Consider the following 57671-nt stretch of genomic DNA (forward strand, 5'->3'; position numbering starts at 1 on the left):
CGCCCCGGCCGCCGCTCCGGCCGCCGCCCCGGCCGCCGCTCCGGCCGCCGCCCCGGCCGCCGCTCCGGCCGCCGCCCCGGCCGCCGCTCCGGCCGTCTCCCCGGCCACCGAGGCCGCGGCCCGCGTCCTGCGCCCGCGCACCGACGGTGAGGAGAGCCGCCACCCCCTGTCCGAGGGCCAGCGCGCCCTCTGGGTGATCGAACAGATCGCGCCCGGCACCTACGCCTACAACCTGCCCCTCGCCCTCCGGCTCGACCGCGGCCTCGACGTGCTCGCCCTGCGTGCCGCCCTGCAGGACGTGGTCGACCGGCACGCCGAGCTGCGGGCCACCGTCCACGCCGGCGACGAGGGGCCGTACGCCCGCATCGCGACCGAGCCCGAACTCCCCTTCCAGCAGGTCTTCCTGACCGCCACGAGCGACGCCGAGCTGCGTGACCGGATGCGCGCCGACCTGCGCCGCCCCTTCGAGCTCGCCGCCGGCCCCCTCGTCCGCGCCACCCTCTACACCCTGGGCGACGGCCGCAACGCGCTGCTGCTGACCTTCCACCACCTGGTCTTCGACGGCGTCTCCATCGCCCTGCTCATGCGCGAGCTGGAACGCGGCTACCGCGCGCTCCTCGCGGGCCGTGCCCTCCCCGCCGAGCGCCCCGCCCGCAGCTACGCCGACTTCACCGCCCGACAGCGCGAGCTGCTCGCCGGCGCCGAGGGCCGACGGCTGCGCGCGTACTGGACCGAACGGCTGCGCGGGCGCAGGACCACCGTGCCGCTGCCGCTGGACCGGCCCCGCCCCGCCGCGCCGGGCTTCCACGGGGCGAGCCTGGACGGGCACATTCCGGCTGCGGTCGCCGACCGGGCCCGCGCGCTCGCCGGCGCCGAGCAGACCTCCCTGTTCGGGGTCGTCCTCGCCGCCTGGTTCACGCTGCTGCACCGCTACAGCGACCAGGCCGACATCGCCGTGGGCACACCGACGGCCGGACGCCCGGCGAACGGCTTCGACGACACGCTCGGGTACTTCATGAACATGGTGGTGCTGGCCGAACGCGTCGACGGCGCCGAGGAGTTCCGCGGCCTGGTCCGCCGCGTCCACCGCACCGTGCTGGACGCCCTGGAACACAGCGCGTACCCGCTGATCACCCTGGCCGACGACCTCCGCCGCACGGACCCCGAGGCCGGCGCCCCCTTCAACGTCGCCTTCTACTTCCAGAACTGGACCCGCACCGCCCGCCGCGACGCGTCCGGCGACGCCGTGGTGCTCGGCCCGGTCGAAGGGGTGCACCAGGAAGGCGAGTTCGACCTGACCCTGGAGGTCGTCGAGCAGGAGCAGGGCTGCCGCTACACGCTCAAGTACGACCCCGGCCTCTTCGACGAGGAGACCGTGGCCCGCCTCGGCGCCCACTTCACCGCCCTCCTCGCCGCCGCCGTCGAAGGGCCCGGCACCCCGGTGGCCGACCTGGACCTGCTCACCGAGGACGAGCGGGCCCGGCTCACCCCGCCCGCCCCCGCCGACTACCCGGCCGACACCCTGGTCTGGGAACTCGTACGACGGCAGGCGGACGCCCGGCCCGACGCGGTCGCGGTCCGCCACGCCGGCGCCGAACTGACGTACCGCACGCTCGTACAGCACGTGGACGCCCTCGCCGCCCGGCTCACCGCCGCCGGAGCGGGCCGTGGCCGGACCGTCGGGGTGCTGCTCCCGCGTGACCAGGACCTGCCGGTGGCGCTCCTCGCCGTCCAGGCCTCCGGTGCCGCCTACGTACCGCTCGACCCCGCCTACCCGCAGGACCGGCTCGCCTACATGGCCGAGGACGCCGGGCTGCACCTGCTGCTCACCCACTCCACCTGCGGCGCCGGCCGCACGGCGGTGCCCCGGCTGGTCGTCGACACCGCCGAGCAGCCGCCGGCCCTGCCCTCGCCCGGCCCGGCCGGCCCGTCCGACGCCGCGTATGTGATCTACACCTCCGGCTCCACCGGCCGTCCCAAGGGCGTCCGGGTGCCGCACCGCGCGCTGACCAACTTCCTGTGGTCGATGGCCCGTGAGCCCGGCTTCGGACCCGGCGACACCCTGCTGGCCCTGACCACCGTCTGCTTCGACATCTCCGGCCTGGAGCTGTACCTGCCGCTGATCACCGGCGGCACGGTGGAGGTGCTCGCCGCCGCCGACGCCCGCGACGGGCTGCGGCTGCGCGAGGCCCTCGAACGGGCCCGCCCCACCGTCGTGCAGGCCACCCCGGCCACCTGGAGCATGCTGCTGGCCGCCGGCTGGCAGGGCGACCCCGCGCTGAAGGTGCTGTGCGGCGGCGAGGCGCTGCCCGCCGACCTGGCCGAGGCGCTCCTCGCGGGCAACGGGCAGGTGTGGAACCTCTACGGCCCCACCGAGACCACCATCTGGTCGGCGGCGAGCCGCCTCACCCCGGGCGGCCGGGTCACCCTGGGCGCCCCGATCGCCAACACCGCGCTGCACGTCCTCGACAGCGCGCGCAGGCCCGTCCCCACCGCCGTCGCCGGGGAGCTGTACATCGGCGGCGACGGTGTGGCCGACGGTTACCTCGGCCGCCCCGAACTGACCGCCGAGCGCTTCCTGCCCGACCCGTTCGCGGCGCGCGCCGAGGCCCGCATGTACCGCACCGGCGACCTCGTACGACGGCTCGCCGACGGCACGATCGAGTACCTCGGCCGGCTCGACTCCCAGGTCAAGGTGCGCGGCCACCGGATCGAGCCGGAGGAGATCGAGGCGACCCTGCGCCGGCTCGACGGCGTCCGCGAGGCCGTCGTCGTGGCCCGTGGACAGGCAGCCGGCTCGCACACCCTGCTCGCCTGCTACGTCCTGGCGGACGGCGCGGCCGAGCCGGACCGCGAGCGGCTGGCGGCCTGGCTGCCGGACCACATGGTGCCCGACGCGCTGGTCCGGGTGACCGGCTTCCCGCGCACCCTGAACGGGAAGACCGACCGCACCGCGCTGGCCGCGCTGCCCCTGGCCGACCTGCGCGCCCGCTTCGGCGCAGGGTCCCCGCCCGCGGCCCGCACCGGCGCCCCGGCAGGGGCCGCCGACGGCCGCACGCAGGCCCTCGTCGACGAACTGGCCCGCATGGTCGCCGCCCTGGTGGACCTGCGTCCCGAGGACATCGGCGTGCACACGCCGCTCGGCGAGACCGGTATGAACTCCGTGAGCTTCACCGCGCTCAGCGCCGAGCTGCGCAAGGTGTACGGCATCACCGAGTACCCGACCCTCTTCTACCGCCGCGGCACCCTGCACGCGCTCGCCGAGCACCTGTGGGAGCACCACGCGACCGCGCTGACGGCCCACTTCGGGACGGCCCCCCAGGCATCCGCCACCGAACACGCCGCTCCGGCCGGGCCCGAGATGCCGGCCGTCCCCGCCGGGTCCGGGACCCCGATGGCCCCCGCCGGCCGTGAGGTCGCCGTCATCGGCATGGCCGGGCGCCTGCCCGGCTCCATGGACCTCAGGGAGTTCTGGGACCACCTCGCCGCCGGCGACGACCTGGTCGGCGAGATCCCCGCCGACCGCTGGGACTGGCGCGACCATCCGCGCTCCCGCTCCCGCTGGGGCGGCTTCGCCCCGGACGTGGACCGGTTCGACGCCGCGTTCTTCGGCATCTCACCCCGAGAGGCCGAACTGATGGACCCGCAGCAGCGGTTGCTGCTCGAAACCGTCTGGCAGGCCGTCGAGGACGCCGGCCACCGCCCCTCCGAGCTGGCCGGGAAGCGGGTCGGCGTGTTCATCGCCGTCACCAACTCCGACTACCACGAGGTGCAGCGGGCCGCCGGACGCGCCACCGAAGGCCACACCCTCACCGGCGCCGCGCTGTCGATCGTCCCGAACCGCGTGTCGTACCTGCTCGACCTGCGTGGTCCCAGCATCGCCGTCGACACCGCCTGCTCCGGCTCCCTCACCGCCGTCCACCAGGCCTGCGCCGCCCTGCGCGACGGCACCTGCGACCTGGCCATCGCGGGCGGCGTCAGCCTCATCCTGGCCCCGGGCGTCTACGAGGCGCTCAGCCAGGGCGAGATGCTCAGCCCCGACGGCCGTTGCAAGGCCTTCGACAGCCGCGCCGACGGCTATGTGCGCGGCGAGGGCGCGGGCGTGGTCCTGCTCAAGCCGCACGAGCGGGCCGTGCGCGACGGCGACGCCGTGCACGCCGTGATCAAGGCCGCCGCGCTCAACCACGCCGGCCGGACCACCTCGCTCACCGCCCCCGACCCCGAGGCCCAGGCCGACCTGCTGGTCGAGGCCTACCGGGCCGCCGGCGTCCACCCGGACACCGTCGGCTACATCGAGGCGCACGGCACCGGCACCGCCCTGGGCGACCCCATCGAGACCGCCGGCCTGAGCACCGCCTTCCGGCGGCTGCGGGCGGGGGCGGACGCGCCCGCCGGGTTCGCTCCGTGCGCCATCGGCTCGGTCAAGACCAACATCGGCCACCTGGAGGCCGCCGCCGGTATCGCCGGACTCTTCAAGGCAGTCCTGTCGATGCGGCACGGCACCATCCCGGCCGGCCTGCACTTCCGCGAGCAGAACCCCTACCTGGAACTCGACGGCGGCCCCTTCGAGGTCGCCGCCACCGCCCGGCCCTGGCCGCGTCCCCGGGACGCACACGGAGCCGAGCTGCCCCGCCGTGGCGGCGTCAGCTCCTTCGGCTTCGGCGGGGCGGGCGCGCACATCGTGTTGGAGGAACCCCCCATGCCGGACACCCGCGACGAGCCCGCGGCCCAGCAGGTCTTCGTGCTCTCGGCCCGCGACGGCGACGCGCTCCGGCGCTCGGCCGCCCGGCTCGCCGACCACCTCGGGCGCCAGGACGTCCCCGCCGGGGACCTCGCCCACACCCTGCAGACGGGCCGGGAGCCGATGCCGCACCGGCTCGCCGTCGTCGCCGACGGCGCCGCGGCCCTGCGCGCCGAGCTCACCGCGTACCTGGCCGGACGCCCCTCCGCCGTACGCACCGCCCAGGTGACCGCCCCTCAGGCGGGCGACCCCGTCCCCCCGGACCGGCGCGACCTCCACGCCCTGGCCGCCGCCTGGCTGCACGGCGCCGACATCGACTGGCGCCCCCTGCACGAGGGCGCCGCCCGATGCCGCGTCCACCTGCCCGCCTACCCGTTCGCCGGCCCCCGGCACTGGGTCGCCCCCGGCGAGCGCCCCGCAGAGCCCGGCCCCCGGCTGCACCCCACCCTCCTGGACGCCAACGTCTCCACCTTCGGCGAGCAGCGGTTCGCCAAGACGCTGACGGGCGAGGAGTTCTACCTGCGCGACCACGTCGTCGGCGGCGACCTGGTGCTGCCCGGCGTGGGCTACCTGGAGATGGGCCGCCTGGCGGGCGAACTCGCCGCCGGGGGAGCCCCGGTGCGCGGCGTCGACGACCTGGTGTGGGCGGCACCGGTCCGGCTCGCCGCCGGCCACACCGGGCACCCGCTGCTGGTCCGCGTCACCGGCGACCGCTCCCGCGCCGCCTTCGAGGTGGCCGGCGCCGCCGAGGACGCGCCGGTGCACGCCGGCGGCACCCTGCGCTTCGACGACCCCGGTTCCCGGCCCGCCCCCATCGCCCCGGCGGACGTACGCGCCCGCTGCACCCGCGTCCGGGCGGGGGCCGACTGCTACGACGCCTTCGTCCGGCTCGGCTTCGCCTACGGTCCCGCCTTCCGGGTGATCGAGGAGATCGCCGAGGGCCCCGGGGAGGCGCTGGCGACGCTGCGCCTGCCGGAGCCGCAGCGCGCGGACGCCGACGCGTACACCTTCCACCCCTCGCTGCTGGACGCCGCCCTGCAGACCGCGGGCCGGCTCGTCCCCGGCGCCGGGGACCCGGCGGGCCCGGCACCGTACCTGCCGTTCTCCCTGGGCTCGGTGCGTCTGTACGCCCCTCTGCCCGAGCGGGGTTACGCGTACGCCACCCCGGCCCGGCGCCCCGCCCCGGCGGGCTCCCTCGCCTTCGACGTCGCCCTGCTCGACGAGAACGGGCAGGTGGCCGTCGCGCTGGAGTCCTTCACACTCAGGGCGCTGCGCCCCACGGACGCCACGCGGCCGACGGACACCGCACCCGCGCCCGGGATACAGGCCGTGCCCTCCCTCGACGTCGTCCACGCCTTCGAGCCCGGCTGGCAGGCCGCGCCCGCTCCGCACGGCCGACTCCCCGCCGCCGCACGGGTCCTGCTGCTCGAGCCCGCCGCTGCTGCCGCCGACGCCACCGACGTGGCCGCCGCCCTCACGGCGACGGGCGCCGACGTCCGCCGTATCCCGCTCGGCAGCGGCAGCGGCAGCGGCATCGGCAGCGGCTTCGACGCCGAGGCCGCCGTGCGCGCCGCCGGAGCCGGACCCGTCCACGTCGTCCACCTGGCCGGACGCGACCGCACCGCCCGAGACTCCGTGGAGCACGGCTTCCACCCGGCCCTGGCCTTCCTGCGGGCCTGGCAGCGCGAGCGCCGCGACGCCCTGCGCTATCTGTACGTCCACCCCGAGCCGGCCCCGTCGCCCGCCCAGCCGGCGATGGCCGCCTTCGCCCGCACCGTGCGGCTGGAGCACCCGTCGGTCGCCCTCGGCGTCCTGGCCCTCGCCCCGGGCCGTCCGCTCGCCGAGGCCGTCGTCGCCGAACTCGGCACGGACGGCGGCCCCGAGGTGCGCATGGACGCGGCGGGCAGGGCCCGCCGCGCCTGGCGGCACGTGAGCCTCCCGGCCGCGCCGGGCGCCGCGTTCACCGGCGCCGGCGCGCACATCGTCACCGGCGGCACCGGCGCCCTGGGCCTGCTCGTCGCCGAGCACATCGCCGCCGCACGGCGGGCCGCCGGTGTCACCGGCGGCGGCATCGTGCTCGCCGCGCGCACCGCCCCCGGTCCCGAGACCCGGGCCCGCGCCGACGCCCTCGGCGCTCTGGTGGTGCTCGCCGACGTCACCGACCCGACCGCCGTGCGCGACCTGGTGGCCGAGGCCCGCCGGGCGCACGGCTCGGTCAGCGGCGTCGTGCACGCGGCCGGCGTCCTCCGGGACGGGCTCCTGCGCACCAAGCGGCGTGCGGACGCGGACGCCGTCCTCGCCGCCAAGGTGCACGGCACCGTGCTGCTCGACGAGGCGACGGCGGACGAACCGCTGGACTACTTCGTCGCGCTCTCCTCCGCGGCCGCGGCCTTCGGCAACGCCGGCCAGGGCGACTACGCCTTCGCCAACGCCTTCCTCGACCACTTCGCCGAGGAGCGCGAGCGGCGCCGCCGGGAGGGCGTCCGGCACGGTCGTACCCTCGCGGCCGCCTGGCCGGTCTGGGCCGACGGCGGGATGCGCGTCGACGCCGACGCCGAGGCCTACATGGAGCGTGTGCTCGGCATGCGCCCACTGCGCACCGCGCCCGCCCTGCACGCCCTGGACCGCGCCCTCGCCCACACCGCGCCGCGCCTGCTCCTGGCCGCCGGCGACCCCGACCGCATCCTCCGGGCCCTCGAAGACGCCGGACCGCACAAGGACGGGTCCGCCACCGCCGCGCCCGGGGCGCACGAGCGCGCCGAGGAACTGGTCCTGCGGCTGCTCGCCGAGGAACTGAAGCTGCCCGAGGCGGAGATCGCCGTCGCCGAACCCTTCGACCGCTACGGCGTGGACTCGCTCATCACGATGAGCCTCATCCGCCGCCTGGAGGAACACGTCGGCCCGCTGTCGAAGACCCTGCTCTTCGAGTACGTGACCGTGCGCGACCTGGCCGGCCACCTGGCCGGGGCCCACCCCGGCGCGTTCCCGGCGGCCGCCGTCCCGGACACCACCGCCCCCGCGGCGACCGTGCTGCCGACGAAGCCGGCCGAGCCGGTCGCGCCCGTCGCGTCTGTCGCGCCCGCCCCGCAGGACGCCGCCATCGCCATCATCGGCGTCGCGGGACGCTACCCCCAGGCCGACGACGTCACCGAGTTCTGGCGCAACCTGCGCGCCGGCCGGGACAGCGTCGAGGAGATCCCCGCCGACCGTTGGGACCACGGCCTGTTCTACTCGCCGGACAAGTCCGCCACCGGCAAGACCTACGGCAAGTGGGGCGGCTTCGTACCCGGCGCCGACCGCTTCGACCCGCTGTTCTTCCGGATGTCGCAGATCGAGGCGGAGCACACCGACCCGCAGGAACGGGTGTTCCTGGAGACCGTCTGGCATCTGATGGAGGACGCCGGATACACCCGCGAGCAACTGCGCGGCACCCGCACCGGCGTGTTCGTCGGCATGATGTACGGCCACTACCAGCTGTACGGCGTCCAGGAGGCGCTGCGCGGCGAGGGCTTCGCGACCTCCTCGTCGTACGCCTCGGTGGCCAACAGGGTGTCGTACTTCTTCGACTTCGCAGGGCCCAGCATCGGCCTGGACACCATGTGCTCCTCGTCGCTGGTCACCATCCACCAGGCCTGCCTCGCCATCCGCAACGGCGACTGCGACGTCGCCGTGGCCGGCGGGGTCAACATCTCCAGCCACCCGGCGAAGTTCCTCCAGCTCGCCCAGCGGGGCTTCCTCGCCGAGGACGGGCGCTGCCGCAGCTTCGGCGAGGGCGGCACCGGGTACGTGCCCGCCGAGGGCTCGGGCGCCGTCCTGCTCAAGCGCCTGGACGCGGCCCTCGCCGACGGCGACCGGATCCTCGCCGTGGTCAAGGCGTCCGCCGTCAACCACGGCGGCGCGGGCGCCGGTTACAGCGTCCCCAACCCCAAGGCCCAGGGCGACCTCGTGCGTACGGCGCTGGAGCGGGCCGGGCTCGCGCCCGCCGACCTCGACTACCTGGAGGCGCACGGCACGGGCACCGCGCTCGGCGACCCGGTCGAGATCACCGGCATGCTGCGGGCCTTCGGCGAGGAGCCGCCCGAGCGGCTGCCCATCGGCTCGGTCAAGTCCAACATCGGCCACGCCGAGTCGGCCGCCGGCATCGCCGCGATCACCAAGGTGCTGCTCCAGATGCGGCACGGCGAGCTGGCGCCGTCCCTGCACGCGGACCGTCTCAATCCGAACATCGACTTCACGGCGACCCCGTTCGAGGTCCAGCGCGAGCGGGCGCCCTGGCCCCGCCGCGTCCTGGCGGACGGCAGGGTACGGCCGAGGACGGCGGGCGTGAGCTCCTTCGGCGCGGGCGGCACGAACGCCCACATCATCCTGCAGGAGTACGTCGGCGACGGCGAAGGTGCCGGTGCCGGTTTTGAGGCCGTCCCGGCCGGTCCTCAGCTGGCGGTGCTCTCCGCGCGGGACGCCGGCCGGCTGGCCGCGCAGGCCCGGCGGCTCGTCGGCCACCTGCGCGCCGAGGGCACCGCCGCGACGCCCGCGCAGGTCGCCTGGACCTTGCAGACCGGCCGGGAGGCGATGGCCCACCGGCTGGCCGTGCTCTTCCACGACCTGCCCGAACTGTGCGCCCGCCTCGACGAGTTCGCCGCAGGCGGCACCCCGGCGGGCAGCTGGACCGGCGTGGTCGACCCGCGCCGGCCCGCCGCGGGCGAGCGGCTCCCCGCCGACCCCGCCGCGTACGGCACCGCCTGGACCGGCGGACAGCAGGTCGACTGGCCTGCCCTGCACCCCGGCGGCAGGCCCGCCCGGGTGGCGCTGCCCGGCTACCCCTTCGACGGCGACCGGGTCTGGCTGGCCGCGGCCGACGCCGAACTGGCCGCCCTCGGCGCCGGGCGGAACGTACTTGGTGCCGGACGGGACGCGCTTGGCGGCGGGCACGATGGGCTTGGCGCAGGGCGTGACGCGCTTGGCGGCGGGCGGGACGCGCTTGGCGGCGGCCCGAGTGCGCAGGGCGCAGACCAGGACGCGTCCGATGCGAGCCACAGCGGCCCCGGCGCCCGACGCGACCCCGAGGGGCTGTTGTTGACTCGGCAGTGGCGCCCCGCCCCGCCCGTGCCCCGTTCGGCGCCGCCCGCCCTGACCGCCGTGCTCGCCGCACCCGGTACCGAGGCGCTGGCCGCCCGGCTCGCGGCGGCGCTGCCGGCCGCCGAGGTGCTCACCGTCGACCGGATCGACGCCGACCTCACCGACGCCGGCACCCGCTGGGACCGCTTCGACGCCGTCGTCGACCTGGCCGGCTGCACCGGAACCGTGCTGCCGCCCCCGCACGCCGACCTGCCCTCCTGGCTGCGCTGGCTCCAGCACCTGGTCGACCTCGGCCGCCGCGACCTGCGCGCCCTGCTCGTCTCGCGCGGTGCGCCCGCCCTCGGCGGAGCGGCCCGGGTGGGCCTGTACCGGATGCTGCAGAGCGAGTACCGGCACGTCCGCTCCCGCCACGTGGAGATCGACCGCGCCGCGAGCGACGAGCAGCTGTGCCGCTGGGTCGCCGAGGAGCTGTCCGCCGACGACGAGCCCGCCGAGGTCGCCTACCGCGGGGGAGCGCGCCACCTGGCGACGCTTGCCGACGCCCCGCGGGCACAGCGCGCCGCACTCGGCTTCCCCGCGGACCATGTGCTGTGGGTGACCGGCGGCACGCGCGGCCTCGGGCTGCTCACCGCGCGCCACTTCGTCGCCCGGCACGGCGTGCGCAAGCTGGTCCTCACCGGCCGCGAGGAGCTGCCGCCGCGCGCGGAGTGGGCCGCGCACATCGCCGCGGACGGCCCGCTGGGCCGCAAGCTGCGCCCGCTCGCCGAACTGGCCGCCCGGGGCGTCGAACTCGAGGCCATCGCCGTGCCGTTGGACGAGAAGGAGGCGCTCGCCAAGGTCCTCGCCGACGTCAGACTGCGGCTCGGCCCGGTCGGCGGCGTGATCCACAGCGCGGGCTTCACCGACTTCGAGAACCCGGCGTTCGTCCGCAAGCCGCAGACCGGCGTCGACCGTGTCCTCGCACCGAAGGTGTTCGGCCTGGACGCCCTGCTGGAGTGCTTCCGGGACGAGCCGCTCGGCCTGTTCGTGCTGTACTCGTCGGTCGCCGCCGCCGTTCCCGCCCTCGCGGTCGGCCAGAGCGACTACGCCATGGCCAACGCCTACCTGGACGCGGTGGCCGAGGCCCGCCCGTACGGCCTGCCCCTGGTCAGCGTGCAGTGGCCGAGCTGGAAGGACACCGGCATGGGGGAGGCCCGCAGCGCCGCCTACCAGGCCTCCGGCCTCGCCGCGCTCACCGACGCACAGGGGCTGGCCCTGCTCGACCGCGCGCTGGAGAGCGGCGCCCGGGTCGTGCTGCCCGTACTGCCGCGCCCCGGCGCCGAGTTCAGCGCCGAGCGCCTGACGGCACGACGCCTGGAGACCCCGCCCGCCGCACCGCCCGCCGCGCCACGATCGATGGCCGGCGCGGGCGCGGACGTGCGCGCGGACGTGCGTGCCGCCGTCGAGGCGGTCGCCTCCTGGCTGCTCGACCGGCTCGCGGCGGAACTGCGCTTCGACCGGGCCAAGTTGGCCGGGGACGTCCCGGTCCATGACTACGGCATGGACTCGATCATGGTCACCCAGCTCGTCCAGACCGTCGCCCAGCGCCTGGACGTCTCGGTCGACCCGTCGGCCCTGCTGGAACACCCGACGATGAACGGCTTCGCGGGGTATCTCGGCGAGGAGCACCGGACGGAGCTGCTCGCCGAGTTCGGCAACACGGAGACCGGCGGCACGGAGACCGGCAGCACGGCACCTGAGGCTGAGACTCAGGCTAAGGCCGGGGCTGCGGAGTCGGCCGCCCCGACACCGTCGGAATCCGCCGCCCCGGCATCCGTCTGGGCCTTCGACACACCCTCCGCCCCACCCGCCACCGTCCACCGGCAAGGCGCCACGTCCCTCACCCCTGACCCGCGAGCGGGCGCCATAGCCGTGGTCGGCCTCTCCTGCCGCTTCCCCGACGCCGACTCCGCCGACGCCTACTGGGAGCTGCTGCGGGACGGCCGTACGGCTCTGCGTCCCGTCCCGGACTCCCGCTTCGGCCGCTCCCTCGGCTACCACGCCGGGCTGCTGCCGGAGGTGCTGCGGTTCGCGCCCGAGCGGTTCCTGCTGTCCGAGGCGGACGTCAAGGCGATGGACCCGCAGGCGCTGCTCCTGCTGGAGGAGGTCGACAGGGCGGTGCACCACGCCGGTCACCGCCCGGCGGACCTCAAGGGCCGCAGGGTCGGCGTGTACGTCGGCGGCCGGGCCACCCACACCCCCGACCCGGCGGCCCTGGAGCGGGCCAAGAACCCGGTCGTGGTCACCGGGCAGAACTACCTCGCGGCCAACATCTCCCAGTTCTTCGACTTCCAGGGCCCCAGCCTGGTGGTGGACACCGCCTGCTCCTCCGCCCTGGTGGCGATGGACATGGCCGTACAGGCACTGCGCACGGGTTCCGTCGAGTCGGCCGTCGTCGCCGGTGTGAGCCTGCTCGCGGACGACCGGGCGCACCAGGTGTTCGGGCAGCGGGGGCTGCTCAACCCCGGGCCGGAGTTCCACGCGTTCGACGGCCGGGCGGCCGGCCTGGTGCTCGGTGAGGGCGTCGGCGTCGTCGTCCTCAAGCCGCTGGCCCAGGCCCGGGCGGACGGCGACCGGGTGCTCGCCGTGCTGGAGGGCATCGCGATCAACAACGACGGCCGCACCGCCGGACCGGCCACCCCCAACCTGCGGGCCCAGAAGGACGTGATGGCCGAGGCGCTGGCGCTCAGCGGCCGTGCGCCGCAGGACGTCGGCTGGGTGGAGACCAACGCCTCCGGCTCGACCGTCACCGACCTGCTCGAACTGAAGGCGATCGAGGGCGTCTACGGTGCCGGCCCGGCCCGTTCGGTGCGGCTCGCGCTCGGATCGGTGAAGCCGAACATCGGTCATCCGCTGGCCGCGGAGGGCATCGCGGCGTTCATCAAGGTCGTCCTGATGCTGCACCACCGGCAGCAGGTGCCGTTCCGTTCCGGACAGCAGCCCCTGCCGCACTTCGACCTGGACGCCTCCGCGATGTACTTCCCGAGAGAGCCCCGCCCGTGGCCTGCGGGCGCGGACCGGGCCGCGCTCAACTGCTTCGCCGACGGCGGCACCAACGCGCATCTGCTGCTCGCCCCGGCCCCGGCGGACCACCGCGCCGCCCGGGCGCCGCTGCCGCAGCCCCCGTCGGAGCGCACGGTCGTCGTCCGGGGCGGCGCCGCCTGCGAGGCACCCGACGCATCTGCCCGGTCGGCGGCCGGCCTGTTCTGGGAGACATACCGATGACCGCGGCCGCCGGGACGCCCCCGACGCCCCCGAGGAACGGGCCGCCCACCGGGCGCTTGCCCGTGGTCTTCATGTTCTCCGGGCAGGGCTCGCAGTACTACCGCATGGGCGAGGAACTCTTCGAGTCCGACGAGGTGTTCCGCACGGCCCTGCGCCGGTACGACGCCGTCGCCGCCGGGCTGCTGGGCGAGTCGGTCCTCGCCCGGATCCTCGACCCGGCCCGGCGCAGGAACGACCCCTTCATCGACACACGTCTCACCCACCCGGCGATCGTCATGATCGAACTCGCGCTGGGCGAGACCCTGCGCGCGGACGGCATCGAGCCGGACTACCTGCTCGGCTCCAGCCTCGGCGAGTACGCGGCCGCGGTCCTCTCCGGCAGCATCGACGCCGAGACCTGCCTGCGGCTGCTCGTCCGGCAGGCGGAGAGCCTGCCGGCGGGCCCGCGCGGCGGGCTGCTCGCGGTCATCACCCGCCCGGACGGCCGGGACCGGATCCCCGCGCTGCCCGGCTGCGAGGTCGCCGCCCGCAACTACCCCGGCCACATCGTGGTCGCGGGCGCCGACGCGGACCTGGACCGGGCCGAGGCGGTCCTGCGCGCGGCCGAGGTGCTGCACCAGCGGGTGCCGGTCGAGTACGCCTACCACTCCAGCCTGATGGACGGTGTCCTCGCCGAGTGCCGGGCCGCCTTCGACGGGGTGACCTTCGCCCCACCGCGCATCCCCTGGGTGTCGTGCGTGGACGGACGGCTCGTCGAGCGGCCCGGCGCCGACCACTTCTGGCAGGTCGCCCGCAGACCCATCGAGTTCGAGCGGGCCATGGCCGCGATGCGGGCCCGCGGCGACTTCCTCTACCTCGACCTGGGCCCCTCGGGCACCCTGCACAACTTCGTCCGCGGCAACCTCCCGGCGGGTGACCGCTCCCGTTCGCTGCCGCTGCTCAGCCCGTTCGGCCACGACCCACGGGTCCTGGAACAGGCCCGGACACTCGCGGCACCGGCCTCCTCCCTCTCCCCCACGGCGATCACACCTCCACATGCACCACCTCCACATGCGCCATATCCCCAGGCACCACATCCACAGGCACCACATCCACATCCGGCTCCGGTGACAGCGAAGACGGCAAGGAAGGCACACGGTATGAAGGTCTACGGTTTCCCAGGCCAGGGGTCTCAGCAGCGGGGGATGGGCAAGGAGCTGTTCGCCAGGTACCCGGGGGAGACCGCGATCGCCGACCGCGTGCTCGGCTACTCGATCGAGGAACTGTGCGTCCACGACCCGGAGCGCCGTCTGGCCCGTACCGAGTACACCCAGCCGGCGCTCTACGTCGTCAGCGGCCTGACCTACCTCGACCGGCTCGCCGAGGACGCCGAGCCGGCCGACTACCTGATCGGCCACAGCCTCGGCGAGTACTCCGCCCTGTTCGCCGCCGGCGTCTTCGACTTCGAGACCGGGCTGCGCCTGGTGCAGCGGCGCGGCGCCCTGATGGCGGAGGCCGGCGGTGGCGGGATGGCCGCGGTGGTCGGTTGCGACGAGGAGACCGTGCTGAGGGTGCTCGCCGACTCCGGCCTCGACGAGATCGACCTGGCCAACTACAACGCCCCCGACCAGTTCGTGCTGTCCGGTCCGGCCGAGCGCGTCGACGCCGCTCGCGCCGCCTTCGAGTCGGCCGGTGTCCGCGCTGTCCGGCTCAACGTCAGCGCGCCCTTCCACTCCCGCCACATGCGCGACACCGCCGCGGAGTTCGCCCGCTTCCTGGACGGCTTCACCCTGCGCACCCCGGCCGTCCCGGTACTGGCCAACGTGGACGCGCAGCCGTACGCCCCCGACGCCGTCAAGGCGAACCTGACCGCACAGATCGACTCCCCGGTCCGCTGGACCGACACGGTGCGTCGGCTGATGGGCCACGGCGACTTCGAGTTCGTGGAGCTGGGCCCGGGCCGGGTCCTGACCAATCTGGTCGCCAAGATCAGGAAGAACGCGGAGCCGCTGCCCGCGCCGAGGGCGGGGGAACGACTCGACGATCCGCTGCCTGCAGGCCAGGTGCCGCCCCCCGTACGACCCGCGGCCCTCGCCGCCCCGACGGCCGACACCCTCGGAGCCGCAACCTTCCGCGAGCGGTACGGCCTGCGGCGGGCGTACCTGCTGGGCGCCCTGTACGGCGGCATCTCGGGCCGCGAGATGCTGGGCGCGGCGGCCAAGGCCGGGCTGCTCGGCTTCCTGGGGACCGGCGGCCTGCCCCTCGACGAGGTGGACGGCCTGCTGCGCGACCTGGCCGGGGAACTGGGCCTGGGCGGCTCCTTCGGCGTCAACCTGCTGTACCGGCACGGCGCCCCCGAGGAGGAGTCCGCCCTGGTGGACCTGCTGCTGCGGCACGGCGTCGACCTGGTCGAGGCGTCCGGCTTCCCGCTGATCACCCCGGCGCTGGTCCGGTTCCGCCTCAAGGGCGGCCGGATCGTCGCCAAGGTGTCCCGCACGGACGTGGCCGCCGAGTTCCTGGCCCCGCCGCCGGAGCGGCTGGTCGCCCGGCTGCTGGAGTCCGGCGAGGTCACCGCGCAGGAGGCCCGCGCGGCGGCCGGCCGGCCGATGGCGGACGATCTGTGCGTGGAGGCCGACGGCGGCTGGCTGAGCAGCACGGCCGACCTGCTCACCCTGCTGCCCGCCGTGCTGCGGCTGCGCGACACGACCGCGACGGGCGGTCACCGGGTGCACGTGGGGTGCGCGGGCGGCATCGGCACACCCGAGGCCGCCGGGGCCGCGTTCCTGCTCGGCGCCGACTTCGTCCTGACCGGCTCGGTCAACCAGTGCTCCGTGGAGGCGGCCACCAGCGCGGAGGTGAAGGACATCCTCCAGGAGGCCCGCGAGTACGACGTGGACACCGCGCCCTGGGGCGAGCTGTTCGACCTCGGCGTCCAGGCCCGCTACCTCAAGCGGGGGCTGTTCTTCCCGGCCCGGGCGTCCCGGCTGCACGAGCTGTGGCGCCGGCACGGCTCGCTCGCCCAGCTGGACGACGAGACCAGGAGCCAGGTTCTCGACCGGTACCTGGGCGGCGAGGCCCCCGCGCCGGTCGCCGCGGGCAGCACCCCCGAGCAGCAGCTGGCAGCTGTGTTCCGCGGCTACTTCACCCGCGGTTTCCGCCTCGCCGTGAGCGGTGACCAGCGCTCCCGGGTGGACTACCTGGTGCACTGCGGCCCCGCGATGGGCGCCTTCAACCAGGTGGTCGCGGACACCGAGCTCCATCCGTGGCGAGCCCGCACGGTGGAGACGATCGCCGACGCCCTGATGGACGGCGCCGCCATCCACCTCTCCGCACGTCTCGGCTCGTTGCTCAACGCTGCGCCGTGAAGGGCGCCTGAAGGGTGCCTGACCAGGGCATCTGTCCTGGTCAGGCACCCTTGTCGCTGCGCCTGGAAGAAGCCCAGCTGCGGATTGGGGCTTGCCTTGGAGGGTCCGTTGTGCTCTGGCTCGCCGCTCTCGAGTCGCGGAGGAGCGAGGCGGTGACGACACCGGCGGTGCGGGCTGGTACGGCAAGGCCGGAGCGGGCTGGGACTGTCATCCGGTCGGCCGCGCCGACGAGCGCCCTGCCGTCGTTGCCTGGTGAGACTCTCTGGCGAGGAGCCGGAGCCGACACCCCGTCAGCCCGGTGCTCGACCGGCGGTGCCGCTCGGTCAGGCCGGGCACCGCCCCGGCCGGCCGGTGGACACCGCCTCGGCCGCCAGGGCGTCGGAGGAGTCGCTGATCCGCTCCCCACGCACACCGATCCCGGGAAACAGCGCCCGGGTGGCCACGGCCTCCATCGAGAGTGCCTCGTATCCGACCTCGCGCAGGAGGCCGAGCACGGCGTCGTAGAGCTGGGCCGCGCGCACGGGGGTGAAGCGGCTGCGGGGAGCGGTCGACTGCTCGGCCATGACGTGCTCCCCTCCCGTGTGGCGTAGAGCATATTCAGCTGCGGGTGGTGGCGGAGTCGGCGTCCTCGCCCGCGCGGTGCGGAACTTCCTGGTCGGCGCTCACACACACCCCGGTCTCGACATCGCACCAGCCACCCCCGTTCGGCTCGATCTCGATGAGCTGCGGCGGCGCGGGGGCCGGGGGTGTGTCAGCCATTGATCTGCTCCCATGCCTGGTCGATGGCGGCGGCGTACTGGGGGGTGCTTGCCGTGCCGGGGATGCCGAGGCGTCGGCCGAGGACGGTGAACGGCACTCCACGTGCGCCCAGGGCCACGGCAGCGTCGTGATCGGCCTGTACGGCATCGGCGTAGCGGTCGGTGGCGAGTACGTCGCGGATCTCGTCGGCGGGGATGCCGAGCTTCTCGCCGAGGCGGACGAGCGTGTCGTGCTCGAAGGCGTCGGGGTTGCCGCCGAACAGCGTGGCGTGCATCGCCGACATGTACTCCCAGCCGACGCCGTGCTCGGTGCCGAGGTGCACCAGGCGCAGCATGTCGAGCGAGTTGCGCACGGGCCGTTCGAGGGCGTAGGGCAGGCCGTCGGCGGCGGCCTGTGTGGCGACGGGGGTCTCCATCGCGCGTGCCTGGGCGTCAGTGACCCCGAACTTCGCGACCCGGTACTCCGGGATCCATGAGACCTGGGTGGGAACGTTCGGGTCGAGCTGCCACGTATGGATCTTCAGCTCGATGTCGGCCGCGTGCGGGGACTGCGCCACCGCGGTGCTCAGACGATGTGCACCGACGTAGCACCAAGGGCAGAGCACATCCGCCCACACGTCGATCGTCAGTCGGGGGGATGCCATCTCGGGTGCCGCCTTCCCTCACTACTTGAGTGCCATGGGGGTGATGGGGGAGCCCACCGAGCCGGTGACCTTGAGGCCGGGGGCGCACAGGAGGAACTCCCAGACGCCGTCCTGGGCGCAGTCGGCGGCGAGCGCCTCGAAGTCCCACATCTCGCCGAGCGTGAGGCCCATGTCCCGGATGGCGATCTGGTGGAACGGGGCGTAGGTGCCTTCGACCGGGGACGGGTAGACCTCGACGGCCCAGTTGTCCGCGGCGACGGCGGCGACCTCACGGTCGTACAGCCAGCGCAGGGTGTCGAGGCCGAGGCCGGCCTCGGTCTCGCCCATGTACCGGTCACGGTCTCCCTCGGCGAACCACCGGTGCCATCCGGTGCGGACGCAGAGGATGTCGCCGGATTCGACGCGTACGCCCTGGCGTTCCTCCGCCTGCGAAAGGTCGGCCGCGGTGACCTCGTAGGAGTCCGCGAGCCGGTCCACGCCCTTCAGCGCGGCGATGTCCAGGAGCACTCCGCGCGAGATCGGGCGTCCGGCGACCTTGTCGAAGGAGTTCCTGGCGGCGCCGGTGAAGTTGTTCACCGTGGCCGCGGGCGCGTTGTTGTAGAGGTGGCCGTCGTATCCCATGTGGGCGAGACCGTCCCACTGGGTGGCCGCCTGAAGGCTCATGACCACCAGGTCGTCGGTGCCGAACATGCCGTCGGGGGCACCGGCGCTGTCCGAGGGCAGCAGGGTCATCATGTGCTGGGGGTTCTCCCGGAAGGTGTTCGGCGTGGCCGGGCCCTCCTTGCCGAACGACATGCCGAGATCGAAGGTCTTTCCGGTCCTGACCAGCTGCGCCGCGGCGACGAGCTTGGCGGGGGTGATGAAGTTCAGCGTGCCGATCTCGTCGTCGTCGCCCCAGCGCCCCCAGTTGCTCAGCTCCTTGCCGAGTGCGTGGTGCGGCCAGGTCATGGTGTCGCTCATGTGTTCTTCCTCAGGTGTTCGGGTTCGGGGTGGGGGTCAGAGCTGGGTGTGGCCGCCGTCGACGACGAGGTCGGAGCCGGTGGTGTAGCGGTTGTCGTCGGCGGCGAGGAACAGCACGGCTGCGGCGATCTCCTCGGGCCGGCCCAGGCGGCGCAGGGGGACCATGGCGGCGAGGGCGGCGAGGGCGGTGCGCAGGGCCGCCGGGTCGTCCTGGGTGTCGATGGCGGGCGTGTCGATGGGGCCGGGGCTGACCGTGTTCACCCGGATTCCCCGGTCCTTGAGCTCGCTCGCCCAGGTGCGGGCGAAGGAGCGTATGGCGGCCTTGGTGGCGCTGTAGACGGTTCGTGTCGCAGCGCCGTTCAGGTGTCCGGCGGAGCCCATCAGGACGATCGAGCCGTTGTCGTTGAGCAGCGGCAGAGCCTTCTGCACGGTGAAGAACGTGCCCCGGGCGTTGATGGCGAAGATCCGGTCGAAGTGCTCGGGCGTGGCCTCGGCCAGGGTGGCCTGCTCGCCTCGGCCGGCGTTGGCGACGAGGACGTCGACGGATCCTCGCTCCTCCCTGACCTGTTGCCAGAGCCGGTCGAGGTCTTCGAGGCGGGAGATGTCGACGGGGACGGCCGTGACGTTGCCGCCGATCTCGGCCCGGGCTTTGTCGAGTCCCTCCGTGCTCTGGCCGGTGATGTACACGTACGCGCCTTCGGCGACGAACGTCTTGGCGGTCGCCAGGCCGATTCCGCTGCTTCCACCGGTGATGACCGCGGTCTTGCCGTCCAGCTTGCCCATGACGGGCCTCCCACTTTTCGTGTAGCGATCGCTAAAGCGGTGAACGGCTACACTGTAACGACCGCTAAAGCGATCGTGCAAACCGGGCCCGCGCAGGAGCCGGAGAGAAGGGAGAGGCCATGCCCAGGGGAGGTAAGCGCGCCTTCGACGAGGAGGCCGCGCTGGATGTGGCCTTGGAGCTGTTCTGGCGACAGGGCTACGAGGCCACCTCGATCGCCGACCTGACCGCGGCGATGGACATCCGGCCGCCGAGCCTGTACGCCGCCTTCGGCAACAAGCAGCAGCTCTTCGAGAAGGTTCTGGAGCGCTACGCCCAGGCGCGCTCGCCCCTCTCCCGCGAGGCGCTTGCCCAGCCCACGGCACGTGAGGTGGCGGTGCGGCTGCTGACCGGCCTGGTCGAGGCGTACACCATGCCGGGCAAGCCCCGCGGCTGTCTGACGGTGCAGGCGGGACTCGCCTCCGGCGAGGACGGCCGTGCGATCGTGGAACTGCTCACGGCCGCTCGTGACGACTACCGGCAAGCCGTCCGTGACCGGTTCGAGAAGGCCGTGGCCGACGGGGATCTGCCCGCTGGCACCGACTGCAAGACCTTGGCCCGCTTCCTCATGGCCACTGTCGAGGGTCTCGCCGTCCACGCCGCCTCCGGCGCCCCCCGCGAAGAACTCCTGGCCGCCGCCGTCCTTGCCGCGCGCACGGTCCCCGCCGCCTGACGGCCGACACGTCCAGGCCGTGTTCCAGCGGTCCGCCGCAGCGCACGGCGGCACCGCCCGCCACGGGCAATCACCCATCAGGGCCTGGACGACGGCAAGAGCTCAGGTGTGTTGGACAGGGAGGGGGGAGGGCGCGGTCGGCTCCGGAAGGGGAACGCGCGCGGGCGGTCAGCGGGGCAGGCCCAGGCCCCGGGCGATCATGCCGCGCTGGATGTCGTTCGTGCCCCCGCCGACGACGTACATGATGGACAGGCGCAGGCCGTACTCGAAGGCCCCGCCGCCGGGCACGCCGGGCGCGGATGCCGACAGCGCGGCGTCAGGGCCGAGGATGTCCAGGACGGCCTCGCCGAACCTCTCGGCGAGTTCACCGGCCAGGACCCCGGCCATGGGGGCCGCGAGGCGCCCGACGGTGCCCCGGCCGGCGGCCCGGAGCCCGGCGGCGACCAGGGCACGGGTGGCCTGCACGCCGACGGCCAGTTCCGTCACCAGGGCGCGGGCGTGGGAACCTCGCGGGCCGACCGCGGCGCCGGAGTCCTCACGGGCGAAGGCCAGCAGGTCGTCGAGCTGGCGGTGCAGAACGGCGGCGATGTTGCCCATGGCGACCCGCTCGCCCGCGAGGGAATCGGTGATGACCTTCCAGCCGCCGTTCACCTCCCCCACGCGCAGGCTGTCGGGAACCCGGACGTCGTCGTAGAAAACGGTGCAGGCGATCTCGCCGGACAGCGCCCGGTGCCGCTGCACGGTGATGCCGGGCGTGTTCATCGGGATGAGGAACATGGTGATGCCCGCGTGCCGGGGGGTGGCGTCCGGGTCGGTCCGCACCGCCAGCCAGACCCATTCCGACTCGTGACCGCCGCTCGTCCACAGCTTCTGTCCGTTGATCACCCAGCCCTCTCCGTCGCGGACCGCGCGGGTGCGCAGCGAGGCGAGGTCGGAACCGGCCTCCGGCTCGCTGTAGCCGAGGCAGAAGGTCAGCTGTCCCTCGCGGATCAGCGGCAGGAACCGCTCCCGCTGCTCCGGTGTGCCGTGCCTGAGGATCGAGTCGCCGAGCAGCGTGACAGCACCCAGCGCCTTCATGACGGGCGCCCGCCGGTAGGCGGCCTCCTCGTTGAGGACGACCTGTTCGGTCAGCGAGGCGCTGCGGCCGCCCGCCTCCTCGGGCCAGGTGAAGCCGAGCCAGCCGCGGTCCGCGACCGCTCGCACGAGTTCCTCGTCCTCGCCCATCTCGATGCGGCCGAGCCGGTCGGCGTAGGTGTCGAAGAGGGCGCGTACCTCGGTGCGGAACGCTTCGCCCGTCTCGCCCTGGTCGCCCGTCGGCAGTGATCCGGTGCCCTCGACCAGGACGTCGGCCACGTCGCCGGAGGCGCGGGGCAGGGTCCGCAGACGGGTGACGTCGCCATGGACGCGGCGGAACAGCCAGGGGGCGTCGTGCTCCTCGAAGTAGCCGATGGCCGCGAGGGTGTGGTGTGCTCCGAGTTGGACGCGGGGGGCGGCGGTACGGGCGTGCTCGACGGCGATCTCGGCCGCGAGCAGGCCGTCGGGCAGGCCGTGCTCCAGAGCCTGTACGGCGTCGGCGACCAGCAGGTTGCCCGCGCCGATGTCGATCTGGCAGGTGGCGGTGCGCTGTTGGACGGCTCCGAAGGAACCGATGACCTTGCCGAACTGGCGTCGCTGCTCGGCATGCTCGACGGCCATCTCGTGGGAGCGCTCGGCTGCCGCGAGGGCCCGGACGGCCAACTGGAGGCGGAGCAGGACCACTGCCTCGTCGGCGGTGCTCGCGTCGATCTCCACGGTGACCGTGGGCTCACCCGGTGTCACCGTGGACCAGGCCGGGACCGCGAGGCCGGCTGTCTCGTCCGTCCGTGTCATCCGGCGCAGCACCGCTGTGCCGCCGGTCGCGGGGAGGGTGAGCAGGTGGGTGGCCTGCCGTGCCGCGTCCAGGTGCCGGACCTGCGGCTCGCTGCCGTCACCGACACAGGCGACGACGCGCACCTCGCCGCGGCCGATGCCGTCGACCAGGTCCTCGTCCCGGGCGAGGAGGCGAGTGGCCACGAAGGCGTCCATCACGGGCAACGGGCAGGCCGAACGGCCGAGTTCGCGTACCGCGGCGACGGCGGCGGCGAGCGCTCCCTCGGCGCCGAGTTCCAGCCAGCCCTGCTCGGCGGCGGAGTGCCACAGCTTCAGGAGATCGGCCTCGGGGGCGGCGGTGGGGCCGGGCCAGTGGTCGGTGAGCGTCCCCTGCACGCTCTCGGCGAAGGCCGACACCTCGTCGGGGGTCATGGGGGTGAGCGGCGTGATGGCAGGCATGCGGTTCCTCTCAGGTTTGCGGCGGCGGGGAAGGTCGGGTGGGCCTGCTCGTGACAAGGAGGGGCGGTCACACCGCGGTCTGGCCGCCGTCCACGACGAACTCGGCACCAGTGGAGTAACTGGACTCGTCGGAGGCCAGGTAGAGCACGACGGCGGTGACTTCCTCGGGTTCGCCGGGGCGTCGCACGGGGATGGCCCGGATGGCCGGGTGGCTGCCGGTGAAGCCGTACTCCTCGGTCAGCGGGGTCACGACGACGCCCGGGTGGACGGAGTTGACCCGGATGCCCTCGGCGGCGAACTCCGCCGCGACGGCCTTGGTCATGCCCCGCACCGCGAACTTGGAGGCGGTGTAGGCGGTACCCATCGGGACACCGACCAGACCGGCGGTCGAGGAGATGTTCACGATGGAGCCGCCGCCGGCGCGCCGCATGGAGGGGATGACCGCCTTCATGCCCAGGAAGACGCCGACCTGGTTGATGTCGACGACGCGGCGGTACTCCGCCTCGGTCATGTCCAGCAGCGAGCGGGCCTGGCCGATACCGGCGTTGTTCACCAGGACGCCGACCGGGCCGAAGGTGTCCTCCGCGAGCGCGACGACCCGCTCCCACCCGGCGGCGTCGCTGACGTCGTGGGAGGTGAAGTGCGCCTTCGCGCCGAGTTCGGCAGCGAGATCCTCGCCCTCGTCCTTGAGGACGTCCGTGATGACGACGGACGCACCCTCCTCGATGAAGCGCCGGGCGTGCGCGGCGCCCATGCCACGTGCACCGCCGGTGATCACGGCGACCTTGCCGTTCAGTCGTGCCATGTCGGATCTTCTTCCTGCCTGGTCGGTGGGGGTGCAAGGCGCACGCGTTCAGAAGACGAGGACGGGTTTGACGACGTCTCTCTTCATGCCTGCCACCGCTCTGTTGATGTCCTCGAAGGGAAAGGCGGTGATGATCCGGTCGACGGGGAATCGGCCCTGGGCCTGCCAGTCGAGCAGCCGGGGGATGAGGTCACGCGGATTCGCGTCGCCCTCGATGGTGCCCCTGATCGTCTTGCCGTGTCCGACGAGGTCGCGGATGTCGACGGAGACCTCCGCCGTGCCGAGGGCGACCAGGGCCAGGGATCCCAGGGGAGCGAGGGCCAGGGCGGCGTCGCGGACCGCTGAGGGAACGCCGGTGGTGTCGAAGGCGTGGGTGGCGCCTCCCGAGGTGAGGTCCCTGATGCGGCCGACGACGTCCTCGGCGGCTCCGTCGAGGGTGTGGGTGGCGCCGACCTCGGCCGCCAGCGTGAGCCGCTGCGGGGAGAGGTCGACGGCGACGACGGTGCCGACGCCGAGGGCGGCAGCGGCCATGATCGCCGCCATGCCGACGCCGCCGGTGCCGAACACGACCAGGCTGGAGTCCGGGCCGGGCCGCAGCACGTTCACGACCGAGCCCGCACCGGTCTGGAACCCGCAGCCCATGGGCGCGGCGGTCAGGAGGTCGGCGTTCTCGGGGACGACGACGACGTTCTCGCGCGTGGCGATGGCGTGGCGGGCGAAGCTCGACTGGCCGAAGAAGGAGGACCACTCGTCGCCATCCCGGCCGGTGAGGGTCGCGCTGCCGTCCGGGCGGCGTCCCGCGGCGTTGAGGGCCTCGAACCGCTCGCAGTACGAGCGGCGTCCGGCGGCGCACCGCGCACAGACGCCGCAGCTGTTGTAGCTCAGGACGACGCGGTCGCCGGGTTTCACGCCGCTGACGTCGGCCCCGGCCGACTCCACGACGCCGGCGCCCTCGTGCCCGAACACGGCGGGGACGCCCGTGGGCAGCGCGGCCTTGGTGGCCAGATCGGTGTGGCAGATGCCGGTCGCCGTGAGGCGGACGAGGATCTCGTCGGGGCGTGGGTCGGAGATCTCGACGTCCTCGATGGTGAAGGCGGTGTCGGGTCCGTGGGACACGGCGGCCTGGGTACGCATGTCGTCCTCCAGGTGGGCGGTCTTGTCAGGGCTGTTCGGTGGGCCGGGTGCTCGGGGTGCGCTGCCGTACGGCGCCCAGGGCCTGGGCGACGAAGCCGCGCAGGGCGTCCGCCTCGGCCTTCCCGGCCGGCGGCAGGATGTTCTGGGCGAGCCCGGTGGGAGCCGTGCTCGCGGCGACGGTCCGGCGGTGGCTGAAGGTCAGGAAGCCGGTCCTCCCGGAGTACGCGCCCATGCCGCTGCGGCCGACGCCGCCCGACGGCGCGCCCTCGACGCCCCAGTGGACGGCGAGGTCGTTGCGGGAGACCCCGCCCGACGTGGTCCGCTCGATGAACCGGCGGAACTCCGGTCCGTCGGACCCGAAGAAGTAGGCGGCGAGCGGGCTGGGGCGGGTGTTGACGTAGGCGATGACCTCGTCGGGATCGTCGTACGGATACACGGCGAGGACCGGGCCGAAGATCTCCTCGGACGCGACGGCCATGTCCTCGGTCACGTCCAGCAGCACGGTGGGGGCGATACGGCGTCCCGCCCGCCGGGGGAGAGCGTCGGCCTCCCCCGGCGCGGCGACGGTCAGCACGCGCGCGCCCTTGGCCTCGGCGTCGGCGACGAGCGCCGTGACCCGGTCGAAGTTCTTGTCGTCGATGATCGAGACGACGTCGGGGTTGTCGAGCCAGGTCGGGAAGTGTGCCCGGACGGACCGCTCGTACCCGGCGACGAACTCGTCGAGACGGCTCCGGGGCACGAAGACGTAGTCCGGGCAGAGACAGATCTGACCGCCGTTCAGCAGCCGCATGCCGCTGACGCGTTCGGCGGCCAGGGCGACATCCGCGTCCGAGCCCAGCACGACGGGGTTCTTGCCGCCCAGCTCCAGCGTCACCGGCACCAGGTTCGCGCCGGCCGCCGCGGCCACCTTGGCGCCCACCCCGGGGGAGCCGGTGAAGATGAGGTGGTCGAAGGGGAGCGACGAGAACGCCGTCGCGGTGGCGATCCCGCCCCGTACGACGGTGACCTCTTCGGGGGCCATGCGGCCGGCGACGGCCGTCGCGAAGACCTCGGCGGTCCGCTCGGGTACGTCCGAGAACTTGATCATCACGCGGTTTCCGGCGGCCAGTGCCTCGATCGTGGGCTGGACGACGAGGACGACCGGGAAGTTCCAGGGGCCGACGACCCCGACGACGCCCTTCGGGCGGGTCTGCACGAAGGCGGGTGTCCCGGCCTCGGCCGAACCGGGAACCTCCTCGTCCGCCATCCACTCCGCCAGGTTCCGGCGGATCAGCTCCACACCGGGGATGGCGCCGACGATGTCGCTCGCCAGGTTCGCCAGGTCGGGCCGGGAGCCGAAGTCGGCGTCCAGGGCGACGCTCAGTTCCTCGGCGTGTTCCAGGACGCAGGCGAGGAAGCGGTCGATGCGGTCGAGCCGTACGTCGAGACCGGGAGGCCCCTCCTCCAGGAAGGCGGCCCGCTGGGCGTCGAGGAGGCGGCGCTGGAGCTCGGGGGACGGATCGACCGGGAGGGGCGTGGTGAGGTCCGGTACCAGGGTGCTCATATGAGGTTCTCTTTCGTACGACGTTCCGGCGACGTTCAGACGGCAGGGCGGAAGACGGGAAGCGCCTCGCCGCCCTCGGGGCGTTCGAAGGCGACGGCGACGGGCATCCCGGCCCAGGGGCGCTCGCCCGGGAGCAGGCCCCGCAGGGGCGCGTACAGCCAGGGCCCCTCGGTGAGTTCGATGAGCGCGGTCACCGTCTCGGGGGCGTCGCCGAGCGGGTGGCCGTGGAGGGCGGTCCACGAGATCACGGTGCCGGTGCCGGTGGCCGGGACCCAGGCCGGCGAGAGGGTCCGGCATGTGGGGCAGGCGTCCGACTGGGGCGCGGAATGTGCTCCGCAGTCGGTGCAGCGGCGGATGAGGAGCTCGCCGCGTGCGGTTGCGTCGAAGAAGAGTTCGGTGGCGGTGTCGCGGTGGACGACGGGGATGGTCACGGTGGCTCCAGGGCTCAGGCGTGCCGGTGGGGGCTGAGGACGAGCGTCGAGTGATGGTCGAAGCAGCCGCCGTTGCCGCTGACCAGGACGACGTCGTGGCGCGGCACCTGCCGTTCGCCCGCCTCGCCTCGGGCCTGGACGACCGCCTCCGAGAGCGGGGTCATGCCCCACAGGTAGTAGGAGGAGAGCTGACCGCCGCCGGTGTTGACCGGCAGCGATCCGCCCGGCGCGAGCGCCCCGCTCGCGGCGAAGGCCCCGCCCTCGCCCTTGGCGCAGAAGCCGTAGTCCTCCAGCGTGAGGAGGACCGTGAAGGTGTAGCAGTCGTACAGCTCGGCCACGTCGACGTCGTCGAGGGTGACCCCGGCCATCTTGAGGGCCGCCGGGCCCGCCTGGGCGGCACCGCTGACCAGGCCGAAGTCGCTGCCCCGGTGCATCGGGTAGCCGGGGTGGGCCTGCGCCCAGCCCAGCACGTGCACCGGTGGCCTGCGCAGATGGGCGGCGCGTTCGGCGGTGGTGACGATCACCGCGATGCCGCCGTTGCTGACCAGGCAGCAGTCGAGCAGATGCAACGGCTCGGCGATCAGCCTCGACGCCTGATGGTCCTCGACCGTGATCGGGGCGCGGAACTGGGCCCGGGGGTTCATGCCCGCCCAGGCCCGCTGGGCGACCGCGATGTGGGCGAGCTGCTCGCTGGTGGTGCCGTAGGTGTCCATGTGGCGGCGGGCGGCCAGCGCGTAGCGGGGGGTGGCGCTCATCATCCCGGCCGCCGCGGTGAGGCCGGCCCAGCCGTGCGTGCCGCGGCCCGCGCCCGAGTAGGCGGCGCCCGTCGAGGACTTCTCCTTCAGCGGTGCGTCGGCGAAGACGCAGGCGACGGCTTCGGCCATACCGGCCCGGACCGCCATCGCGGCGTACTGCACCATGCCGCCGGCGGTGGAGCCGTACGCCTGCATCTCGGACAGCAGTCGCAGATCGCGCAGGCCGAGTTCCGTCTGCAGACTCAGCCCGACGCCGTCGCTGACCCCGCTGCTGGTGAGCAGACCGTCGAGGTCCGAGAGGGCGAGGCCCGCGTCCTCGGCGGCGCGGCGGACGGCGTCGGCCGCGAAGTCGGCTGCGCTACGGCCGTAGACCTTGCCCGTCTCCGTGATGCCGAGGCCGGCGATGACCGGTCCCCGGGCGGTGTTCGTGGTCGTCACGATGGCTCAACTGCCTTTCGTCGTACGGCGGTTGTCAGCGGGCCTGCCAGACGGGGGCGCGCTTCTCGGCGAAGGCACGGGGGCCTTCCTGCGCGTCCTCGGAGGTCATCAGCCGCAGCATTTCCTGTTCGTTGATCTCCCAGGAGGTCCGCTCGGTCTCGACCTGTCCGGCGTCGATGCCGCGGGCGATGCGCTTGCTGGCCTGGACGGCGAGCGGCGCGTTGGCGGCGAGGCGTTCGGCCAGGGCGATCGCCTCGGCCAGGACCCGGTCGGCGGGCACGACCCGGTTGACCAGGCCGTAGGACCTGGCCGCGGTGGCGTCCAGGGGGTCGCCGGTCAACAGCAGCTCCATGGCGACCTTGGGCGGCAGCTGGGCCGCCAGCCGGAAGGCGCCGCCGGCGCCCGCGATGATGCCCCGCTTGACCTCCGGCAGACCGAAGGTGGCGTCCTCGGCGGCGACGACCAGATCACTGGCCAGCGCGATCTCGGTACCGCCGCCGAGGGCGAAGCCCCGCACGGCCGCGATGGTGGGCTTGCCGATGTGGTGGCTGACGTAGGCGGCGAAGCCCCACTCCTTGGTCTCCGGCGGCATGATGTCCTCGCCACGCGCCACCGCCTTGAGGTCGGCACCGGCGCAGAACGCCTTCTCCCCGGCCCCTGTGATGACGACGGCGCGGACCTCCGGGTCCTGGTCCGCCTCCTCCAGCGCGGCGCCGACGCCCCTGGCGACCGCCGCGTTCACCGCGTTGCGGGCCTCGGGCCGGTTGAGGGTGATGACCATGACGTGACCCTGGCGTTCCACCAGGACCGGCTTCGGGGCGGGATTCACGGGGCGGGTCTCCTTGGCGGGTACGTGGATTTCGAGAACGCCGCGGTCGACGAGCCGCTCGGTCTCCTCGTCGGTCAGTCCGAGGAGTTCGCGGCTCAGCTCGCGGGTGTGTTCGGCGGCCAGCGGGGCGGGGCGCAGGGGCGGGTCCGCAAGGTGGAGGGAGTGGGCGGGGCGGGCCTCGGTGGGCAGCGGCTCGTCGAGCGTCGGCTGCCGCAGTTCGGTGAAGAAGCCGCGCTCCGCGAGATGCGGGTCGGTCAGCAGTTCGGCCACCCGCAGCATGGGCGCCGCCGGGACCCCGGCCGCCTGAAGCAGCTCGGTGACCTCGTGGGGGGTGCGGGTCGCGGTCCAGGACGACAGTGCCTCGTCGATCAGGGCGCGGTGGGCGCGGCGCCCCTCGGCGCGGGCCAACTCCGGTTCGACGGCCAGGTCTTCACGTCCGACGACCGCGCACAGTCGCTGCCGGTCGGCGTCGTCGCGCACGCCGATCACGGCCCACTGGTCGTCTCCCGCGCAGGGATACACCCCGTCCGAGGTCGCCTGCACGGAACCCGGGTCGACCCATTCACCCGCCAGCTGCTCCGCCAGGGTGTCCAGGATGATCTCGGCCTGCGCGATGCTGACGGTGCCGCCCAGACCGGTCCGGAGCCGCCGGATCAGCTGGGCGACGACGGTCGCCGCGCCGACCCGTCCGACCACGTGGTCCGGGTAGATGGTGATCGAGTCGCTGTGGCCGTCCGGGTCGCCGGGGTAGCGCCACAGGTCGGTCAGCCCGGTGGAGGCGCGCACCAGCGGGCCGTACCCCAGTCGGCGGCTCCACGGCCCGCTCGGCCCGAAGGCACTGCTGTCGGCGATCACCAGGCGCGGGTTGAGCGCCAGGAGGACGTCCGGGCCCAGCCCGAGGGATTCGAGGGTGCCGGGCTTGAAGTTGGACAGGACGACGTCGGCTCCGGCGGCGAGCCGCTTGAAGAGGGCGACGCCTTCCGGGTCGCGCAGGTTCAGGCCCAGGCCGCGCTTGTTGCGGTGCCCCCAGGCGGTCGACGCGGTGATCACCTCACCGGTGAGGGACTGCCGTCCGCCGTCCGGGAACGCGCGGTTCTCCACCTTGACCACATCGGCGCCCTGGTCGGCGAGCATCCGGCCCAGCTCCGCCCCGGCCACGATGACACCGAGGTCGAGGACGCGCAGACCGATCAGGGGGCGGGTGCGTCCGGGGGCGACCGGCGCCGTGTCCGGGGCGGTACGGGCTTCCGCCAACACCTCGTCGTTGTGCTCGCCGAGCAGCGGGGCCCGACGGCGCGGAGCCATCCGTACCCCGTCGATCTCCAGGAACCCCGAGGGCAGCCGGGCCGTGAGCCCGGGGGCGAGTTCGGTGTCCGCGAACGCGCCGCGCTCCAGGTAGTGCTCGGCGTGCACAGTCTCGCCGGGGGTCAGTATGGCTGCGATCGGGACCCCGTGCTCTTGGCCCTGGCGTACGAGGTCGTCGCGGGTGCGGTCGGCGAAGAGAGCGCCGATCAGTGCCTGGATCCGGTCGGCCTCCTCGAAGCGCAGGGCGATGTTGTCGTAACGCGGGTCGGCGAACTCCTCCGGTTCGCCCAGCCAGGCCCGCATACCGTGCCACTGCCGGGGATTGAGCACGCAGATACGGACCAGGCCGTCGGCGCACGGGAAGATCGGGTACAGGTGTCCCGCAGAGGGCCGGCCGGGCGGCAGGTCGGCGGCGCGGCGCCCTCCGGTGGCCGAACCGCCCATGCCGAAGCCGGGGTCGATCACCTGGGTGGTGGCCTCGTGCACGGAGAAGTCGATGTGGTCGCCGTAGCCGTTCTGAAGGCTGTTGTAGTGGGCGAACAGGGCGACCATGGCCGCCTGGACGTTGGCGGTCTCGGCGACGATCGACCCCGGCAGCGGCAGCGGCGGCCGTCCCGGCAGACCGGAGCGCGACAGGACACCGCTGAAGGCCGCGTGCACGGTGTCGGTGGCCGCGTATCCCGCGTACGGGCCGGTCAGCCCGAAGTCGGACACGGTGACCAGCACGAGCCGTGGGTTGCGGGCCGCCACGGCCTCGTACGCGAGATCGGGCGCACCCGGTCGTTCGGACTCGATCCAGATGTCCGCCGTCTCCAGCAGCGCGAGCAGGCCGCGGCGGCCGTCCTCGGTGTCCAGGTCGAGGGTGACGCCGCGTTTGCCCGCGTTGCGGACGGTGAAGTACAGGCTGGATTCCTCGTGCAGCGGGGCCTTGCGGCGGGCGCGGGCGCCGCTCGGGGGCTCGACCAGGATCACGTCGGCGCCCAGGGACGCGAGGAAGCGGCCCGCTCCTTCGCCCCGCCCGTCGGTGGTGTCGATCACTCGCATCCCCAGCAAGGGGGCCGGCGTCGTGCCGCCGGTTACCGCTTCGCTCATCGTTCGCCTCCGGGACCGGGCCCACCGGCGCCGCGCACCGACGCGGGGCATGGCGGACCAGCCCGAGGCCGAGGCGAAGGGGGTCACGTCCTGGGTACGGGGAGAGAGTGTGTCCGTACCGGCGCGCGTCGGAGAAGTCGCGGCGGCCGCATGTCGGCCGTATGAACTGCGTATTTCCTTGAACCAGCCTCGCCCCGGGGGAAGGCATCTGTACATGTCCGTTTCGCTGATGCGCACATGTCCCGAACGGCAACGTCGCGCGAGTGTGGAGCCCGGGACGGGACCGGTGATCTACTGGCCTCGTGGACATCCAGCAGCTCCGCTATTTCCTCGCCGTCGCCGACGAGTTGCACTTCGGCAGGGCTGCGGAACGGCTGCATGTGACCGCCTCGCCGCTGAGCCGCCGGATCCGGGAACTGGAGCACGAACTCGGCCGCGATCTCTTTCTCCGCGAGCACCACCATGTGGAACTGACGTCCTTCGGCAATGCCTTCCGCGCACGGGCGGACGACGTGGTCCGTGCCTTCGAGGGCCTGCGGACCTTCGCACACGACCATGCGGACGCCCGGCTCTGCCGGGTCGGAGCGGCCCCGCTGGCCCCGCCGAAGGTCCTGGACACCGTGCTCTCGGTCTACGACGGGATCGCTCCCGACGTCGAACTGCCCGTCACCCTCGCGCCCTCGGCCGGACTGCTGGAAGAGCTGACGGCGGGCCGCATCGACCTGGCGGTCGTCCATCTCCCGGTCGGCACGGCGGATCTGGAGAGCCTGGTCATCTCCCGGGGCTCACTGGGGGTGGCGATGACGGCCGACGACGAATTCGCCGACCGTTCCTCCCTGACCCTGCGGGACCTGCGCCGACGCCAGGTGCTGATGACCTCTCCCAAGGTGCATCCGTCGGTGGTGGCCGCGAACCGGGCGGCTCTGCTGGAGGCCGGGGTCACCCGCCTCGTCGACCTCCCGCACAGTGACGCGGTGCAGGTCGCCGCCCACGTCATGCGCACCGGCGCCCTGGCCCTCACCGTCCTCGGCGACGACCTGCCCGCCATGCGTGTCTTCGGCCCCCCGACCTTCCGGGTCGTACCGCTCGACGAACCCGGAATGATCCTCCGGGCCGGCATCGCGTGGCGGAAGGCCGACGAGGAACTCGTACCGGGTCTGCGGGAGGTGCTCGCCGAGCTGCGGGAGCGGTACGAGGACCGACCCATGACCCTGTGACGACTTGGGCGGGCCTGCTGCCCGTCAGCGGCCCGTCCACCGCGGCTTGCGCTTCTGGGCGAAGGAGAGCATGCCCTCGATGGCGTCCTCGCTGACGAACATCTCGTCCAGTACGGCGCTCGGGTGCCGGGTCGCCGCCACGGTGTCGGCGATGCCCGCGGTCTCGGTCATGAGCCGCAGGGTGGACCGTACGGCGGCCGGGGACCCTTCGAGGATCCGCGCCGCCAGTTCCCGGGCGGCGTCCAGGGCCTTGCCGGGCTCGGTGACCTGGGACACCAGGCCCCAGCGCTGCGCTTCCTCCGCGCCCATCCGGCGACCGGTGAGGAGCATCTCGGTGGCGACCCTCGGCGGCAGCGCCCTCGGCAGCCGGACGGCCCCGCCCTCGCCGGCCACCAGGCCCACCCTGACCTCGGTGAGGGCGAACTGCGCGGTCGCGTCGGCGACGATCAGATGGCAGGCGAGGGCGATCTCGAAGCCGCCGGCCATGGTGTAGCCGTTCACCGCGGCGATGACCGGTTTCGTCATGCCCTCGCGGTGGGTGAGGCCGCCGAACCCGTTCTTGGGCACCCACATGGGCTTGCCCGAGGACGAGTAGCGCAGGTCGTTGCCGGCGCAGAAGGCCCGCTCCCCGGCGCCGGTGATGATCGCGACCCACAGGTCGGGGTCGGCGAAGAAGCAGTCGAAGGCGTGCTCCAGCTCGTCGTTCGCCATGGGGTGGAGACAGTTGCGTACCTCGGGCCGGTCGATGGTCACCTCCAGGAGGTGACCGTCGCGGCGGACGGTGATGTGCTCGTAGGAGTCGCGAAGGACGAGCGGTGGAGTGGGGAGGAGTTCCTCCATCCGTCGCGCCGTGGTGGTGACCCGGTTGCCGTACCCGAAGGAGCGCACGAAGACACGTTCGCCGACGGGCTGCTCGGCCGCGAGCAGGTCGAGCATCTCGGTGTCGCCGGGCTGTGTCATGGCCACGAAGCGGCGGCCGTCCCGTTCCAGCCGGCCGATGACGATGCCCGTGTCCCCGGATCGCCCGTACTTGACCGTGAACGTCTCGATCGTCGCCCATCCGTCGGCGTGCTTCGCCTCCACGGGGGCGGGCACCGCGTCGAGCTCGGCCTGCGGATCGGCGTCGTCCGAGGGCTTCCACTCGGCCGGTGCCGTGGAGTAGACGCCGACGGAGTACTTGCTGAGGAACCCGCCGTTGGCGCCGACGAACCCGAAGGAGCCGGGAGCGGTACGGGCCCGGTGCACCGTCTCGACGATGGCGTGCATCGAGTAGTTGTTGCCCGGACCTCCGAAGAACGGCAGCCCGCCGGTGAGGGTGAGGCCGCGCGGGTCGTCGTCCTTGAGGCCGAGGCCCTCGGTGACGGCGGACACGGCCACCGGGAAGCAGCTGTAGAAGTCGAAGGTGGCCACCTCGTCCACGCTCAGCCCCGCCATGCCGAGCGCGACGCGTGCCGCAGTGACCGCCGCGGGAGCCGAGCCGAGGTCGGCGCGGTCCATCAGGTCGCGTTCACGCAGGTCGGCGTGGCCGTGCAGGAACACCCACCGCTCCTGCGGCACTCCCAGCCGACGGGCCGCCCCGACGGACATGAGCAGGACGGCCGCCCCCTGGTTGACCTTGTCCCGGGCCACGAGGTAGCGGGTGTAGGGGTCGGCCAGGGGACGGTTGGCCTCGGTCGGCGTGACGAGTTCCGCCGCGGACCGCTCGACGGGAGCCGCAGCGTGCGGGTTGGCCGCGGCTACCTTGGTGAACGGCGCGAACAGCCGGCCGATCGAGGCCGCGTACTCCTCGCGGGACTGCTTGAGGCGGGCCCGGCGGGCGTTCTCCAGCAGGGCGTACTGCGAGGGGGCGTCGGTCAGCCCATGGGCGCTGCGGTGCATACTCGCGAGGCCCTGCATGCCGTAGCCGCGGTCCTCCAACTGGCCTCCGACCTGCTCGGACCAGTCGGGCCTGTCCTCGGACTCGGCGTCGGCGAGGGCCTGTGCGGTGGAGATGGCCTCGGCGCCGAAGACCAGGGCCACCTCCGATTCGCCTGCCGCGATGGTGGCGGCGAGTTCGTTCACCAGGTGCTGCGGGCTGTGGCCGCCGGTGATCTCCAGGAGCGCCCGGTGCGGGTCCGCCCCCAGACGAGCGGCCACCGAGCGCGGGAAGTTGTCGGAGCGGCCGAGCGGGGCCGGCATCCCGGGCGCCGAGGCCTCGAACTGGCGTACCCCGGCGACCGTGTCGATGGCATCCGTGACCTCCGTCGCGGCGCCACTGTCCGCGAGGGCCTCCTGCGCGGCGTCGGCGGCGAGCTGGACGGGTGAGCGCTTGCGGTAGCCCGGTCCGCCCAACTGCTCGGACACCTGGCCGATACCGACGAGCACGGGGGTGCGGGGGTCGAGTCCGTCGTACTGCATGTGCGTTCCTCAGGTCTGTCGGGGCTTGGGTCGAGGTCGAAGCCGATGCCGCCGTCGAACTCTTCGGCGAGGCGCGCCGGCTGGGTTCCGAGTCGGCGCGGCCCGGGAGATCGTGCGGCTGGGCATCGCGTGGGGCGAACTGCGCACCGCGCCACGATCAGGAACTGGTCCGGAACGGGTGCGGGCAGCCGTCTGCGGCACCGGTTCCGCAGGTGAGAGCGGCTTCTCGGCGAGCGCACGTGCCGCTTTCGGTGGTCGCCGGGGGAAGGGCGTCCGTCCCGCGTCACCGCGTATCGATGAGCCGCAGGGAGGCTTCCCACAGCCGGTCGGCACCGGCCGGGTCGAGGGCGTAGGGGGCCACGGCGTTCATGTGCTCGGCGGCATGCGTCGTCATCGACGGCGGGCTGGTGACCGGCACTGCCTCGGCGCAGTCCGCGAAGTACCGGCCGCTGACACCCTCCAGCAGCGGCGAGGCGGCCGTCAGGACGGAGGTGGCCGCGCCCTGCGCCGGCGTCTTGATCAGATCCTTGACGCCCTTGAGCATCTCGCCCATGCCCTGCGACCGCGGCACGTTGCGGAAGAGGTTGGTCATGGCGGTGCCCGGCGAGGCGGCGTTGACGGTGATCCCGTCACCGGCCCAGCGGGCGGCGGCGCCGACGGCGAAGAGGATGTTGGCGGTCTTCGACTGGCCGTAGGCGAGCATCGGGTCGTACGGCCGGAACGTGAAGTGGAGGTCGTCGAGGACGACCGGCGACGACAGGTGCATGGCGGAGCTGACCGAGACGACCCGGGCGTCCCCGGCGGCCGCGAGCGCCCCGTGCAGGCCCACCGCGAGGGCGAAGTGGCCCAGGTGGTTGACGGCGAACTGCTTCTCCCAGCCGTCCGGTGTCAGCTGCCGTTCCGGCAGCGCCATCACGCCCGCGTTGTTGACGAGGATGTGCAGGGGGCCGTCCCAGGCGGCGACGAAGGCGGCGACCGACGCCCGGTCGGCCAGCTCCAGTCGCGCGACGTGGATGTCCTTGTTGCCCGTGTCGGCGGTGATGTCGGTCGCGGCTCGCTCTCCGGCTGTGGTGTCACGGGCCGCGAGGGTGACCTCGGCGCCGGCGGTCGCGAGTGCTCGGGCGGTCTCGACTCCGAGCCCGGAGGAGCCGCCGGTGATGATCGCCCGCCTGCCTGTCAGGTCGACTCCGGCGACGACCTCGGCAGCGGTGGAACGGAGTCCGAACGGTGTGCTGATGCGTGTCATGCAGGCAACGGTCGGCGACCGTCCATGCGGTACCCAGTGCCCTGCCGACCCTAGGAGTGACAGGACCAGGTTGTGCGACACCCGCGGGTCGGCCCACCCCGCCCCGCGCCTTTCACGTTGCCGTTGCGGACACGTGCGCGTCAGGGAAACGGACATGTACGAGGGCCCCGGCCTGCGGCAAGGATGCACCTCGCCAGGTTGTTCAGCAGACTGTTCATCGGCTCGCGCGTCGTTCTCCCCATGGAGCCGGCAGCGGGTAAGGAGCGTCACGATGGCCTTCTTCGTCCGGGACGACGACGTGCGGCTCTTCCACACCGACGAGGGCTCGGGCCCGGCTGTGCTGCTCCTGCACGGCTGGGCCTGCGACTCCCACGACTGGAGCTGGCAGATCCCCGACCTCCTGACGCAGGGGTACCGGGTGATCGCCCTCGACCATCGCGGCCACGGCCGTTCGTCGGCACCGCAGGGGGACTACCTGCCGCAGACCCTCGCCGACGACGCCGCCGCCTTGGTCGAGGAGTTGGGGACCGGACCCGTCCTGGTGCTGGGTCACTCCATGGGCGCGGTGGTGGGCTCCGCGCTCGCCGTGCGCCGACCCGACCTCGTCAGAGCGCTTGTCCTTGTCGACCCCGTCTACACCGCCGACGACCTCACCGATCCCGTGATCGAGGCCATGAGCGGACCGGGAGCGGCCGGGATCGCCGCTGCGGCATTCGGCGGGGCCTTCTACGCACCGCACACACCGCCGTTCCTCAGAGCGTGGCACCGGCGCCGGGTACTCGGCACGCCGGACCATGTCGTCGGCGGCTGCATCCAGGGGCTGTTGGCCGGCGAGGGGCTTGGGCGCTGGCGCAACGCCGCCGGCTATCTGCGGGACCGCACCTGCCCTCGACTGGTCGTGTACGCCGACGCCGAGGGCGCCGACCGAGAGCGCCAACTGCCCCTGGGACCGTACGACAGGGTCGAGGTGTGGGAGGAGAGCGGGCATTTCCTCCATCAGGAGAACGCCGAGCGGTTCAACACCCGGATGCGGAGCTGGCTGAACGCTCTCCCGGGGGCGGCTTCCTGACCAGCCCGAGAAACCTTGGGCCTTACCGTGCGCACCGCAGGTTCGGGTACTCCCGTCCCCGCCGCGGCCGGTCGGTCACCTCACCTCCGCCCGCGGCCCCGCGCTGCAGCAGCGTCGCGGGTCCGCCGGCGGATGAGTGCGTCGGCCGTGAAGACGCCGAAGCCAGTGCTAGAGCACGGAGTCGATCGTGTCGTGGGTGTGGTTCCACTCGATGTGTATGGTGCGCTCGTCGATCCGCCATTCGCCGTCCTGGCGGCTGTAGCTGTCCTGGTAGCGGATGGCGGACACCCGCACCTGACCGTCCTTGAGGTGGTGGGCGAGGACGTAGATCTCGCCGGTGGCCGTGTCGCCGCTGTCAGCGATGTCGAAGCGGGTGTTGCCGATGAAGTGGAACGTCTTGTCGAACTGCGACTGCAACTTCAGGAGGTCGCCCACCTGGTCGTGCCCCTCCGCCACGAAGTCCATGGACGGGACGATCAGCCGCCCCTCGGGGTGGAACGCAGACAGCATCAGCTCACGGTCCAGCCGGTCGGTGCCGGTGGCGTTACGGGTGAGGACGTCCTGGAGCGCGGATTCGATGGAGGTCATGGTGCGGTCCCTTCGACACCAATTAACCGGGGAATTATCCGGTTAGCTTGATGGTAGCCTAACCGGAGGATCCCCCATTTAGCGAGGGTGAGGTTACGAGTCATGCCCCCCCGGCCCCTGCGCGCCGATGCCCGCCGCAACTACGAACTGCTTGTGGTGGCCGCCCGCGAAGCCATCTCCGAGCACGGACCGGACGCCCCGCTGGACGACATCGCGCGCCGCGCGGGCGTGGGCAACGCCACGCTCTACCGGCACTTCCCCACCCGCGACGCCCTGCTGGTCGCGGTGTACTCCGCCGAGATCGAGGCACTCACCGACGCCGCCCGCGAGCTGTTGGAGACCACGAGGAACGGCCAGGCGCTCAAGGCATGGCTCCTCGTGTTCATCGACCACATCACTGCCCGCCGCGGCCTGGCCTCGGCTTCGCTCAACACCGTCGGCGAGCGCAAGAACCTCATCTGCCACTGGCACGACCCGCTGGTCGCAACGACCACCGAACTGATCGCCGATGCCCGCGAGCACGGCGTCGCCCGTGCGGATGTGAGACCGGTGGAACTGCTCATGATGGCCTACACCATCGCGGCCGTCGCCGAGTCCACCCCCGGCGCGGGCGAACGTCTCCTTGACATCGCCTTCGACGGCATCACCCCCCGCTGACGGCCGGAAGACGCACCGCAGCCGGGACAGGGCTCATGGACGCCGGACGTCCGGGGCGGCGCGTTCGGCGGGAGCGGACTCCGGTGTGGAGGTGAGGGAGGCCAGGAGGGCGAGGCGTTCGGCGGTGGGGGTGCCGGGGGCGGCGTGGTAGACGACGAGGGTCTGCCGGTCGGTGTCGGTGATCAGCAGCTTCTCGTGACGCAGTTCGAGGGGGCCGACCTGCGGGTGTTCGAAGGTGAAGGTGCCGCTGCGCTTGGGGCGGACCTCGTGCCGGGACCACAGCTTGCGGAAGTGCTCGCTGCGTACGGACAGTTCGCCGACGAGTTCGTTGAGGGCGGGGTCGTCGACGTCGGGGCCGACGAGGGCGCGCAGGGCGGCGACCATGCCCTCGGCGTTGACGTCCCAGCCCCCGTGGGTGGCGGCGGAGACGGGCGCGAGGAAGAGGGAGCGGACCAGGTTGGTGCCCGGGGTGAGGATCGGGGTGAGGGCCTGGGCGAGCGGGTTGGCGGCGAGGATGTCCATCAGGCGGCCGTGGACGTAGGCGGGAGTGTGCGGCCAGGCGTCGACGAGCTGCCGGATGCCGTCGGAGGCGCGTTCCGGGCGACGGGGAGCCGCGCGCCGGCGGGAGTGCTCCGGGTGAGCGAGGCGGTGCAGGTGGGCGGTGGCGTCCGCGTCGAGGTGCAGGGCGCGGGCGAGGGCGTCGAGGACCTGCGCGGAGGGGTTGCGGTCACGGCCCTGTTCCAGACGCAGGTAGTAGTCGGCGCTGATACCGGCGAGCAGGGCCAGCTCCTCCCGGCGCAGGCCGGGCACCCGGCGCCGTCCGGACGAGGCGAGGCCGACGTCCTCGGGGCCGATCTGCTCACGGCGGGCCCGTAGGTACTCGCCGAGGGCGTTGTCGTTCACCATGCCTTCCACGGTACGGTCGCCGGCCGTGCCGAGCCTGGTCCTGTCACCCCCAGGATCCGCGGGGCTCTGGGTAAACCGCGGGCGGTGGCGGACCGTGGCAGTCATGACACGGATCACGACACCTTTCGGGTCCGGGATCGAGACCACCTCGGCGCCGGCCGGCACCGGCGCCGAGGTCCCCCTCGCCGTACGTGTCAGCGGCCGGTACTCCGCCGACTGTGCCGAGGCGCTGCCGGTCACCCGGCGGCCGTCGACGGCACCGGCCGTCAACGAGTTCACGACCGCCGTCGCCCCCCACGCACCCGACCCGGCAGGCGCCGACCGGCTGTGGGAGGAGTCGCCACGGCTCATCTGTGTCCCGGCAGCCCGCCAGAAGTCAACGACCCCCTTCGAGGAGCCAGTTCGCATGTCCACTGTTCTTTCCACGCCCACGCCCACCCCCACCCCCACCCCCGCCCACGTCGGTCGTGCGGAGCTCGACCGGCTCGTCGCCCTGCAGCGGGCGGCCTTCCGCCGGGAGGGACCGCCCAGCGCGGAGGTCCGGCGCGACCGGATCGACCGGCTGGTGCTCGCCGTGCTCGACGCCGCCGAAGAGCTCACCGTCGCGCTGACCGAGGACTTCGGCCGGCGGCCGGTGGCCCTGACCAAGGCGGGTGAGGTACTCGGCCTGCTCGGAGAGTCCCAGGTCCTGCGCGAGGGACTGGAGGAATGGATGAAGCCGGTCCCCGTCGACGGCCCCGTCCCGGCCTTCGTCCAGCAGCAGCCGCTCGGCGTCGTCGGGATCATCACCGCCTGGAACCTCCCGGTGGGCCTGGCGGTACGCCCGGCGCTGGACGCGCTGGCCGCAGGCAACCGAGTGATCATCAAGTTCACCGACGTCCACGTCCGCACCGGCGAGGTCTTCGCCCGGGCCGTGGCCAAGTACCTCGGCGAGGACGAGGTCACCGTCGTGTGCGGTGATCTGAAGACCGCGCAGGAGTTCTCCGACCTGCCCCTGGACCGCATCCTGTTCACCGGCTCGCCCCAGGTGGGCAGGCTGGTGGGCACGGCCGCGGCCGTGAACCTCGTCCCCGTCACCCTGGAGCTGGGCGGCAAGAACCCTGCCGTCGTCGCCCGGGACGCCGACCTGGACCTGGCCGCCGAGCGCATCGCGGGCAGCCGGATGAGCAACGGCGGCCAGGTCTGCCTCTGCCCGGACTACGTCTTCGTGCCCCGAGAGCATCTGGAGGACTTCACGGACCGGCTCCGCGCCGCGCTGGTCCGCCTCTTCCCCAGCTACACGGACCATCCGGCCGCCGTCTCCCTCGTCAACGACCGCAACTTCGACCGGGTCCTGGGCCTGATCCGCGACGCCGAGGAGCACGGCGCCAGGAAGATCACGGTCGTCGACGAGGAGCCGTCCCGCGAGGCCCGTCTGATCCCGCCGACGCTGCTCCTCGACGTCCCCGAGGAGGCGGAGATCTCCCGGGAGGAGATCTTCGGTCCGGCCCTGGTGATCCACCCCTACGACGATCTTGCCGAGCCCATCGCCTACATCGCCGACCGCCCGGCCCCGCTGGCCGCGTACTGGTACGGCGAGGACGGCGACGACTTCCGCCGCTTCCTGGACCGTACGACCTCCGGCGGCGTCACCCGCAACGACGGCCTCCTGCACGCCGCCCTCAGCAACGCCCCGTTCGGCGGGGTGGGCGGTTCCGGCTCGGGCGCCTACGGCGGCAAGACCGGCTTCGACACCTTCACGCACCGGCGCACCGTGGCCGCCCAGCCCGGCCCGCACGGCGTCACCGCGACACTGGTCGGCACCCCCGCGCTCGCCCCGGAGGTGGAGTCGGGCCTCGACCAGGCCATCGCCGGAGCGGCGGCAGAGATCCGGACCCGCCTCGGCCTGTGACAAGCAGCCGGACGACGGCCCCGCACAGCTCCTCCGAGAGCCTGTGCGGGGCCGTTGACCGCTTGTCCTGCCTTTCTGGTCGCCGGGGGCCGACGACATCGGCCCTAGTCCGTCACCACCATCACGTCGTTGGCGTGGATGGTGTCGAAGTACTCCCGGATGTGGAGGATCTTGTTGTCCCGCAGCTCGAAGGCGTATATCAGCCGGTTGTCGTAGACCTTGCCGGCGGCGGAGACACCGTGGCTCTCCGCCTCCACCACGACCCGGTCGTCCTGTGCGGTGGAGGAGGTGATCTTGAGTTCCACTCCGTTCGGCATGACCTGTCCGACCGCGCTCAGCAGCTGCACGATTCCGTCCTTGCCGTAGTCGCCGGCTAGGGGGAACCGGTCCGGCTTGCCCATCACGCGCCACACCACCCGCTCGTCGAGCAGGGCGAACGCCGCCTCGGCGTTCCCGGCGTTGAAATTCTCGAAGAAGCTCAGAACCACATCGGTGTTGTCGGTTGCATTCATGACTTGTGCTCCTTTCCTGGCGCCGCTGTCAGGCGCCGACGAGGTGATCGGCCGTCTCGCGGCGGGTGTGGAGGGTCCAGTAGTCCTGGGCGATCTCGTCCGGTGCGCGGTACGGGATCGCTTTTTGTGGGGCCCGTGTGGCGATGGCGACGTCGATGGACACGTTGGCCGCGTAGATCCTTTCGACGGCGAGGGTGTCGTGCAGGTTGACGGCCCACTTGCGGTAACGGCGCTCGGACTGCAGGTCGTCGAAATCGATCCGGCCGGAACGGTGGGCGACGCTGGTCACCGTCACGATCCGGGAGTCGGGCGTCTTCACGATCCGGTCCAGGAGCAGTCCGGTGAGGGCGAAATGGCCGAGGTGGTTGACCGCGAGGTTCGCCTCGAAGCCGTCCGCGGACTCCCGGCGCGGTATCAGCATCACGCCCGCGTTGTTGACCAGCAGGTCGATCCGGTCATGCCGGCCGCTCAGCTCCTCGGCGGCCTCGCGCACCGAGGCGAGTGAGGACAGGTCCAGCCGCACGGCCTCGACCCGGGCCCCGGGCGCAAGGTCGGCGATCCGCCCCACGGCGTCGTACGCCCTCTCCGGGATGCGGCAGGCGAGCACGACCGTGGCACCGCGCTGCGCGAGCACCCGCGCGGTCTCGAAACCCAGGCCGGTGTTGGCGCCGGTGACCACGACCGTACGGCCCTGCTGGTCCGGCACATCGGCCTCGGTCCAGCCTTCGGCGGCTTGCGAGTTGGCCATCCCGTTACTCCCTCACTGCACCGAGCCCTAGATACGGAACGATCGCCCCGATTACGATAAGGAACGATCGCCCCGCTTGCAAGAGGCGGAACGATTGCTCCGTTTCGGCCGGATGGGAGATCATGCGGTGACGGGAGTCACCAGTCCCGGGGAGAGGGGTGGGATGTGGACGTGTCGGCCAACCAGGAGGGCGTGAAACCGCTGCGTGCCGACGCCAGGCGAAACCGGGCCACAGTTCTTGAGGCGGCGCACGAGGTGTTCGCCGCTGAGGGCTTCGGGGTGCCGATCGACGAGATCGCCCGGCGGGCCGGCGTGGGCGCGGGGACCGTCTACCGGCACTTCCCGACCAAGGAAGCCCTGTTCGAAGCCGTCGTACTGGACCGCCTGGACCACCTGGTCGCCTCGGCCGCTGACCTTGTGGCCACCCGTGATCCCGGAGAAGCCTTCTTCGCGTTCTTCTGGGCGGGCGTCGACGAGGGTGCGGGGGACAAGGGGCTCGCCGAGGCCATGGCCGGGGCGGGGTACGACATCGAGGCCCTCGCGCCCGAGGCTGAGAAGCGGTTCCGGGACGCGTTCGGCGACCTGCTCGCCCGGGCCCAGGCTGCCGGTGCGGTACGCGGGGGCCTCACCGTCGACGACGTGAAAGCCCTGCTGGTGGGCTGTATGGCCATGCAGCGCTACCGCGGCGAGGCGGGCGGACTCGGCCTGCTCAGGGAGATCGTCCAGGACGGACTGCGGGGCGGCCGAGGCTGACGGACGACGGCGCCTGCTTGGCTGCCAAGGCTCTCGAAAGGGGTAGCGGGTCGCCCCTGCAGTGTTGCAGCACGAACCGGGACCCAGGCACTGCTTGCCGCAGTCACGACCGCAGTCACGACCGCGGCTCGCTGACCAAAGCGCCCGCGAGCCGCCGGATCTTGCCCATGGCCGAACAAGGCGGAGGCGTGACCGCCACCCGCGGACGGTACCCCTTTCGATGGGGTCCTGCGCGAACAGCCACCGCTTCCGGCGCACCTCTGCCGGGGAGGCGGTGGCCCCTGGCGAGGAACATCCACAGGAAGTGCTGCCGCGGGAGGGGGCAGGTGCAGGCGAACTCCTGGATTCCGCGCTCTTGTTGATGCGGCGGGTGACTTGGGTGTCTGTTAGTGCCGGTCACGAGTGGACGAGGAAGGGCGTGGTCCAGGCCGCCGGGGCCGGCGGACACGTCGAGATGATCCGTCTCACGAGGCTGGCTCGGAACTTTCCTGTACCGGCTCGGCTTTGCCACGGCAGGCCCATGGAGGGCAGCCGTCGACCACGCCGTCCTCCAGCTCCTCCGCATCGGTTCGGGGGCCAGTTGCTGCTGGCGGGCGGCCGATTCGGCGGCAGTGACGTGGCCGATCGGGGCCTGGGGCGAGCGGTTCCCGGGAGCGGTGCAGGAACGCCTGCGCGAGCAGCCGACCCGCCGCAGGACGGCACTCCCCGGTGCGAAATACTCTCCCGATGAGTTCACGCACTTCCCCGATCAGCCAGTCGATCACGATACGGAGGGCCGTCGCGCGGGATGCCAGACGGCTCACGCGGCTCGTGCGTGGCTCAGGCGCCTACGAGGGTAAGTACGCAGCCGCGGTCGCGGGCTACCGGGTCGGTCCTGATTACATCGAGGCCCACCGCGCCTTTGTGGCCGTCGGCGCCGACGAGCATGAAGGCCGGGTCCTCGGGTTCTACTCGCTCGTCCTCGCTCCACCGGAGCTCGACCTGCTGTTCGTCGCCGACGAAGTGCAAGGAAGGGGTATTGGACGGCTGCTCGTGGCGCACATGCAGTCCGAGGCCCGTGCCGCCGGGCTCGACCGCCTCAAGGTCGTGTCGCATCTTCCCGCCGAGGACTTCTACCACCGCGTGGGTGCGGTGCGGACCGGGACCGCGTTTGCGAACCCGCCCGCCGTGCCGTGGGACCGTCCCGAATTCGAGTTTCGCATTCCTTCGGAATGACGCGGTGTGCCGGTTGGCGGGGTGCCGGCTTCGCCTGCATGGTGGCCGGCATGCAGGAGCCGCTGGACGCCGCGCTCCGTGTGCCGTCGCCTCAATGACCCTCGACCCGGCCGAGAGGAATGGTTGGGCCGACAGTGAGTGCGCCCAGTACGACGAGTGCGCGCGGCTCAGCCCGTTCGTCGAGGCCGGCAAGGCGGTGTTCCATGTCGAGTACGCCGTACCGACGGGCCGTTTCTGCGCCGAGTCGCGGCGGCTGAAACTGTCGTCGATGCAGAAGCGACTGGAGCTCGGGGTGTGGCGCAAGCCGTGCTGAAGTGGGAACACCCACGGCAGTGACTGACACGCCGGCCCCCGAGAGGGAGCCGGCGCAACCTCGGCGGGCAGGCGAACGCCTCGTCGGCGGTCCTGGTCCTGGTCCTGGGCGCCACCGTGTGGATCAGGGCCCGGATGGACCACGTCGCATGTCTTGCAGACTGGGGAACAGCGCGCGGGCGCGGTCGGGATCCGGTGAGACGAAGACACCGTCCGCTGCCACCAGGACGCTGGAGAGATCCTCTGCGGTGGTGATGATGCCGGACACGGAGATCTTGCGGTCCTCGACTTCCGTGACCTTGGCGTGCACGCGCAGGGGTGTCTGCAGCGGAACGGGACGGTGGTAGCGCATCTGGAGGGAGATGGTCATCCCCGGCATTCCGGCGGCGGCGCAGGCCCAGCCCATCAGCTCGTCCAGGAGCATGGCACTCATGCCTCCGTGTCCGTAGCCGGGCGGCCCTTCGTGGGCGATGCCGAGAACGCAGGTTCCCGCCACCCCGCCGTCGGCCGGTGCGACGCGCACGGGGGGTGCGAGCGGGCTGCCGGCACCGGTGACGGGGCTGTACATCCGTACCCCTCCCGGGAACTCGTCCACCGACGGGATCTCCGCGCGTGCGCGGCGCCGCCCGGTCAGCTGCCTGGTGAGCGTGCGGACTCCGTCCGCCACGCGGTGCAGGGTGTCCGGCGAGGCTGCGGTACGGACGGTGGCGTCGACCAGGGACCGCAGTTCGTGGCCGAGTGCGGCAATCGCCGCCCGTTCAAGTTCTGGCTCTTCCTTCACCGGTCGTTCAGGGGCGGTGCTCGTCGTGGGGTGGTGGTTCAGGGAGGAATTCATCGGATTTCTAGGTGTCCTTGTGCCGCGTACCGCGGCCCGGTGGTGTGGGGTCAGCCTGCGTTGAGGGACGGGTTGTTGTCGCGGACGAAGACGGGCTTGAGGTGCTTCTCCGGCAGTGCGTCCGGGAGTTGTTCCCAGTCGAAGACGTGGGAGACGACGCGGGCCGGGTCGACCTTGCCGGAGGCGGCGAGTTCGAGGGCGTCGGGGATGTGGTTGCGGACGTTGTCGCGGGCGATGCGCAGGGTGACGCCGGTGAGGTACATGTCGAGCAGGGGCAGCTCGCCGGGGCGGAAGTGGTTGCCGGCGGATTCGCAGATGCCTTCCGGGGCAAGGGACTTGACGGCGAGGGCGAGCTGGTCGACGCGGCCGGTGGCCTCGACGGCGATGTCGAAGCCGTGCCGGACCGGTTCGAGCGTCTCGGCGGTGGCGGCACCGTAGCCCCGGGCGAGCCGGCGGTGTTCGGGGTCGGGATCGACGTAGAGGACGTCGGAGGCGCCGAGTGCGCGGGCGATGTCGCAGACGTAGAGGCCGATGCTGCCGCGGGCGACGACCAGGACGCGGGCACCGGGCTTGTTCCTGAGGTGCGGGGCGACCAGGCGCCAGGACAGGGACCAGTTGTCGCTGGCCGAGGCCATGGCGACCGGGTCGAGGCCGGCGGGCAGGGGTACGAGCATGGCGTCCGCGTACGGGACGCGGACCAGGTCGGAGAACAGGCCGCCCCAACTCCCGCCGAGCGGTGCGCCGTACATGGCCATGTGCGGTACGGCGGTGCAGTGGGCGGTGAGTCCGGCGCGGCAGTGGTCGCAGCCGCCGCAGTTGACGGACCAGGGGACCACCACCAGGTCACCCGGGGTCACGGTAGTGACGGCGTCGCCGGTCTCGACGACCCGGGCCACGCATTCGTGGCCGAGGGCGAAGGGCGGGTCGATGAAGCCCCGGCCGGCCAGGATCATGGAGTCGACGTCGCAGGAGGTCGCGGCGACCGGGGCGACGATCGCCTCCTGGTCAGCCTGGAGCTTGGGGTCGGGCGCCTCGCGCCACTCGACGGCGTTCCGGGCGACGTAGGTCAGTTCACGCATCGGCCTGCTGTCCCTTCGCCAGGGCGACGAGGTCGGCGTAGCGGATGACGGAGCCGCCGGCGCCCCAGGTGCCGTCGGGCTGCTCGTGCACCAGCACCCACACGCGCAGAGCGTCGGCGGGGGAGAGCCCGGCCGCGTCGAGCACGGTCGTGGTGGCGTCCTCGACCAGGCCGGCCTTGCGCCGCTCGGACAGGGCGCCCTGCGGAACGGTGACGTCCACGAGGAAGCGGGGCGTGTCGTCCTCGGCGGTGGTCTGTGCGCCTTCCGGGAGCTCGACGAGGTAGCTCCACGCCTGGGCGCGGAAGAACGCGGTGTCGGGTGCCCCTTCCCAGCGCAGCAGAACGGCGGCCAGGTCGCGTTGGACGGTCTTGCGGCCCTCCTCGGTGAGGGAACCGGGCGGGACGGTGAGCCGGATCATCGGCATGAGGAAGTCTCCTTCCAGCGGGTACACGGTCTATAACGATCGTTATAGCCTGAGGCCACGCTAGACTATGACGAGCGTTATATCCAGATGGGAGTACGGTCTTGGCCAAATCCAGCACGCCGTCACGTGAGCGCATCGTGGCCGGTGCGGCCGACCTGATCAGCAGGCGCGGCCTGAACGCCGCGAGTATCCGGAACCTCGCCAAACACGCCGGGGCACCGCTCGGCTCGACCTATCACTACTTCCCCGAGGGCAAGCAGCAACTGGCCACCGAGGCGGTGCGGTACGCGGGCGGGGCGGTCGCCCGCATCCTGCGCAAGGAACTGGACGCGGGCCCGGTCGCCGGACTGCGCGCCTTCCTGGCCCTGTGGCGCGGCATCGTCGTCGAGAGCGACTTCCGGGCCGGCTGCCCCGTACTCGCCGTCTCCGTCGAGGAACCGCCGGCCGACGAGATCCCGCCGGCGCTCACCGCCGCCGCGGAGGCGTTCGAGGGCTGGGAGAGGCTGCTCGACCAGGCGCTACGGGACCGGGGCGCCGACCCCGAGCAGGCCGCGGGGCTCGCCGCCCTCATCGTGGCCTCCGTCGAGGGCGCCACCGCCATGTGCCGCGCCAAGCGCAGCGTGCGGCCCCTGGATCAGATCGCGCAGCAGCTCGAAACTCTTGTCGTCGGTGCGCTCGACGGACCGGCCTGACGGTGAGGGGCCTCCGGGCTCAGGCGTCGATCGCCGCGCGGATCGCCTTGATCTTCGCCTCGGTGAACACGCCGCTGGCCAAGAGGGTGAGGATGGACAGGACGCCGCCGCTGGAGCCCCAACTGCCTTCGTCGATGACCCGGAAGTTGACCCACCAGGCCGGTGACGGTTCAGGCAGTCCGCAGGCCTCGGCAAGGGCGGCGAGGATGCGTTCGATGACCTCGGCCCGGACCTCTCGGCGCCAGTCCCCGTCCATGACCGCCACGTCGATCACCATGACGTCCAGTCCCGCTCCGGAGTCTGTCAGCAGACGGCCCCCGATGGCCATCATGTCCGGCTCGCGTTCCACGAAGTGCACCTGGAAGCCGGCTCGCGCGGCCGGCGCGAACTGGCCGACCTCGGGCACGAGCACCGCGTCCGTCAGCGTCTCGGCCAGCGTGCGGCGCTCCTCAAGGCTCAGGCGCCCCTTCGGGGTGTTCACGGTGATGACGGTCACGACTGCCTCCTATAACGATCGTTATAGAGTGACTGTACATCAGGATGGGCATAGAACGATTCAGCTACGTCACACAGGGTGAGAGCCCGCCCACCCGCGTACCGGTTCAGCCGGTGTTCGCGGTGAAGGCGGGAAGCGGAGACATCAGGGGTGCTACTCGCTGCTGGAGGTGATCGTCGGCCACGTGGTGCCCCTCCAGGGACGGCCAATTCCAGGAGATCAGTGCGGTCCAGTGCGCCCGGGCCTCAGGAGCGCGCAAGGAGTCCGCGTTCCAGGGCGACGACGACGGCGCGAGTGCGGTCGCTGACGTCGAGTTTCGCGAAGACCCGCAGCAGATGCGTCTTCACCGTGGCCTCCCCGATGACCAGGCGACGGCCGATCTCGGCATTGGACAGGCCGTCCGCGACCGCGCGCAGCACCTCCCGCTCGCGGGCGGTGAGCGCGACCGGCTCGGGGCGGCGCATCCGGGCCACCAGGCGTTCCGCGACCTTGGGCGCGAGAACCGTCTCACCGCGCGCCGCCGAGTGGATGGCGGCGGCGAGCTGCTCGCGGGTGGTGTCCTTGAGGAGGTAGCCGACGGCGCCGGCCTCCACGGCTCGTTCGATCTCGACGTCCGTGTCGTACGTGGTGAGGATCAGCACCCGGGTGGCCTCCGGCAGGGCGACGATCTCGGTGGTGGCGGCCACCCCGTCGAGCACCGGCATGCGCAGGTCGAGGAGGGCCACATCGGGGGCGAGCCGCTCCACGAGGCCGACGCCCTCGCGGCCGTCGCTCGCTTCGCCGACGATCTCTATCGTGGGCTCGTCGGCCAGCAGGGCGAGGACTCCGGCGCGCATCACGGCGTGGTCGTCGACCACGACCACACGGATCCGGTCGTACGCGGTGTCGGTCATGGTCAGTCCTGACTGTGCGTGGGAAGGCGGGCGAGGACACGGGTGCCGTCCCCGAGGGAGCTGGTGACGGAGAGTTCGCCGCCGAGTTCGGCCAGCCGTCGGCGCATTCCGTCGAGGCCGAAGCCATGGGACTCCTCGACGACGAAGCCGCGGCCGTCGTCGGTGATCTCCAGCTCGACAGCTCCCGCGAGTTCGGTGAGGACCACGCCGACGGTGGAGGCGCCGGAGTGTTTGCGCACGTTGGCGAGGGACTCCTGGGTGCAGCGCAGCAGGGCGACGCGGGTGCGCTGGTCCAGGTTCATGTCGGGCAGTTCGGCGGTGACGGTGAGGCCGGTGTCCTGGACGAAACGATTCAGGGTTCTGCGCAGGGTGGTGGCGAGCGAGCCGGGTGCGACGCCGCTCTCGGGGGCGGAGCCGACGAGCACCCGGGCCTCGGCCAGGTTCTCGCGCGCGGTCTGCTCGATGGAGGTGAGCTGCTCGGCGCAGCGTATGGGGTCGGTGACGGTGGCGGCGCGGGCGGCCTCCGCGAGCACCACGATGGAGGCGAAGCCCTGGGCGAGGGTGTCGTGGATCTCCCGGGCGAGCCGTTCGCGCTCTTCGGCCGCGCCCTGCCGCTGATATGCGGCCGCCAACTCCTCCTGGGTGACGGCCAGTTCGGTGGTCAGTTGTTCCTGCCGCTCGTTGCTCCGGCCGACGAAGCGGTGCACCCACAGCCCCAGCCCCATCCCGGCGAGGTAGGCGACGACGGTGAACACCGCGTTCCCGGTGAGGAATTGAGGGCTCCAGCCCTGGCCGAGCGTGCCGCCGAACACGGTGAGGGCCGCGCCGGCCCCGCTGAGGGCGATCGCGTCCCGCGGGGCGCGGGTGAAGAGCCAGAACTGCGGCAGGGACACCACGTAGAAGGCGGCCCCGCCGTCCAGGAGGTAGGCCGTCGCGCCCAGGACGAGGGCGAGGACGGCGAGGTAGGTACGGGGACGCAGGACGGGGTTGTCCGGTCGGGTGAGGACGATGGTGTGGCACAGCGCGATCAGGGCGAGCAGGCCGAGCAGCCAGTACCTCCGGGCCGGCGACGCGTCGAGCACGGCGACGGCCGGGGGCAGCAGACCGAACAGGATCCAGCCTGCTGAGTTCCAGCGGCGGATACGGTCCTGGGTGAGCCGGTCACCCGGCTGCTGCTGCCACTGACTCACGCTGATTCACCTCGTTCGTAAGGGAGTTGAGGGGCCGGCGGTCGAGTCGGTCAGCCTACCGATTCCAGGGGGCGGGGGGCCTGTTCGGTGGTGCGGCGGGCACGGCGCACTCCGCGGGAGGGCCACCAGTTGGCCTCGCCGAGCAGGAGCATCATCGACGGCAGGACCAGCATGCGGATGACGAAGGCGTCCAGGAGGACGGCGACCGCGAGGCTGACGCCGATCTGCTTCATCTCGATCAGGTGCAGGGCCGCGAAGCTGGCGAAGACCGTGACCATGACCACGGCGGCGCTGGTCACCACGCCCGCCGAGCTGCCGATGCCCTCGATCACGGCCTTGCGGGTCGGGACTCCGCGCAGGGCGGCCTCCCGGATCCGGCTGATCACGAAGACCTGGTAGTCCATCGACAGGCCGAACAGGATCACGAAGAGGAACAGCGGGACACGGGTGCCGATCGACCCGGTCGAGGTGAAGTCGACCAGGCCTTCGGCCCAGGTGTGCTGGAAGACCATGACGAGGACGCCGAGCGAGGCGGCGGCGGAGAGGAGGTTGAGGACGATGCCGACCAGGCCGAGGACCACGGAGCGGAACGCCCAGACGGTCATGGCGAAGGTCACCAGGAGCAGCGCCCCGATGATGAGCGGCAGCTTCTGTTCCTGGTGGGCCGGGTAGTCGGTGTAGCGGGCGACGTCACCGGTCACCGCGGTCTCGGCGCCCTTCACCTGGCCGACGGTCTCAGGGAGGTATGTGTCGCGGATGTCCTTGAGCGAGGACTGGGCCTTGTCGCTGCTGACGTAGTGCGGGACCTGTAGCTGGAGCATGCTGATCCGCTTGTCGGGCGACACGGTCAGCTGGGAGGTGCCGCTCAGGCGCGGGTCGTCCTTGACGTCGGCGGCGAGTTCGCGCAGGGCGGCGGTCACCTCGGGCGAACGGTCGGCGTCGGCGCGGACGACGACCTGGTGCATGGACTTCAGCTCCGGGTAGGCCGCGTTCAGCCGGTCGTAGACCTGCATGGCTTCGATGGACCGGGAGTGTGTCTCGCGGCCCATGTCGGTGAGCTTGAGGCCGAGGACCGGGGCGGCGAGGGCGAGCAGTCCGACGACGGTGACGGTGAGGGTGGCGACGGGGTGTTTGGCGACGGGGCGCAGCACCGCGGCGGTCAGGCGGCCGGGGCCGGTCTTGTGCGTCTTCTGCTTCTTCGGGGCGAGCCCGCGGGCCGCCCGGCGCGCGGCACGGCGCTCGGCACGCATGCCCAGCTTGGCGAGGAGGGCGGGAAGCACGGTCAGGGAGCTGACGACGGCGACGAGGGTGACGAGGATCGCGCCGGTGGCGATGGACGAGAAGATGACGTCGTCGGCGAGGTAGAGGGTGGCGCTGGAGACGGCCACCGCGAGGCCGGAGACGACGACGGCCCGGCCGGACGTGGCGGCGGCGAGTTCGACGACGGCCTGCGGGCTCAGCCTGCCGCCGGCGCGGGCCCGTTCCTCACGTTCGCGCTTGAGGTAGAAGAGCGTGTAGTCGACGCCGACCGCGAGGCCGATCAGCAGGATGACGTTGGTGCTGATGCCGTTGTCGGGGAAGACGTGCGAGGCCACCATCGTCAGGCCGACGGCCGCGGCGATCGAGGACAGGGCGAGCAGCAGCGGCACGAGGGCCATCGCCACAGAGCTGAAGACCAGCAGCAGGGTGATGAGGGTGACCGGCAGGGCGATCATCTCGGTGCGCGCGAGGTCGTCGCCGCGCAGCTTGTCGACGCCCTTGCTGATGGACGGCGATCCGGTCTCCTCGACGCGCAGCCCGGGGTTGGCCTTCTGCACGGCCGCGGTCTGCTCGATCAGCGGGTCGACGTGTTTCTTGCCCTCCAGCTCCGGGCCGTTCATGGTGACGGTGACCCGCACCGCCGTGTTGCCCGGGCTGCGTACCGGGTCGGCGACGGAGAGCACCTCGGGCAGCTTGGCCATCCGGGCGGCGATGTCGGCGGCGGCCGAGTCGGCCGCGGCGATGTCGAGCTTTCCGGTGCCCGGGTTCGCGGTGATCAGGACGTGTTCGACGGGGCGCTGCTGCAGCCCGCCCTCCGCGGCGATCGCCTCGCCGCGTCCGGCCTCTCCGATGCGGAAGTCCTCGGTGGTCGCCGCGTTGGTGCCCACAGAGATGCCGATGCCGAGGCACAGGACGACGAACACGAACCAGCCGACGATGCCCCGCCAGGGGTGGACGGCGCTCCAACGAGCCATGCGTACGGGAAGATTCTTCATGTCGTCCATGCTCTTCGTCGGGGGTGCGGTGCCGACAGCAGCGACCGGTTGAACTTGAGGTCCACCGACTGGTGGACCCCCGGACCCCCGTCCGGCTCAAGGGAAGCTGAGAGTGTGGAAGACCGTCACGTTTGTCTGGGAAGGTGACGTCTGGCGGGTAGTCATGTGTCCCAGCCGTCATCGGCTTTCCGTAGGTGTCGGCGATGCTGACACCCGCATCTCCGACGCTCGACCGGATGGACGTCAGAGAGTTCGGCCGCTCGTGTGGCTGGCTGTTGTCGGCCGTATGGCCGGTGACGTGGCTACTGAACTTGAACTCGTGATGTCGGCTGTGTCGCGGAGCCCGCTGGGCGCTGGTTGTTGGGGATCAAGAGCGTGTCTGCAACCAGTGACGCGCGGCGGCCAGGGTCACTTCGATGTCGTCGCTCCATGAACAGACTTCCAGCCACGACAGGTAGCCGCCCTGGGTGAAGACCAGGACCTCACCGGGACACTCGCCGGCTTCGGTGACCAGCTGCGCTTCGGCTGCCACTACCGTGCTGGGGCCGGTGGGCGCAGGTTCCACCTTGCTGGTGTCGAGCTCGAAGTAGGCGGTGCCACACCCGCATGTGCAGCGCGCTCGCACGCTGAGGTGCGGAACCTGCCCTTGGAGCGCGACATGAACCGGGGTGTCCCCGTTCAGGACTGCCGCAAGCACGTCGGCTACGTCGGCAGGCAGGTTCTCGTTCATCGCGGCACCGTATCTGACCAGCAATTCTAGACTCCGACCATGCAGGCTCCATCGCTGATCGGCCAGCCGGCGTGTCCACACTTCCAGCACCAGGCCGGTGCCAGCGAGGCAGCCATTGATGACCTCCGGTCGGTACTGCAGCATCTTGAGCTTGCGCCAACCGCGTCCTCGACATCCTGCACCGCACCCGCCAGCCGGGACTGCCCATGGTGCTCCTCTCCAATGCCCCGCACTTCCTGAGTGGCGTCCTTGACGCCCGCCCCGCCGGAGACCAGGACACCTTCGCCAGCCGCCACGTCGCGCACGGACGCCGGGGCTTCGGCACTGAGCACCGGCCCCATACCCCTACCCAGTCCCGGACTTCCTGCTGGCCGCCGCAGGTGACCCTCCCTGCGCCCTGTTTCCGTTGCTGAGGAGCACCACCGTATTTGTCCTTGCACGCCCAGCACTTCTTCACCGAACTCCTCGACCTACCCGTCCACGAACGACGCGTGATCGGCGACGCCTGCTACGCGGTGATCTCGCCCGACTCCCTGCTGCGCCTACGCATCGAATTCGCCCAGACCATCCGACACCGTGAGTACGGCGGACTGCGCCTGAGCATCCTCCACCCGGATCAAGGCGTCTTCGACAACGCGTACCTGCCCTTCGCCGACCACGGCACCTTCACCGTGCGGGACTCCCGCCTCGGCAGACAGCCCGGTCACGACGAGTACGGCGTCATACGGGACTGGCACCACGACGACACCTCACCCTGGATCGGCGCGGCACCTCACGCCCCTGAGCCATGCCATCCAGGACTACCTGAACGTATGGGCTCCCGGACTCGCCCCAACCGCTACGGCCGTCGCCGAACGGGATCGGTTGATGCCGCACGACACCGATCCTGCGCCGGCACGAGGATGCTGGCTCACCGACGCCGACTTCCTCACCCGCCTCCACCGCGCCACGCCGCTCTGGCTGGACATCGTCGACAGCGTCCTCGACGACGGCTTTCCCCTAGCTGAGGCCCTGACCGGGAACCGCGATCATGCCGCCCAACTGCTCGGCATCCCACCGGCATTCGGCCTCCTGATCGAAGCCGAGGCCGCGGCCCAGATCGTCCGGGCCGCCGGCCTGCCCGTCGGCTCACCTTTCGGCCCGACCCTCGCCGCCGGCCTCGACTACATCGCCGGCCTGCCCGCCGAACAGCAACAGCAACTCGTCAAGGCCGCAGTCCGCCGCTGTGCCTTCACCTCTCCCGTCTCCGCGAGCCTCCGGCGAGCCATCACCCCACCACGTTCCTCCAATCCGGCGCGGCCGAGCCGGGGACGGTGAGCTGCTCACCGTCCCCGGCACACGGAACTTGGCCCGCTGGGTCCGGATGAGCCGGTGTGGTGGACGCTGCGGCGCGCAGAACCGGCTGGACCGTACCCACGATCGTTCAGGTGCGGCTGGTGTCGGTGTGTTGAGTGGCACCGGGCGGCGCCGTGGGGGTGGCGGCGTTCCAACTGGCCAGCAGCTGCCAGGCGTCCTGGGAGGCCGAGTCCTGGGCGGGCAGATAGACGATGAGGGTCTGGTCGTCCTCGCCCGGCACGGTGAAGCCCTGGAAGTCGATGGTCAGCTCGCCGACCTGGGGGTGGCGCAGCCGCTTCTGACCGAAGGTGTGGGACAGCACCTGGTGGTCGGCCCACCAGCGGCGGAAGTGTTCGCTCTTCACGGCCAGCTCGCCGACGAGTTCGGCGGTGCGCTGGTCGTCGGGGTGCTGCCCGGCGTCCAGGCGCAGTGCGCCGGCCATCTCCGCGGCGATCCTGTCCCAGTCCACGTACAGATTGCGGGCGGCCTCGTCCAGGACGATCCAGCGGGTGAGGTTGCGTTCCTGGTAGGGCATCGCGTCGAAGTCCGCCAGCAGCACGCGAGCCAGGTGATTGGTGGCCAGGACGTCCGTGCGCCGTCCCAGGATGAACGCCGCCTGGTCCTGGAAGGACTCCAGGATCCGGTGCAGCCCCGGCCGCGCCTTCTGCACCGTCGGCGCCGCGCGGCGGCCCGTGAGCCCCTTCGGCCCGTTGAGTCGGACCAGGGCGAACAGGTGGGCACGTTCGGCGGCGTCCATGCGGAGTGCGGAGGCCACCGCCTCCAGGACTCCGGCCGAGGGGGTGATCGGCTTTCCCTGTTCCAGGCGCGTGTAGTAGTCGGTGCTCACTCCGGCCAGTTGGGCGATCTCCTCCCGCCGCAGGCCTGGCACCCGCCGGTAGGCACCGCGTTCGGGCAGGCCCGCCGACTCCGGACTGATGCGGGCCCGGCGGCTGCGCAGGAACTCACTGAGATCCACGTTGCGGGACATGTCGCCATTGTGCCGAACGCGGCACCGGCGCGTACGCCCGGAAGAGGGGTCGGTCCGTCCCAGGCAACGGCTTCCCTGGCAGATCAGGGCCAGACACCACCGCTCGCGGCCCGGTGCGGCGGTGATGTTCTGGACGAGGCGGGCTCCTGGCCCGCCATGCCCTCGATCCCTGCTGTGCCCAGGAGGCCCTTCCCGATGAAGACGATGAAGACTTGGTTCATCACCGGCTGCTCGACCGGCTTCGGTCGCCACCTCGCCCAGGCCGTGCTCGCGCTCGGCGACCGTGCCGTGGTCACCGCCCGCAACCCCGAACAGGTCAAGGACATCGTCGCCGGTCATGAGGACCACGCAGTGGCTCTGCCCCTCGATGTCACCGACCCCGGCCAGGTACGGGCTGCCGTGGCCGTCGCTCAGGAGCGGTTCGGGGGCATCGACGTACTCGTCAACAACGCCGGCATCGGCTACTTCGCCGCTGTCGAGGAAAGCACCGACGCCGAGATCCGCCGGATGTTCGAGATCAACTTCTTCGGTCTGTCGGACGTTACCCGGGCCGTTCTGCCCGGCATGCGCGAGCGTCGCACCGGCACCATCGTCAACTTCTCGTCCATCGGCGGTCTGCGGGCCTTCCCCGCCCTGGGCTACTACCACGCCACCAAGTTCGCCGTCGAAGGGCTGTCCGAAGCCCTCTGGCAGGAGGTCGAACCCCTTGGCCTGCGTGTCCTGCTCGTCGAGCCGGGCCCCTTCCGTACGGACTGGTCCGGCCGCTCAGCGGGCGAGATCCTGCCCGAGCACGAGATCGCCGACTACGCACCCGTCACGGGCGTCCAACGAGCCAGCCTTCGCGCGGGCACCGGCAAGGAGCCGGGCGATCCCGCCCGCGCCGCCACCGCCGTCATCACCGCGGTAGAAGCCGACAACCCGCCGCACCGGCTCCTGCTCGGCGGCCTCGCACACTTCCTCGCCCTCGACCAACTCGACCAGCTCCGCACCGAGTTCACTGCCTGGGAAGCACTCTCCCGCTCGGCCGACTTCCCCGACGGTGAGTGACGACCGCTCGCAGCACAGTGTTTCCCTGCCGGGCGCTACGCGCCGGTGTGCGCATTCGCTCATGCAGCGTCGCGCCGTGGGCGTTGATGGTCGCCGGTTCGGGATCGGCACCCCTCGCCTCTGCCCCGGTGCGATCGCACTGCTGTGGCACGACATCGACGGTCGCGAGGTGACCGTCCGAACACATCCCTGAAGGGCGGGAGCTGAGGGGCCAGGGCACTGTGATCACTCCCTGGCCAGGTCGGCATGGGTCGAATCCCGTACGGTCAGGCGATGGGGCACCGTGACCGGGGAGCGGGCCCCGGGTGACTCGATGGCGCCCACGAGCGTGGTGACCGCGGCCTCCATGGCGATCCCGGGACACAGACTCAGCGTCGTGACCGGCGGATCCGTGTCCGCGTAGGCGGGGTCCTCGCTCATGCACGCGACCAGGAGATCGCCTGGCACCCGCAGGCCGTGGTGCCGGGCTGCGGTGAGCAGTGAGCGGCCCGACAGGTTGTAGATGCCGTAGACGGCGTCCGGGCGGTCGGCACGCCCCAACAGGGTGTGTGCGGCGGTGTCGGAGCCCACTCCTGGGACGAGAGGCGCCGAGAGCGGTTCCTGGCCGTGCTCGGCACACCAGTCCTGGTAGGCATCGAGGCAGGTGCGGGAGTAGTGATCGGTGCTCGGTCCCGCGATCAGGGCGATCCTGCGGGCTCCTTGAGCCGCGAGGTGATCGAGGACCGAACGCACGGCGGCAATGTGGTCGTTGTCCACCCAGAAATCGCCGGGGCGGCCGTCCACCGGGCAGCCGTCGAAGACCAGGGGCGTCCCGGCCCGGCGCAGTGCGTCCGTGAGAGGGTCCTCCGCCGGCGCGTCGAGCAGGAGTACGCCGTCCAGGTCGAGTGCCTGCCCGATGTCCGGTGTGGACGGCAGCACGCTGAGAGCGTAGCCGTGGCGGTGGGCGACGGCCGTGGCAGCGGTGATGGCCTGTGCGTAGTAGGCCACGTCGACGAAGTTCCAGGCCACGTCCCGGTACGTGGTCACGGCGAGACCGAGAGTCCGGGTTAGAGCGCGCCCCTTCCGGAGCGGGTAGCCGAGCAGCGCGGCGATCTCCATCACCCGGCGGCGGGTCGAGTCGGTCATGCGGCCGGTGCCTTTGATGGCGTGCGAGACGGTCGCCGTCGACACCTCGGCCGTCCGCGCTATGTCCACGATTCTCACCGCATTCATGAGCCAAATATACGGATCCGATTGTTACGGCCGCGATTAACGACTGATTCCGTTTCCAAGTCGGA

At 72.2% G+C, this 57671-nt stretch carries 41 protein-coding genes and 1 pseudogene; 13 read left to right on the top strand and 29 right to left on the bottom strand.

Going from position 1 to position 57671, the window contains the following annotated elements; translation table 11 throughout:
* Positions 1–166: 166 nt before the first annotated feature.
* Positions 167–13081: an amino acid adenylation domain-containing protein gene (locus ACWD4O_RS40920; RefSeq protein ID WP_451288167.1), complete on the top strand. Its 12915-nt coding sequence runs from the start codon at positions 167–169 to the stop codon at positions 13079–13081.
* Complete coding sequence (gene fabD, locus ACWD4O_RS40925) at positions 13078–16425, top strand: ACP S-malonyltransferase (protein ID WP_451288124.1); 3348 nt, start codon at positions 13078–13080, stop codon at positions 16423–16425. The genes ACWD4O_RS40920 and fabD overlap by 4 nt, the downstream gene beginning before the upstream one ends.
* 323 nt (positions 16426–16748) lie before the next feature.
* Here fabD and ACWD4O_RS40930 read toward each other — a convergent pair whose 3' ends face one another.
* The 5 genes from ACWD4O_RS40930 to ACWD4O_RS40950 are packed head-to-tail and all read right to left on the bottom strand — an operon-like array spanning position 16749 to position 19570.
* Positions 16749–16988, bottom strand: coding sequence for a hypothetical protein (locus ACWD4O_RS40930; RefSeq protein WP_451288125.1), 240 nt, complete (start codon positions 16986–16988; stop codon positions 16749–16751).
* 34 nt (positions 16989–17022) lie between these two features.
* A complete protein-coding gene (locus ACWD4O_RS40935) occupies positions 17023–17184 on the bottom strand; it encodes a hypothetical protein (protein ID WP_451288126.1) in 162 nt (53 codons plus the stop codon).
* Positions 17177–17827: a DsbA family oxidoreductase gene (locus tag ACWD4O_RS40940; protein ID WP_451288127.1), complete on the bottom strand. Its 651-nt coding sequence runs from the start codon at positions 17825–17827 to the stop codon at positions 17177–17179. Before ACWD4O_RS40940 ends, ACWD4O_RS40935 begins: the two co-directional genes overlap by 8 nt.
* 21 nt (positions 17828–17848) lie before the next feature.
* A complete protein-coding gene (locus ACWD4O_RS40945) occupies positions 17849–18787 on the bottom strand; it encodes a cyclase family protein (RefSeq protein WP_451288128.1) in 939 nt (312 codons plus the stop codon).
* A 36-nt stretch (positions 18788–18823) separates the two neighbouring features.
* Entirely contained in the window at positions 18824–19570 is a 747-nt protein-coding gene (locus ACWD4O_RS40950; RefSeq protein WP_451288129.1) for an SDR family NAD(P)-dependent oxidoreductase, read from the bottom strand.
* Positions 19571–19689: 119 nt separating this feature from the next.
* On the opposite strand from ACWD4O_RS40950, the gene ACWD4O_RS40955 reads away from it, so the two are divergent.
* The gene (locus ACWD4O_RS40955) at positions 19690–20280 is read left to right on the top strand and encodes a TetR/AcrR family transcriptional regulator (protein WP_451288130.1); all 591 of its coding nucleotides are present in this window, start codon (positions 19690–19692) and stop codon (positions 20278–20280) included.
* Positions 20281–20448: 168 nt separating this feature from the next.
* Here the strand turns inward: ACWD4O_RS40955 and ACWD4O_RS40960 are convergent, their stop codons facing one another.
* From ACWD4O_RS40960 to ACWD4O_RS40990, 7 genes are all read right to left on the bottom strand, one after another.
* On the bottom strand, positions 20449–22587 hold the full coding sequence (locus tag ACWD4O_RS40960) for an acyl-CoA dehydrogenase family protein (RefSeq protein WP_451288131.1): 2139 nt from the start codon (positions 22585–22587) through the stop codon (positions 20449–20451).
* Between the two features lie 67 nt (positions 22588–22654).
* Positions 22655–23392 (bottom strand): glucose 1-dehydrogenase, encoded by a 738-nt coding sequence (locus ACWD4O_RS40965; RefSeq protein ID WP_451288132.1) that lies wholly within the window; start codon positions 23390–23392, stop codon positions 22655–22657.
* A 48-nt stretch (positions 23393–23440) separates the two neighbouring features.
* Entirely contained in the window at positions 23441–24526 is a 1086-nt protein-coding gene (locus ACWD4O_RS40970) for an NAD(P)-dependent alcohol dehydrogenase (protein ID WP_451288133.1), read from the bottom strand.
* Between the two features lie 25 nt (positions 24527–24551).
* Positions 24552–26069: an aldehyde dehydrogenase family protein gene (locus tag ACWD4O_RS40975; protein ID WP_451288134.1), complete on the bottom strand. Its 1518-nt coding sequence runs from the start codon at positions 26067–26069 to the stop codon at positions 24552–24554.
* A gap of 35 nt (positions 26070–26104) precedes the next feature.
* Positions 26105–26500, bottom strand: a complete 396-nt coding sequence (locus tag ACWD4O_RS40980) for a Zn-ribbon domain-containing OB-fold protein (protein WP_451288135.1) — start codon at positions 26498–26500, stop codon at positions 26105–26107.
* A 14-nt stretch (positions 26501–26514) separates the two neighbouring features.
* Positions 26515–27693, bottom strand: a complete 1179-nt coding sequence (locus ACWD4O_RS40985) for a thiolase family protein (protein ID WP_451288136.1) — start codon at positions 27691–27693, stop codon at positions 26515–26517.
* A 34-nt stretch (positions 27694–27727) separates the two neighbouring features.
* Entirely contained in the window at positions 27728–30919 is a 3192-nt protein-coding gene (locus tag ACWD4O_RS40990; RefSeq protein ID WP_451288137.1) for a crotonase/enoyl-CoA hydratase family protein, read from the bottom strand.
* 302 nt (positions 30920–31221) lie between these two features.
* Between ACWD4O_RS40990 and ACWD4O_RS40995 the strand changes: the two genes are divergently transcribed.
* Positions 31222–32136: a LysR family transcriptional regulator gene (locus ACWD4O_RS40995; RefSeq protein WP_451288138.1), complete on the top strand. Its 915-nt coding sequence runs from the start codon at positions 31222–31224 to the stop codon at positions 32134–32136.
* Between the two features lie 24 nt (positions 32137–32160).
* Here the strand turns inward: ACWD4O_RS40995 and ACWD4O_RS41000 are convergent, their stop codons facing one another.
* Together ACWD4O_RS41000 and ACWD4O_RS41005 are read right to left on the bottom strand one after the other, a co-directional pair.
* Positions 32161–34533: an acetyl-CoA acetyltransferase gene (locus ACWD4O_RS41000; protein WP_451288139.1), complete on the bottom strand. Its 2373-nt coding sequence runs from the start codon at positions 34531–34533 to the stop codon at positions 32161–32163.
* Positions 34534–34816: 283 nt separating this feature from the next.
* Positions 34817–35779 (bottom strand): SDR family NAD(P)-dependent oxidoreductase, encoded by a 963-nt coding sequence (locus tag ACWD4O_RS41005; protein ID WP_451288140.1) that lies wholly within the window; start codon positions 35777–35779, stop codon positions 34817–34819.
* Between the two features lie 271 nt (positions 35780–36050).
* On the opposite strand from ACWD4O_RS41005, the gene ACWD4O_RS41010 reads away from it, so the two are divergent.
* The gene (locus tag ACWD4O_RS41010; RefSeq protein ID WP_451288141.1) at positions 36051–36848 is read left to right on the top strand and encodes an alpha/beta fold hydrolase; all 798 of its coding nucleotides are present in this window, start codon (positions 36051–36053) and stop codon (positions 36846–36848) included.
* Between the two features lie 168 nt (positions 36849–37016).
* Here ACWD4O_RS41010 and ACWD4O_RS41015 read toward each other — a convergent pair whose 3' ends face one another.
* Entirely contained in the window at positions 37017–37436 is a 420-nt protein-coding gene (locus tag ACWD4O_RS41015; protein WP_451288142.1) for a nuclear transport factor 2 family protein, read from the bottom strand.
* Positions 37437–37538: 102 nt separating this feature from the next.
* Between ACWD4O_RS41015 and ACWD4O_RS41020 the strand changes: the two genes are divergently transcribed.
* Positions 37539–38093 carry a TetR/AcrR family transcriptional regulator gene (locus tag ACWD4O_RS41020; RefSeq protein ID WP_451288143.1) on the top strand — a complete coding sequence of 185 codons (555 nt, stop codon included), beginning with the start codon at positions 37539–37541 and terminating at the stop codon, positions 38091–38093.
* 33 nt (positions 38094–38126) lie between these two features.
* Here ACWD4O_RS41020 and ACWD4O_RS41025 read toward each other — a convergent pair whose 3' ends face one another.
* Positions 38127–38999, bottom strand: a complete 873-nt coding sequence (locus ACWD4O_RS41025) for a helix-turn-helix domain-containing protein (protein ID WP_451288144.1) — start codon at positions 38997–38999, stop codon at positions 38127–38129.
* Positions 39000–39102: 103 nt separating this feature from the next.
* Here ACWD4O_RS41025 and ACWD4O_RS41030 point away from each other — a divergent pair, with 103 nt between their 5' ends.
* Positions 39103–40890, top strand: coding sequence for an aldehyde dehydrogenase family protein (locus ACWD4O_RS41030; RefSeq protein WP_451288145.1), 1788 nt, complete (start codon positions 39103–39105; stop codon positions 40888–40890).
* A gap of 104 nt (positions 40891–40994) precedes the next feature.
* On the opposite strand, the gene ACWD4O_RS41035 is transcribed toward ACWD4O_RS41030, so the two are convergent.
* Positions 40995–41402, bottom strand: a complete 408-nt coding sequence (locus tag ACWD4O_RS41035; protein WP_451288146.1) for a nuclear transport factor 2 family protein — start codon at positions 41400–41402, stop codon at positions 40995–40997.
* A 28-nt stretch (positions 41403–41430) separates the two neighbouring features.
* The gene (locus tag ACWD4O_RS41040) at positions 41431–42150 is read right to left on the bottom strand and encodes an SDR family NAD(P)-dependent oxidoreductase (protein WP_451288147.1); all 720 of its coding nucleotides are present in this window, start codon (positions 42148–42150) and stop codon (positions 41431–41433) included.
* Positions 42151–42321: 171 nt separating this feature from the next.
* On the opposite strand from ACWD4O_RS41040, the gene ACWD4O_RS41045 reads away from it, so the two are divergent.
* The 3 genes and pseudogenes from ACWD4O_RS41045 to ACWD4O_RS41055 form a co-directional block, all read left to right on the top strand.
* Positions 42322–42903: a TetR/AcrR family transcriptional regulator gene (locus ACWD4O_RS41045; protein WP_451288148.1), complete on the top strand. Its 582-nt coding sequence runs from the start codon at positions 42322–42324 to the stop codon at positions 42901–42903.
* Between the two features lie 726 nt (positions 42904–43629).
* Entirely contained in the window at positions 43630–44118 is a 489-nt protein-coding gene (locus ACWD4O_RS41050; RefSeq protein WP_451288149.1) for a GNAT family N-acetyltransferase, read from the top strand.
* Positions 44119–44248: 130 nt separating this feature from the next.
* A pseudogene (locus tag ACWD4O_RS41055) lies at positions 44249–44431 on the top strand (endo alpha-1,4 polygalactosaminidase); the annotation flags it as partial.
* Positions 44432–44554: 123 nt separating this feature from the next.
* Here the strand turns inward: ACWD4O_RS41055 and ACWD4O_RS41060 are convergent.
* The 3 genes from ACWD4O_RS41060 to ACWD4O_RS41070 are packed head-to-tail and all read right to left on the bottom strand — an operon-like array spanning position 44555 to position 46768.
* Positions 44555–45265 carry a PaaI family thioesterase gene (locus tag ACWD4O_RS41060; protein WP_451288150.1) on the bottom strand — a complete coding sequence of 237 codons (711 nt, stop codon included), beginning with the start codon at positions 45263–45265 and terminating at the stop codon, positions 44555–44557.
* Between the two features lie 50 nt (positions 45266–45315).
* Complete coding sequence (locus tag ACWD4O_RS41065; protein WP_451288151.1) at positions 45316–46344, bottom strand: zinc-dependent alcohol dehydrogenase; 1029 nt, start codon at positions 46342–46344, stop codon at positions 45316–45318.
* Positions 46337–46768 carry a tautomerase family protein gene (locus ACWD4O_RS41070; RefSeq protein ID WP_451288152.1) on the bottom strand — a complete coding sequence of 144 codons (432 nt, stop codon included), beginning with the start codon at positions 46766–46768 and terminating at the stop codon, positions 46337–46339. The genes ACWD4O_RS41065 and ACWD4O_RS41070 overlap by 8 nt, the downstream gene beginning before the upstream one ends.
* Before the next feature lie 101 nt (positions 46769–46869).
* Here ACWD4O_RS41070 and ACWD4O_RS41075 point away from each other — a divergent pair, with 101 nt between their 5' ends.
* Entirely contained in the window at positions 46870–47460 is a 591-nt protein-coding gene (locus ACWD4O_RS41075; RefSeq protein WP_451288153.1) for a TetR/AcrR family transcriptional regulator, read from the top strand.
* A gap of 19 nt (positions 47461–47479) precedes the next feature.
* Here the strand turns inward: ACWD4O_RS41075 and ACWD4O_RS41080 are convergent, their stop codons facing one another.
* The 6 genes from ACWD4O_RS41080 to ACWD4O_RS41105 all read right to left on the bottom strand — a co-directional run bounded on the left by ACWD4O_RS41080 (position 47480) and on the right by ACWD4O_RS41105 (position 53764).
* A complete protein-coding gene (locus ACWD4O_RS41080) occupies positions 47480–47956 on the bottom strand; it encodes a tautomerase family protein (RefSeq protein ID WP_451288154.1) in 477 nt (158 codons plus the stop codon).
* Between the two features lie 245 nt (positions 47957–48201).
* On the bottom strand, positions 48202–48849 hold the full coding sequence (locus ACWD4O_RS41085) for a response regulator (protein ID WP_451288155.1): 648 nt from the start codon (positions 48847–48849) through the stop codon (positions 48202–48204).
* A gap of 2 nt (positions 48850–48851) precedes the next feature.
* Positions 48852–50039: a sensor histidine kinase gene (locus tag ACWD4O_RS41090; protein WP_451288156.1), complete on the bottom strand. Its 1188-nt coding sequence runs from the start codon at positions 50037–50039 to the stop codon at positions 48852–48854.
* Positions 50040–50089: 50 nt separating this feature from the next.
* Entirely contained in the window at positions 50090–52294 is a 2205-nt protein-coding gene (locus ACWD4O_RS41095) for an MMPL family transporter (protein ID WP_451288157.1), read from the bottom strand.
* A gap of 367 nt (positions 52295–52661) precedes the next feature.
* On the bottom strand, positions 52662–53024 hold the full coding sequence (locus tag ACWD4O_RS41100; protein WP_451288158.1) for a hypothetical protein: 363 nt from the start codon (positions 53022–53024) through the stop codon (positions 52662–52664).
* A 542-nt stretch (positions 53025–53566) separates the two neighbouring features.
* Positions 53567–53764, bottom strand: coding sequence for a hypothetical protein (locus tag ACWD4O_RS41105; protein ID WP_451288159.1), 198 nt, complete (start codon positions 53762–53764; stop codon positions 53567–53569).
* A gap of 127 nt (positions 53765–53891) precedes the next feature.
* On the opposite strand from ACWD4O_RS41105, the gene ACWD4O_RS41110 reads away from it, so the two are divergent.
* Entirely contained in the window at positions 53892–54341 is a 450-nt protein-coding gene (locus tag ACWD4O_RS41110; protein WP_451288160.1) for a hypothetical protein, read from the top strand.
* A gap of 106 nt (positions 54342–54447) precedes the next feature.
* Here the strand turns inward: ACWD4O_RS41110 and ACWD4O_RS41115 are convergent, their stop codons facing one another.
* Positions 54448–55347, bottom strand: coding sequence for a helix-turn-helix transcriptional regulator (locus tag ACWD4O_RS41115; RefSeq protein ID WP_451288161.1), 900 nt, complete (start codon positions 55345–55347; stop codon positions 54448–54450).
* A gap of 195 nt (positions 55348–55542) precedes the next feature.
* On the opposite strand from ACWD4O_RS41115, the gene ACWD4O_RS41120 reads away from it, so the two are divergent.
* On the top strand, positions 55543–56394 hold the full coding sequence (locus tag ACWD4O_RS41120; protein ID WP_451288162.1) for an oxidoreductase: 852 nt from the start codon (positions 55543–55545) through the stop codon (positions 56392–56394).
* Between the two features lie 225 nt (positions 56395–56619).
* Here the strand turns inward: ACWD4O_RS41120 and ACWD4O_RS41125 are convergent, their stop codons facing one another.
* On the bottom strand, positions 56620–57606 hold the full coding sequence (locus ACWD4O_RS41125; protein ID WP_451288163.1) for a LacI family DNA-binding transcriptional regulator: 987 nt from the start codon (positions 57604–57606) through the stop codon (positions 56620–56622).
* Positions 57607–57671: the final 65 nt, after the last annotated feature.

Source organism: Streptomyces sp. NPDC002623, from assembly GCF_053592635.1.

What these genes read in the sequence shown, in the direction of transcription:
- ACWD4O_RS40935 (WP_451288126.1), bottom strand. Translation starts at nt 17,184, where the DNA reads ATGGCTGACACACCCCCGGCCCCCGCGCCGCCGCAGCTCATCGAGATC.
- ACWD4O_RS41035 (WP_451288146.1), bottom strand. Translation starts at nt 41,402, where the DNA reads ATGAATGCAACCGACAACACCGATGTGGTTCTGAGCTTCTTCGAGAAT.
- ACWD4O_RS40970 (WP_451288133.1), bottom strand. Translation starts at nt 24,526, where the DNA reads ATGCGTACCCAGGCCGCCGTGTCCCACGGACCCGACACCGCCTTCACC.
- ACWD4O_RS41100 (WP_451288158.1), bottom strand. Translation starts at nt 53,024, where the DNA reads ATGAACGAGAACCTGCCTGCCGACGTAGCCGACGTGCTTGCGGCAGTC.
- ACWD4O_RS41070 (WP_451288152.1), bottom strand. Translation starts at nt 46,768, where the DNA reads ATGCCGATGATCCGGCTCACCGTCCCGCCCGGTTCCCTCACCGAGGAG.
- ACWD4O_RS41120 (WP_451288162.1), top strand. Translation starts at nt 55,543, where the DNA reads ATGAAGACGATGAAGACTTGGTTCATCACCGGCTGCTCGACCGGCTTC.
- ACWD4O_RS40965 (WP_451288132.1), bottom strand. Translation starts at nt 23,392, where the DNA reads ATGGCACGACTGAACGGCAAGGTCGCCGTGATCACCGGCGGTGCACGT.
- ACWD4O_RS41095 (WP_451288157.1), bottom strand. Translation starts at nt 52,294, where the DNA reads ATGAAGAATCTTCCCGTACGCATGGCTCGTTGGAGCGCCGTCCACCCC.
- ACWD4O_RS40930 (WP_451288125.1), bottom strand. Translation starts at nt 16,988, where the DNA reads ATGGCCGAGCAGTCGACCGCTCCCCGCAGCCGCTTCACCCCCGTGCGC.
- ACWD4O_RS41015 (WP_451288142.1), bottom strand. Translation starts at nt 37,436, where the DNA reads ATGACCTCCATCGAATCCGCGCTCCAGGACGTCCTCACCCGTAACGCC.
- ACWD4O_RS41005 (WP_451288140.1), bottom strand. Translation starts at nt 35,779, where the DNA reads ATGACACGCATCAGCACACCGTTCGGACTCCGTTCCACCGCTGCCGAG.
- fabD (WP_451288124.1), top strand. Translation starts at nt 13,078, where the DNA reads ATGACCGCGGCCGCCGGGACGCCCCCGACGCCCCCGAGGAACGGGCCG.
- ACWD4O_RS40950 (WP_451288129.1), bottom strand. Translation starts at nt 19,570, where the DNA reads ATGGGCAAGCTGGACGGCAAGACCGCGGTCATCACCGGTGGAAGCAGC.
- ACWD4O_RS41125 (WP_451288163.1), bottom strand. Translation starts at nt 57,606, where the DNA reads ATGAATGCGGTGAGAATCGTGGACATAGCGCGGACGGCCGAGGTGTCG.
- ACWD4O_RS41110 (WP_451288160.1), top strand. Translation starts at nt 53,892, where the DNA reads ATGCCGCACGACACCGATCCTGCGCCGGCACGAGGATGCTGGCTCACC.
- ACWD4O_RS41000 (WP_451288139.1), bottom strand. Translation starts at nt 34,533, where the DNA reads ATGCAGTACGACGGACTCGACCCCCGCACCCCCGTGCTCGTCGGTATC.
- ACWD4O_RS40975 (WP_451288134.1), bottom strand. Translation starts at nt 26,069, where the DNA reads ATGAGCACCCTGGTACCGGACCTCACCACGCCCCTCCCGGTCGATCCG.
- ACWD4O_RS41060 (WP_451288150.1), bottom strand. Translation starts at nt 45,265, where the DNA reads ATGAATTCCTCCCTGAACCACCACCCCACGACGAGCACCGCCCCTGAA.
- ACWD4O_RS41010 (WP_451288141.1), top strand. Translation starts at nt 36,051, where the DNA reads ATGGCCTTCTTCGTCCGGGACGACGACGTGCGGCTCTTCCACACCGAC.
- ACWD4O_RS40960 (WP_451288131.1), bottom strand. Translation starts at nt 22,587, where the DNA reads ATGCCTGCCATCACGCCGCTCACCCCCATGACCCCCGACGAGGTGTCG.
- ACWD4O_RS41050 (WP_451288149.1), top strand. Translation starts at nt 43,630, where the DNA reads ATGAGTTCACGCACTTCCCCGATCAGCCAGTCGATCACGATACGGAGG.
- ACWD4O_RS41065 (WP_451288151.1), bottom strand. Translation starts at nt 46,344, where the DNA reads ATGCGTGAACTGACCTACGTCGCCCGGAACGCCGTCGAGTGGCGCGAG.
- ACWD4O_RS41085 (WP_451288155.1), bottom strand. Translation starts at nt 48,849, where the DNA reads ATGACCGACACCGCGTACGACCGGATCCGTGTGGTCGTGGTCGACGAC.
- ACWD4O_RS40940 (WP_451288127.1), bottom strand. Translation starts at nt 17,827, where the DNA reads ATGGCATCCCCCCGACTGACGATCGACGTGTGGGCGGATGTGCTCTGC.
- ACWD4O_RS40990 (WP_451288137.1), bottom strand. Translation starts at nt 30,919, where the DNA reads ATGAGCGAAGCGGTAACCGGCGGCACGACGCCGGCCCCCTTGCTGGGG.
- ACWD4O_RS41025 (WP_451288144.1), bottom strand. Translation starts at nt 38,999, where the DNA reads ATGGTGAACGACAACGCCCTCGGCGAGTACCTACGGGCCCGCCGTGAG.
- ACWD4O_RS40955 (WP_451288130.1), top strand. Translation starts at nt 19,690, where the DNA reads ATGCCCAGGGGAGGTAAGCGCGCCTTCGACGAGGAGGCCGCGCTGGAT.
- ACWD4O_RS40945 (WP_451288128.1), bottom strand. Translation starts at nt 18,787, where the DNA reads ATGAGCGACACCATGACCTGGCCGCACCACGCACTCGGCAAGGAGCTG.
- ACWD4O_RS41030 (WP_451288145.1), top strand. Translation starts at nt 39,103, where the DNA reads ATGACACGGATCACGACACCTTTCGGGTCCGGGATCGAGACCACCTCG.
- ACWD4O_RS41115 (WP_451288161.1), bottom strand. Translation starts at nt 55,347, where the DNA reads ATGTCCCGCAACGTGGATCTCAGTGAGTTCCTGCGCAGCCGCCGGGCC.
- ACWD4O_RS41040 (WP_451288147.1), bottom strand. Translation starts at nt 42,150, where the DNA reads ATGGCCAACTCGCAAGCCGCCGAAGGCTGGACCGAGGCCGATGTGCCG.
- ACWD4O_RS41020 (WP_451288143.1), top strand. Translation starts at nt 37,539, where the DNA reads ATGCCCCCCCGGCCCCTGCGCGCCGATGCCCGCCGCAACTACGAACTG.